Source organism: Desulfovibrio intestinalis (assembly GCF_014202345.1).
GTDB lineage: Bacteria > Desulfobacterota > Desulfovibrionia > Desulfovibrionales > Desulfovibrionaceae > Desulfovibrio > Desulfovibrio intestinalis.
Genome location: NZ_JACHGO010000004.1, coordinates 1 through 57,671 on the forward strand (window position 1 = coordinate 1; position 57,671 = coordinate 57,671).

Below are 57,671 nucleotides of genomic sequence, written 5' to 3' on the forward strand. Positions count from 1 at the left end.
CATACTAGGCTGACGCCGTATATATGCGAGCATCCGAACGAATTTCCAAAGTCTATTTTCCCTTGACCATAGGGCGGGGCCATATATGCTCTAAAAGAGAACCTTACGGGCTGCGTCCAGCGCCCGGCTGAAGTCGTCGTCCGTATGCGCGAAGGACACCATACCGGTTTCATAGCCCGAAGGCGCAAGATAGATGCCCTGGGCGCGCATCTGCTTATAAAAACTGGTGAAGAGCTTTTGATCGCACTTTTGCGCGCTGGCGAAATCCGTCACTTCGTGTTCGCTGAAATAGGGGCAGAACATGGAAGCCAGAGTCGGCATCTGCAAGGGCACGCCCTTGGAAGTGATGATGTCGCGCAGGCTGAAGGCAAACGCGCGCGTGCGGTCTTCAAGCGCGGCATAATCGGACTTTTTAAGAATGCCAAGCGTGGCCAACCCGGCGGCCATAGCCAGCGGATTGCCCGAAAGCGTGCCTGCCTGATACACGCCGCCTCTGGGCGCGATCAGTTCCATAAACCGCCGTTTGCCGCCAAACGCCCCAACGGGCAGGCCGCCGCCGATGATCTTGCCAAAGGTGGTGAGGTCGGGATCAACCTTGAAGCGAGCCTGCGCACCGCCAAAGGCCGCGCGAAAGCCCGTGATGACTTCATCAAAAATGAGCAGGCTCTGGTGCTGGTCGCATATGGCGCGCAAGCCTTCAAGAAAGCCGGGCTTGGGCAGCACGAGGCCCATATTGGCAGCCACGGGCTCCACGATGATGGCGGCGATGCTTTCGCCGTGACGGGCAAAGCATTCCTTGACCGCGTCCAGATCGTTGTAGGGAGCCAGCAGGGTGTCGGCCACCACCGCGGCGGGCACCCCGGGCGTGCCGGGAATGGAGAAGGTGGCCAGCCCCGATCCGGCAGCAGCCAGGAAGGGGTCGGCATGCCCGTGGTAGCAACCCACGAACTTGAGTACCTTGTCGCGCTTGGTGACCGCACGGGCCAGACGCAAGGCGCTCATGGTGGCCTCGGTGCCGGAATTGACCATACGCACCATTTCAAGGCTGGGCATGGCGGCCACCACAGCTTCAGCCAGCTTTACCTCGTCTGGGCAAGGCGCGCCGTAGCTGGTTCCACGGTGGGCGGCATCGCACACGGCGCGGGTGACGGAAGGTTCGTCATGTCCAAGGATCATCGGGCCCCAGGAGAGCACAAAATCGATGTACTGGCGTCCGTCCACATCCGTGAGGTGGCAGCCGTGGGCTTCGGCGATAAAGAGCGGCTGGCTGTCCACATTGTGGCAGGCCCGCACAGGGCTATTGACGCCGCCGGGAATGACCGCCTGGGCTTTTTCAAAGAGCTGGCGCGAAGTCGTATCCATTCTGGTCTCCTTTAGAGCATTTTGCACTTGAAATAGCCGCGTTACGACGGGCAAAGCTCGCCTACGCCTATTTAGTGGCAAGAGTTTGCACGCAAACCCTTGCAGAACAATTGATTCATTTCATTCGTAAGTTGCTCTAGATAGCGTGGTCACAGGAGCAGGTTTCATTCTTTAGCATGCAAGGCGCGTCTGCTTTGAAGCAAGGCACTCAGTTCGTTACCCAACTGAAAAGCAGACACTGCCCGATGCCACCAAAGAACGAAAGCCGCGCGGGACGCCACCATCTAAGCGAAATAGGTCATAGAAATTTTTTTCAGTTCCTTGAGGCTGCGCAGAATGGCATGTTCCTTCAGGTCAGTGTCACGCATGATGTCATCCACCACACTCAGGCATTCCGCCTCGCTGCGCCCGTGAATCATTGTATAAAGCTCATAGGGCCAGTCAACGGCGGAGCTTGGGCGATAGTAGGCGTGCGAAATATGGTCGTGCTCGGCCACTTTGCGGCCGCACTGATCCACCTGTTCAGGACTGACCTTCCAGGCCACCATTGCATTATGTGTCCAGCCTGTTTTCTGATGCTTGATGCTCGCCCCAAAACGGCGGATAGCGCCCGATTCCTTGAGGCGGCAAAGCAGATCGATCACCTGTGCTTCGCTTATTCCAGCCTGCTCCGCCACATCGGCGTAAGGAGTGAGGCTGTCGGGCAGATTGTTCTGCACAATGCGCAGAACCGCCTGTTCTTCTGGGCTGAATTGATGGCTCATGAGTTCTCCAGGTAAACAAAGAAGAAGCCGCGCTGCTTATGGCGCGGCAGCCGGGTGAGTCCACGGGCACGCTGGTCCGGCCCGGCATAGCGCCGGGCCGGGCGAAAAACATAATTAGCGCGTAAATGAACGGGCAAAAAGATTCTGAATAGCCACGCGACCATTGTCTTCAAGAAAACGCGTGCCAGTGGCGGCGAAATGCGCGCTCTCAATGGTGGGGTTTTCCACCTGCGCCCACTTATCCTTCTGCCAAGTATACCAGCCATTTCGAGGCTGATCAAAAACCAGCAGAGGTTTGTTGCATATCTTGGCAAATTCCGCGCCCCATCCGGTACCGCCCTTGACCGTTCCGTCGGGCTGAATGGCGCCCACCACAACGATCTCCTCACCGCTGCTGACCTGCCAGCAAATGGACTGCAACACCTTGCGGAACAGGGGAGCCCGCGTGTACTCGCGGTTCATGAGGCGCGAAACATAGGTAAGGCTTACGTCCTTCAGAGCCAGTTCCTCTGAAGTCAGTACGCGCACGCCACGCGTACGCTCAATCTGATGGCCTTCAAAACCATAGTTCACTTCTTCCATGCCCCAGCTTTCAGCCAAAGCACCGAAAAACTGTTCCGTTCCGGCGGCTCCGCCGCTGTAAAGCACACATTGTTTGGGGTTGAGCATGCTGCCTCCTCAAGGATTGTTGCGCCGGGCAAAATTACGGATGGTAGTCTGTTTATCCGGCGGAAGCGTCATGCCCCATCATGGCAAAAATTACAGCGCTCGGCAAGGCGGGTCGAACAAAGAAGCGCCCGGCATAACTGGCCCTCAGCCCTCATGCTGCTGACCGTAGCAACACCGATTTCCGTACTCTGCCGACTTTGCAGGCAAAGCGTGCCGCATGCGCGCAAAAGCAGTTTTGTTGTTAAATGGCTGGTCACGAAAAACCACAACCCGCAATTACAATATATTTATTGTTGGATCCCCAGACTACCACAAAAGCGGATGCTCGCCGTGACTGCGCACACGTTGCTTGAAGCGGTACGGCGCTGGCTTATGCGCTGCGATACTGAACTTGCTGGCGGACGGTTGGCGTAGAGCATTTTGCCTTTGACCGACATAGCATTGCAAAGGCAGTCTGTTTTAGCAGTTGCGACGGTCCTGAAGGTGCGTGCCGCACAAAGGTTTTCTAATTCAGGGTGGAGGCTATATGGAGGCTATATCCTACATCAGGCAGGCCAATGCGCTTATAGACCTGAGACTCGCCATAAGGAGATCGTGGAAGAGAGAGCAAAAAGGAAAAACAGGAGATGGATAGAAGGCAGAAGATACAGCTAGCAAAGCGCGGCTGCAAGGTGCGGACGGGCAGAAGCGCAGGTAGCCTTGGCCGCCTGCGCCGCTGAGAGCGGGCTCGTCAAACCCATGAGGGGGTATACCATTCAGGGAGTTGCCGGGCCCGCCAAATCAAATAAATCCTGAAACCCAGCCGCATGCAACACCTGCCCCGCGGGCGCAGCGCCAATGCAGCGAGGACTGCAACAAACAAAAAACGCCCCAGTTGCCAAGGGCGTTAAGGTCCGTTGCCTAGTCCTAGTAGCGAGGCTGGCGAGGAGCCCTGGGTTTGGCTTCGTTGACGCGCAAAGTACGTCCACCAAAGCTGAAGTTGTCAAGAGCTTCAATGGCGGAATCGGCTTCGCCGTCTTCCATTTCCACAAAGCCAAAGCCACGGGCACGGCCGGTATCCCTGTCGCTAACGAGTTTCACAGACAGAACGCTGCCGTATTCGGCAAAAAGATCCTGAACTTGTTCTTCAGTAGCAGACCAGGGAAGGTTCCCGACATAAATGGACTTGGACATGAAACACCCTCACAAAAAAAACAATCTTCCCGCGCTCCCATCCGATAAAACGTATTACCGGTACGCGGCACATGTCAGTCACAGAAACACGCTTTTTCGAGCTTGTCAACGAAAGTACAAAAAAAAGTTGGCATTGCGCGCTTTTTGCGCGATAAAAACGCGGGAGATAAAGAAATAATTGGAACTTTTCGATAAAAGATGTTCAACCTTGACAGTGCGTTATCATTTGCAGCATCTGTTAAACCAAAAGTTTCTTCCATATTTTAAGGCAGTACCACATACAAATCAGAGTAATTACATTGGATTCGCCCTGTCTCACCCATCAGTTACATATATTGTGCGTACAAACAGGACTGTATAAGGCCCCATTCTGCCATTAAATATGTACTGATAAAGCGTAGTAATTGTGTGTGAAATTAAGCGCAATAGCGGTCAAAATATCTGCAGATTGCCTCTACTTCGGATGAGAACGTAACCTCGCCTGAGAGTTTTTATCTAATAAACATTTATAAAAGCCTATAATTACATCTATTTTAAAATACTATACCAGTTTCTTTCCATCCAAATACGATATTGTGATCTTTATTGCCAATACCCGCTTGCTTCCGGCCAACTACTCAAACGATGGCTCCCTTTCTGTGCAGCCAGTATGACAACATACCAATATAAACGCGGGCTTTTATTTTTTAACAACAGATCATTTTACCTATAAAAAAGTATAAAACTCTAGCATTATACGCTGACACGACGTTAGAACAGGTTTATTTGGGGGCTTTTGCAGAAAAACACAACGGCAAGCGCGCAGGGTATCCCCACAGAAAATGCTTGCGCATGTCTGAGGCGGCACGATTTAGAGCATTTAAACTTTTTCAAAGTTAAAATGCCCTAACGCAGCACAAGAGTGCAGCGCGCCGCAACGGGGTGTGGATCGTGCTGAAAACAGCTTTTTACGAGAGAATGACAACGCTGAAATGCATTGCAACGTTAATCCACTCTGGAAGAAGTATGTAGCGAAGAGGATGGAAAAGGAAAGGCGGCTAGCCGCCTTCAGAAGGAGGCGGCGACCAGTCAGGAGCCATATCCTCGAAGGAAGTATACGGCGACATGTACATAAGCTCCGCCACGCCCACAGGGCCGTTACGCTGCTTGCCAATAATGATTTCAGCCACGCCCTGGGGCGGCCGCTCGGCAGGCTTGACAAACTTGTACACGTCGTCACGGTAAACAAACATGATAACGTCCGCATCCTGCTCAATAGCGCCGGATTCGCGCAAGTCTGAGAGCATGGGCCTTTTGTCGCTTCGCTCTTCAACCTTGCGGTTCAGCTGCGAAAGAGCCACTACAGGTACCTGCATTTCCTTGGCGAGTCCTTTAAGGGAGCGGGAAATATCCGAAATTTCAAGTTCGCGCGAGTCGGTGCGGCGGCTGGTGCGCATAAGCTGCAGATAGTCCACCACAACCATGCCCAGGCCCTTGTCTGCCTTGAGGCGGCGGGCACGGGCGCGCAGCTCAAGCGTGGTCAGAGCTGGCGTGTCGTCGATAAATATGGGCGCGCGGGCCACGACATCCGCAGCGGCGTAGAGGCGCTGCCAATCGTCGTCAGTCAGCATGGACGGGCGGCGCAGCTTGGAAAGATCCACCTTGCCCCACACCGCCAGCATGCGCTGCATGAGCTGTTCCTTGCTCATTTCAAGCGAAAATACTGCTACCGGGACATTCTGGCGCACGGCAGCGTGCAGCGCCATACACATCGAAAAGGCCGTCTTGCCCATACTGGGGCGGGCCGCAACGATGATGAGGTCGGAAGCCTGAAGTCCGGCAGTGAGCTTGTCCAGCCGGGTGTAGCCTGTAGTGACGCCGGTGATGACGTCCTTGGCATCGGCCAGACGGGAAAGATTGTCGAATACCCTGTCCAGCAGTTCCCGGGTAGGGGTAAAGTCCCGCCCGGAAGTACGCTGCGAAATAGCAAAAACCGCCTGCTCAGACTCATCAAGCAGAGCGCCTACTTCCAGCGAAGCGTCATAGCAGTTGGTGATAATACCGGAACAGGCTTCAATGAGGCCACGCTGCAGCGCCTTGTCGCGCACAATGGTGGCATAATATTCGGCATTGGCTCCAGACACCACGGCCTGTGCCAGATCGCCCAGATACACCGCCCCGCCCGCTTCTTCAAGAGCACTGCGGCTTTTCAGCATTTCTGCCGTGGAAAGCAGATCGATAGGGGCGGATTTGCGGTACAGCTCAAGAAAAGCGCTGAAGATCGTGACATGGGCTGGCAGGTAAAAATCTTCAGCCGCCAGTTGGTCCACAATGGCATGCATGAGCTGTGGACGCATGAGCACACCGCCCAGAACAGCCTGTTCCGATTCTACGCTGTGGGGTGGAACCCTGCGTAGCAAATCAGCTTCGGCCCTGTCTGCAGCGCTGCCCTGATTGCCCTGGCGGCCTTTAAAACCGCCTTGCCCCTGCTGGCCGCCTCTGGAACCACGGCCAGTGCCGTTCTGCCCAAAAGGCGCGCCCCCGGCCTCATGACCGGGGGCGGAGCCATTATCACTGTGGGAAACCACTACATCCCCTATTGGGCGGCCTCGGCTTCTTCAGCGGGAGCTGCAGGAGCGGGCTCGTCTTCATAGGACTGGTGGTCGGACACGACCTTCACCGGCACCACGGCGATAACGCTGGGGTGCAGACGAACGCGCACGGGGTGCTCGCCCAGGGTGCGGATAGGAGCGTCCATAAGAATGCGACGGCGGTCAATTTCCACACCAAGGGCGGCAATAGCGTCGCCGATGATGGTGGTGGTAACAGAACCGTACAGCCTGTCGTTTTCGCCCACATGCATGGTAATAACCACGTCAAGGGCTTCCAGACGAGCCTGCATTTCGTGAGCTTCACCACGCTGGGCATCCATGCGTGCCTGGAGCTTTTTATGCTCCTGCTCAAAGACTTTCAGATTGGCCGGAGAGGCCACCATGGCCAAACCCTGGGGCAACAGGAAGTTGCGGCCATAACCGGGTTTGACTTCAACCACATCACCAAGACTGCCGAGATTTTCAACGTCGGCGCGAAGTATCAGTTTCATATGCGCCTCCTAGATGTTGCTCTTTTTCTTGACACCGGAATCATGCGTAGCCGTGTAGATAAGCAGAGCCATCTGACGCGAACGTTTGATTTCACGGGTCAGCAGGCGCTGGTGATGCGCGCAGGTGCCGGTGATACGACGGGCGATGATCTTGCCGCGTTCAGTGATGAAGTCGCGCAGAACATCAGGGCGTTTGTAGTTCAGGGGCAGGTCTTTGTCTGCGCAGAAGCGGCAGAACTTGCGACGGGGGGCAAATTTCTTCTTGAAGGCCATGCTACGCAACCTCCCCGGCCACTTCATCGGCCAGCTTGACGGTCACAAACTTGAAAATGCCGTCAGTCATGCGAATGTTGCGTTCCAGTTCGGCAATCAGAGTAGCCGGGCTCTGGAACACCAGACGCACATAATAACCGCGCATCAGTTTGCGCACCGGGTAGGCGAGATCGCGCATGCCCCAGTTGTCCACTTCTTCCATGGCGCCCTTCTCACGCTCGATAACCGCTGTGAGGGTATTGATGATGCCCTCGCGGTTTTCGGCGGAAAGCTCCGGGGAAAGGAGCAGCAGGGTTTCAAATTTCCGCATTGTGTTTCTCCTTTTGGATTGACAGCTCGCACACACGGGTGCGGGCAAGGAACGAGTTCTATACTGCCCGGCACTCGCGCTGTCAAGCCTTGGGCGCAAAAGAGTCTGCCCATCAAGGCTGTGCTCTTGAAACCCAAAGTGCCCAGCGACAACAGGCCGCCCAATGCAAAAGGAGTCAGCAGGAATGAGACGGTTTTTCAGTCAGCAGGCAAAAATCATTATTGATCCAGTCGCGCAAGGGCGGCACGCCGTCTTCGTCTACCCGCCCCCACGAACCTTGCCCACAGCAATCCGTTTTCCAGACCTGCATAAACCGCAGGCGCAACGACAGTCTCCGTAACGTGGCGCTGTAAAGCCCTTCAACACACTGGCAAACTACAGGAGCCGCACAACATTTACGGCCCTGCCCACAGAGCACGACGCACAGCAGCATCTGTGCCCCCGTAAGCTTGCGGTAGCGATCGCTTTCTTCCACATTATCAATTTCGATACGAGCGCCGCTGGCGGAGATATTGATGAGTCGCAACCGTGAGGGGGCCCCCTCCCTGAAGGAAAAATCCGATGGCCCCATCTCACGCCACTGCTTGGGCAACTTGCCCCGCAGCCACAAGTCGACAGACTTTACCATATTGGAGGCAGGAAAGACCCGCTCGTGCTTGCGCAAGCTTCGCTGCACATAGGCCTGGGGCAGGTCAATTTCTATCACACAGTTACGGCTTTCTGAATCCAGATAGTTATGGATGATCTGGGTCTTGCACAGAAAGCCCGCCCGGGCAAGCCCCGGAGACATTTTGAATGTATTAACAAGAAGGGAATGGGGAAGATTGAAGTAGATAAGACACTGCTCGCCATTGAGCGCATCCGGCAAAAAATTGATGCCCGATACAAGCAGGACCTTCTTGCCGCGCAAAGCCTTTATGCGGCAATATACGTTATCCATCTGGCGATTGCGTGCAGTGAACAGGATCTCTATGCAGACCTGATGTTTCAGGGCCGCACTCAACAACTCCCTGACAGAAGTTTTTGCCGGGTCGGTCAGACCGGAAAGGCGCTTGAAGCGGCTGAAAAAGAGCATTTTCCTTCCTCACGCGGGGAAATGTTTTTGCCTGGAGTTGCTACTTCTCTCGCCAGTGTATTTTTTCCTTCTTCGCAAGAAAACATCTTCTATCTTGCATCAAGGGCCCTTGCGAGAAGAAAAATACATGCTTTAATATAATTTTATTTATTATTCTAATTTTGTCAAATAATCACACCTGCACAGTCAGTAAGTCCACGCGTTGTCAGATACCTAAAATCCTGCCCGGCAAGCCCGCACAACAAGGGCTCTTTGACCAAGAACCCGCACCCGCCTCACGCTGACAAGCCAGCCCTCTTGCATCTGACGCCGCTTGCATATACTGTGCGCCGCATGTCTGATTCCATATTTACCATTGAACACAAGGACGGGGCCGCACGAGCCGGAACCCTGCGAACGGCCCACGGGGTCATACCTACACCCATATTCATGCCCGTGGGGACTGTGGGTTCGGTCAAGGCCATTGCGCCTGACGACCTTGCGGCCGTTGGCGCGCCCATTATCCTTGGAAATACCTACCACCTGTACCTGCGCCCCGGCGACGAACTTGTGGCCCGGCGAGGCGGCCTGCACGAATTTGCGTCCTGGCCCGGCTCCATTCTTACGGACAGCGGGGGTTTTCAGGTTTTCAGCCTCAGTTCGCTGCGCAAAATCCGTGAAGAAGGCGTGGAGTTCCGCTCACATCTTGACGGCTCAAAACATCTTTTCACGCCGGAAAAAGTACTTCAAATCCAGCGCAACCTCAATTCAGACATCATGATGGTGCTGGACGAATGCGTACCCTACGGCGCGGATTACGACTATACGGCAAAGTCCCTGGCCCTCACCACGCGCTGGGCACAGCGCGCCAGAGCGGCATACCCGGCAGGCACGGCGCACAACCTGCTTTTTGGCATCACCCAGGGCGGCTTTCATAAAGACCTGCGCAAGCGCTCCATTGAAGAGCTTTGCGGTATGGACTTTGACGGCTTTGCCATCGGCGGCCTTTCAGTGGGCGAACCCAAGGCGCAGATGTACGATCTGCTCTACCACACCGCCCCCCTGCTGCCCGGGCACAAACCCCGCTATCTTATGGGGGTCGGCACCCCGCTGGACATCGCCAACGGCATCAACGCCGGGGTGGATATGTTCGATTGCGTGCTGCCCACGCGCAATGCCCGCAATGGCACGCTCTATACTTCTGTGGGCAAGATCAACATCAGGCGCAAACAGTTCGCCGAGGATGACGGGCCTCTGGACCCCAATTGCAACTGCTACACCTGCCGCACCTTTTCACGGGCCTACCTGCGCCATCTGTACGCCAGCCAGGAGCTGCTGTCCTTCCGGCTCAACTCCCTGCACAACCTCACCTATTTTCTCGACCTTGCCCGTAATGCACGGCAGGCCATCATTGAAGGACGCTACACCGACTTTCTTGCAAAGATCACTGCGCTCTACCCCGATGAGGCAGCCAAAGCCGCCGAAGGCGCATAGCTTTTCACCGCTCACGATACGACGCGGGGCCTCCTTTGCTCCCCGCAGCCTCCTGTGGCATACTGTTTCGCGAAAACATTTCCGGCGCGCTTGGCGCGCCGGAAGTTCCACGGACCAAGCCACAACGAGGTCACAATGCAGTCCAGCCACAAATATTCCTTCACGCCTTCCACTGCCAGTAATCCCCTGAGCCTGCGGGGGATGGTCACAAGCCCCCACTATCTCGCCTCACAGGCAGGACGCGACATCCTGCGCCAGGGCGGCACCGCCGTGGACGCTGCCATTGCCGCCGCCGCAGTGCTTTCTGTGGTGTATCCCCACATGTGCGGCATTGGCGGTGACAACTTCTGGCTCATTTATGACGCCGCCTCACAAAGCCTGCGCTCGCTCAACGGCAGTGGGCGTGCGGCACGGGCAGCCACTGCCGCTCATTACACCGGGCGTGGACACAAGAGCGTACCCACCCGTGGCCCTCTGGCGGCGCTGACCGTTCCCGGCTCGGTGTCCGGCTGGGGCGCGGCCTTTGAGCACAGCAAGAACACCATGCGGTCTCCTCTCAACTGGGCCGATTTGCTGGCCCCGGCGCGGGAACACGCGGAGGAAGGCTTTGCCGTATCCCACTCCCTGGCTGGCAGTCTGGCCTTTGTGAGCAGCGGCAAGCCCAACTACAGCCTGCATCAGTCCAACGGCTTCCGCGATCTCTACCTTACGCCTGACGGACATCCCCCGGTCTTCGGCACTGTCATGCGGTTGCCGCAACTGGCTGCAACACTGGCACGGCTTGCCTGTGACGGGCCGAAAGAATTTTACGAAGGCCATACGGCGCGGGCCATTATCGCCGCCATGCAGCAGCAGGGAGGCCTGCTCACACAGGAAGACCTGAGCAGTCACACGGCTGACTGGACCGAGCCCCTGCGTGTTGATTACAGGGGCTATACTGCCTGTACGCCGCCGCCCAACTGTCAGGGCATGGCTACCCTTGAGATTCTCAACATCCTCAGTCAGATGGATGTAAATTCTCTGGGCGAAGGCACGGCTGGCTATTATCATGTCATGGCCGAAGCCACCCGCGAGGCCTTTATTGACAGGCAACGCTACCTGACAGACCCGGAATTTGCCCACATTCCCACAGACCGCCTGCTCTCGAAAGAGCACGGACGTCAGCAGGCGGCGCGTATCAGCATGAGCAAATGCGCAGGCGTTCTGCCCCCTCTGCCCCCCGGCGGCGACACCATCTGGCTTGGTGTTGTGGACGCTGCGGGCAACGCGGTTTCGCTCATACAAAGTATTTATCATGAATTCGGTTCAGGCGTGGTGGCCAGTGGCGCTGGCTTTGTGCTGCAAAACCGGGGCTGTGCCTTTTCCCTGGAGGCTGACCACGTCAACTGCCTGCTGCCGGGCAAGCGCACCCTGCACACCCTGACGCCAGCCATGCTGCTCAAGGATGGGCAGCCTCACCTTGTGTACGGCAGTATGGGAGGCGACGGGCAACCGCAAACCATCGCAGCTATGACCACCCGCATCGTGGACTTCGGCATGAGCCCGCAGGACGCCGTCAATGCGCCGCGCTGGCTTTTGGGCAGAAGCTGGGGAGCGGAATCCAACGACCTCAAGCTTGAAGGGCGCATTCCCGAAAGTATAGCGCAGGAACTGCGCCGCCGTGGGCATGAAGTGCGGCAGGTAGAAGATTTTACAGAACTGATGGGTCACGCCGGGGCCATACTGCGTCGGCCCAACGGCATCTGGCAGGGAGCCACTGACCCCCGTGGGGACGGACAGGTGGCAGCGCTTTAGAACCTTTTGGGTTTAAAACTCTGTGTGGTGAGGGACTCTTTTTCAAAAGGGTCGCCTCCCCTTTCTCACAACTGCAACGCCTCTCTTCCCTTTTCACCTCCCTACCTGAAGCGACATCACTCCCCCAACTTGCCATCCCAGGCAAAGGCGGGCGATGGCATTGCGCGGCACGCAGGGAGATCACCCGACCGGAGGGAGGGAAGCTCCCGAAGCAATAACCGCGCAGCCCTCGCTGATTGGCGATACTTGGAAAACCCCAGGCGGGGTCGTCCGGGGGGAGTGCAGAGGGGGCCTCGGAGGGGCGGCAGCCCCTAACAGGCCCCCCTCTGCCGCCCGCCGCGCAGGCGGCCCAAACAACATAAACGGGAAAGCCCCCGTGCCCGCAGGGCACACACTACGAAAGATAAAAACTTGCGGCTCAAACACTGAAAGTCCCCGTGCCCGCGCAACTTCCCTCGCAAAACGCAGTTCCTCTCTTTCCCCTTCGCACTCCGCCCGGCCGCCATGCCCCAGGGCACAACTACCCGCGTTAATACAGCAAAAAGGGAGCCACAGGCTTTTGCCTGTGGCTCCCGTAATTCTGAGGCTTTTCGCTATGCAACACCCGCAAAAAAGACTGGCTGCGGCGTTGATAAACTGTATACCGCGCTAAAAACCTAGCTTATCCAGCTACTGAGTGCGTCCACGATCTTGCGGGCCTGCTCGGCGCTGGAAATCGTAAACTTGGATTGCTGGCGGTATTCGCCGCCGGACTTCTTATAACGCCGAATAGCATACACATCCGGCCCAAAATCGTCTTTTTCGGGCTGCCACTGCTGATACCGGAACAAAATGGTCGTCCACAGCCCCTTGCTCAGCACAACCTTGTCCAGCTCATTCACAATGATCTGGCCGTTTTCTTCAAACTGTACTGTAAGATCGTCAATGGTTTCGTTCAAAATGCTTTCTCCCTGCGGGGGCTATGGCCGCTCCTCCAACGGAGCAAAATTTATCCGGCGTAATTCGCCAGCAGACCTTTAACTGTTTCAGGAAGTTGAGGCACATTAACCGTCATTTCTGCCGGGCCTGGACCGTACTCACGGGCAATGATAGCACCCGAGGCGGACAGGGCCATCAGACACTCGGTTATGGTAAGACTTTGTCCAGAAGCTACCTTCCTGCCAAGCATGGACAAGATAATTTCACTTGTACCCAACGGACTGATTTTACCAAATTCCATATGCTGCCTCCTCAAACTTGCTGCATCAGGCTACATTTTTCGCCGCAGTACCGCAAGAGAAGAACAATCTACTGCCGCAACAGCATCAGAGCATACCGCTCCACCGGGGCAAAGTCGTCGGTAAGGGGCGGCGTGTCAAAAACCAGCGGATCCGCATGGCGTGTAGACAGCAGGGAGGCCACAGCTTCGCTGGCTGCCCCGCCTGCGGCTTGCGCCGTCAGCATTTCCTCTGTCATGCCGTCCCTTTTTTCGGGAAAGGCCACAACCATAAGGTTTTGCACTTCATCCGGCCTGTCTGGGCGCGACACGCAGTATACCTGCACCTCGGCGAACTCCCCTGTCAATGCTTTGTAGATGCCTTGAAACAAACGGCCATCGTCACCGCTTACTGCTGAAATAACATTCATGAGCAAAGCGCCGCCGGGAGCCACGGCTCGACGTAAGGCCTGGGCAGCTTCCACCGTGCCCATCTGAAAGGGCACCGCGTAGTGCGAATTGAAAACATCCACAAAAACCAGATCATACTGTTCTTTCTGGCGGTTCAAAAAAGCTCTGGCATCTTCGTGCCTTACTGTAAGGCGCGCGTCGTCTTCAAGGGCAAACCAGCGGCGCGCGGTATCGGTCATGGCCGGATCAATCTCCACCACGGTCATATGCACTTCACCGGGCGCGGCCAAAGCCGATTTGCCTGCCAAAATCCACTTGGGCACGGAATAGCCCCCGCCGCCAAGCATGAGCACAGAACGGGCCTGGGGTACAAAATGGGGGCCAAGGGCGTAAAATCGCGTGTACTGAAAATAGAGATCAGCCGGGGCATCCAGATACATGCCCGACTGGCTGTAGCCGGGGTCTGTCGCCATCAGGCGCACTGCGCGCCCCCCTTCGCCCCAGTCCACACCTTCATAAATACGGATGCTGTTATAGGGACTTTCCACAAGACGCATACCGCCCCTGTCTTCCTGCCAGCTTCCGTACATGCCGTTCACGACGGCCCCTATCAGACACAGGGCCAGCAAGGCCACGCGAACTTTGCCGCCTTTTGCCGCATTGCAAAGCGAAATCACCAACATGCACACGGCCACACCCCACAGGATGCTGGCGCTGCCAAAAAAGGAAATGAGAACAAAGCCGCCCAAAAAGGTGCCAAGGATGCTGCCCGCCGTAGACAGGGCGTACAGCCGCCCCACCGTGGCCCCTGCGGTGTCGACGCTGCCTATACGCAGACGGATGGCGTATGGGCTTATCATGCCGAAAAAGAAGGCAGGCAGGGCAAAAATGCCCACAGCAGCGGCCACGGCGGCCACATACAGATTGCCAATGCCCTCTGTTACCCACTGGCCCACCAGCGCGTGACACAAAGCCGTAAGCGCGCTGCCAAGACCTGCTCCGGCAAGGGCAAGGGCAAGACCCCGGCGCGAAAGATGCCTGTCGGCCAAACGGCCGCCAGCCCATGCTCCCAGTGCCAGACAGGCCAGCACCACGCCGATAAGACTTGTCCAGACTATAGCTGATGTGCCTACATAGGGGGCGAGCACTCGCGCGCCCACCATTTCCAGCACCATAACCAGCGCACCACTCAAAAAAACCGTCAGTTCCAGCATGGCGCTCCTTTTGGGGTCCTGCCCCTGGCGGTTGGGTGAAGCTACGCCAGTGCGGCAAAAACCACGCCAGCAAAGACTCACCTCAGTCATCATCAAAAACAGTCAGCTTTGAAATGCTTCGGCCTTCAAAGCCAATCAACTGAAAAACATCTTCTCAGCCGTGCAATGTCATATCACTACGGCTATCATAGTCTGCGTACTGCCGGACATTGGCCTGCTCGCTATCGGATATTGAGCATATGCAAGGCCAATCGTAGGCCCGCCGCTCTGCAAAGAAGAACAACCTGTCCGTCGCCTGCCCGGTTTTTTGAGGGAATCCGCACGGCATGTTCAGGCGGCAAGGGCGAAGTAGTTCACTCCTCTCGCCGGGCTGCGAAAAAATCGTGCAGCAGCGCTGCACATTCCTCAGCCCGTATGCCCCCCATATGCCAGATGCTGTGATTGGCGCTCTGGGCGTCAAAATACTCGGCGCGGGAAACAACGGCCCCGGCCTGCGAATCAGCCGCGCCATAAACCACTCCGGCAAGGCGGGCATGGATGCAGGCGGCAGCGCACATGGCGCAAGGCTCGAGAGTAACCACCAGCACACAGCCGCCAAGCCTGTAGTTGCCAAACGCAGTCCCGGCCCGGCGCAATGCCTGAATTTCGGCGTGGGCTGTGGGGTCGTGCAGGGCCACGGGGGCATTGCCCTCCTCGGCCAGCACCCTGCCGTCAGGGGCGACCAGCACCGCCCCCACGGGTATTTCCCCTGCGGATGCAGCCATTGTGGCACGTTCAAGAGCGCGCCCCATAAGACTTTCCCAGCTATGCCCCGGCGGAGCGGAAGGCACAGGCCCGGCTGGCGCAAAAACGCGAACTCCCCCATTCCCGGAGGCAAGGCCACCGGGATGGGGGAAGGAAGGATTCGACGCCTGACGCCTCATGCAGCGCCCTACAGAATAACTATCTTGCGCAGGTGGTTGACCACTTCTTCAGGCGTGTCGCACACGGTGATGAGACGGTCAATTTCCTTTTCATTGATAAACCCGCGCGCGGCCATGTTCTTGCGCAACCACTCCACCATGCCGCTCCAGAAACTGGAATCGTACAGCACGATGGGGAAGGGACGCGTACGGCCAGTCTGGGCCAGCACGAAAGCCTCGGAGAGTTCGTCAATGGTACCCATGCCGCCGGGCATGACCACATACGCCATAGCATATTTTACGAACATGAACTTGCGGATGAAAAAGTAGCGGAAATTGCAGCGGGTTTTCACATACTGGTTGCAGCCCTGCTCATGCGGCAGGTGGATGTGCAGCCCCACAGATTCGCCACCAGCATCAAAAGCGCCCTTGTTGGCCGCTTCCATAACGCCGGGGCCGCCGCCGGTGATGATGCCGAAGCCAGCTTCAACCAGCAAACGAGAAATCTTTTCGGCGTCCTTGTATTCCTGTGTATCAGGCGTGCTTCGGGCCGAGCCGAAGATGGAGATGCAATTGACCTTAAGGCTGTTAAGAGTGTCCAGAGCCTCCACCATTTCGGCCATGATGCGAAAAGTACGCCAGGATTCTGTGGTGACAGAGGCCAGATCGTCCACGATATTCTGTTGCAGTTCAGGCATGAAAACTCCTTGGTATATCTTTCAGAACTTCCGAAAAAAGCCGACATGAAGAACGGACAGCAGCGGTAGGCAACCCCTGCGGCCGCGTGGGTCTTCCAGAACGGAAGCGCGCAAATGTGCCGGAAGCCAGCTGACGCCCGGCGGAATCAGGGTCGCAGTATAAGTGGGCCGCACGGTAAAGGCAATGCACAGCTTGTACGGTATTGAAATAAGGGCCAAAGCCGCAATAACCAACAAACGGCGCAGGCTTGACGCTATGCGCCCCAAGCGGCTATGGAAAAAAGTCCCCAAACGCGGCTTGCGCATAACGCATGCCTATGTTTACAGCGTTTCGACACATCGCCCCCCTGTACAGCACCGGGCTTTGCGATGCGGGGCCCGTTAGACGAAAAGCGGCTGCCAGCCAGATTTTCGCCATAACGGACTTTGCGGCTGTTCAGGCCGTCAATTACTATCGGAGGCCACGATGAAGGTTCAACTTCTGGGCGCGGCGCAAACCGTGACCGGTTCCTGTTACATGATAGAGGCATGCGGCAAACGTTTTTGTATCGACTGCGGCATGCACCAGGGCAACAAGGCCATTGAAGCCCGCAACCGCGAAACCGAAGTCTACCGCCCCACAGACATCGACTTCATGCTCATCACCCACGCCCACATCGACCATTCCGGCTTGCTGCCTCGCATGGTGCGTGACGGATTCGACAATCCCGTATACTGCACCAAGGCCACCAGCGAGCTGCTGGACCTCATGCTTCAGGACAGCGCCCATATTCAGGAAATGGAAGCCCAGTGGGAAGCCAAAAAATACATGCGCCGCGGCCTGAAAAATCCCCCAGCCGCTCTTTATACCGTGGCCGACGCCCAAAAAGCCGTGACCATGTTTTCTCCCGTGGATTATCACAAATCCTTTGAGCCAGCCCCCGGCATCCGCGTCACCTATTACGACGCCGGGCACATTCTCGGTTCGGGCTCTCTGCGCATTGAAGCGGACGAAGACGGCAAGACCACCAGCCTCATCTTTTCCGGCGACATCGGCCGCCCGCAGTCCCTTATTGTGCGCAGCCCTGAAAGCCCGCCACAGGCCGACTACGTGTTTATGGAGTCCACCTACGGCGACCGCGACCACAAAAATGAGGACGTGAGCGACCAGGAACTGGCCGAAGCCATCGCCTACAGCTATGGCAAGGGCGAAAAGGTCATCATTCCCGCCTTTGCCGTAGAGCGCACGCAGGAAGTTCTGTACTGCCTGCATGTGTTGAGCAAGCAGGGCAAACTGCCCGAAGACATGCCCGTCTATGTGGACAGCCCCCTGGCCATCCGCGCCACTGAAGTCTTTGAGCGCAACCGCGAGCTGTTTGACGATGCGGCGCAAAAGATGCTCAACAACGGCGACAACCCGTTTTCTCTGCCCAATCTGCGTTACACTTTGTCCGTGGCGGAATCGCAGGCCATCAATGACTACAAGGGTCCGGCCATTGTTATTTCGGCCAGCGGCATGTGCAACGCGGGCCGCGTGCGCCATCACCTGCGCCACAACATCTGGAAGCCCGGCGCAAGTATCGTCTTTGTGGGTTATCAGGCCGTCGGCACGCCGGGCCGCAAAATTGTTGAAAAAGCCAAAAAGATCACTCTGTTTGGCGAAGATATGGACGTGGCCGCCCGCATTTTCACCATCAACGGGTTCTCGGGCCATGCCGGGCAGAGCCAGCTTCTTGACTGGCTGGCTCCGCTGACGCACAGCTGCGCCCAGGTGTTCTTGACCCACGGTGAAACCAAGGCCCAGGAAACCCTGGCCCGGCTCATCAAGGAACGCTTTGACATCAAGCCCCATATAGCCTCTTATCTGGAAGAACTGACGCTGGACGGCTGCCAGGCTGCCGAAACCGTCACGCACGAAACCAAGGCGCATCCCAAGGTGGACTGGAACTTTCTTACCAACGAAGTGGAACGCAAGTGGGGCATGTTCAAGGGCAAGCTGGCCGATGTGGAAGGCCGCCCCTGGGTGGAACAGACAGATCTGCAGGAAGCACTGGAAAAAATGGATTACGCCCTCACGCGACTTATCTCGCGTATGTAGGGACACAGGAACATCATGCGCATCATATCAGGCCGCCTTGGCGGCCGAACTCTGAAAACTGTGGAGGGCGAGGGCTACCGCCCCGCTATGGGGAAAACCCGCGAAGCGCTCTTTTCCATGCTTGCCGCCCGTGGACTGATCTGGTCCACGGCGCGGGTGCTGGATCTTTTCGCTGGCAGCGGCAGCCTTGCCTTTGAAGCCATCAGCCGGGGCGCAACCCACGCCATGCTGGTTGAGAACTCCGTTCCGGCCATGCGCTGCCTTCAGGCCAACGTGGAAACTCTGGGTGTGCAGGCAGAAGCAGGCCTTGTGAAGGACGACGTTCTCAAGGTGCTCAAGCGCCCGCCGCAGCAGCCCTATAATATTGTTTTTATGGACCCGCCCTACCGCAAAAAGCTGGCAGAACCGGCATTGCGGCTTCTGGCCGCCCACCGCTGGCTCACGCCCGGAGCCTTTGTAACGGCAGAAATTGAAAAGGAAGCCAAATTTGCCGTGCCTTCCGGGTTCACACTGGAAACTGACAGACTACTGGGGCAAACCCGGGTCTGCATTTGGATAGCGTCATGAAAATTGCCATGTATCCCGGCACGTTCGACCCCATGACCAATGGTCACCTCAGCCTGATCCGCCGTGGTTGCGAGGTTTTTGACCAGATCATCGTGGCTGTGGCCGACAATACGCCCAAGCGTCCGCTGTTCAGTCATGAAGAGCGTGTGGCTATGGCCCGCGAAGCCCTCAGAGACGAGCCCCGTGCCGTGGTGGAGCCCTTTTCGGGCCTGACCGTGGAATACGCGGCGCAACGCGGGGCCTGTGTGCTCTTGCGTGGTCTGCGCGCCGCTTCGGACTTTGAGTACGAATTCCAGTTGGCCCTGATGAACCGCCGCCTGCAACGCCACATTCAGACGGTTTTTCTCATGACCGACTACCAGTGGCTGTTCATCAGCTCCACCATCGTCAAGGCCGCTGCCAGTCACGGAGCAGACATCAAAGGCCTCGTGCCCGAGAATGTGCGTCTGGCTCTTATGGAAAAGTATGAAAAAGGGGAAGTTGCCCAGGGCACTCCCTGCCTTGCCCCGCCGTACACCGGATTTCGCACCTCTTGAACAGGCAGCCCATACTGATGCGGAGCGAAAATACATACAGCGGGGCGGCACAGGCTGCCCCGCTGCCCGTTATTTGCCTTGCAGGCCCCACAGGCTCCGGCAAGACTGCCGCCGCGCTGGCTATGGCGGACGCTTTGAACGGCGAAGTCATCAATGCGGATTCACGGCAGGTCTATGCCGACTTTCCCTGCATAACGGCACAGCCCACACAGGAAGAACGCGCCCATTGCCCCCACCATCTCTACGGGTTTTTGCCCACAGCACAAAAAATCAGCGCAGGCCGCTGGGCAGATCAGATCACTGCGCTTGCACGTCAGATCCTTGAAAAAGGCAAGACGCCGTTGCTGGTGGGCGGCACAGGTCTCTACTTTCATACGCTTCTGCATGGCACGGCCCAGATTCCCCCCGTGGACACGGCCCTGACGCAAGCCCTCACCGCCCGCATTGACGCCGAAGGCCCGGCGTGCCTGCATGCCGAACTGGCTCTTGTGGACCCGGAATACGCGGCCCGCATCCATCCCAACGACCGCCAGCGCATTGTGCGTGCTCTGGAAGTGCTGGAGGCCACGGGCCGTCCCTTCACATGGTGGCACAAAAACGCCATGAGCGCTCCGCTCTGCACCGGGCCGCTGCTGGTGCTGGACGCTCCCCTGTCGTGGCTCGAGCCGCGCCTGGCCCGCCGTCTGGACATCATGCTTGAAGCCGGGGCCATGAATGAAGCCCGCGCGGCCCTTGAAAACTGCGGCGACGATGCGGCCCCCGGCTGGTCGGGGATTGGCTGCGCCGAAGCTTTGGCCTTCCTGCGGGGGCGCCTGAATTTCGATGAATGCCGTTCGCTCTGGCTGCGCAACACGCGCGCCTATGCAAAGCGTCAGCTCACCTGGTTCCGTGCGCGTAAAGAGGCCGTCTGGCTGCCGCCGGAAGATGTGGATGGGGTGGTTACGGCGGCTTGTGCCCGCTGGGCAGGATAGAAAAGCGATTTCACCTTGAGGGGCTTGCCTGACGCCGAGGCATCGTTGCTGTCTTCGCTCGTAACGGTCGCAACAATTCTTTTGCATGGCAGAGAGCGTTTTGCTGTAGACCTGCTTTTGCGGTTTCCATTTTGGCCGCCTGCGCGGCGGGCGGCAGAAGGGGCCTGTTAGGGGCTGCGCCCCTCCGAGGCCCCCTCTGCACTCCCCCCGGACTACCCCCCTCGGGCTTTCCATATTCCATCATTCAGCGAGGGCTGCGCGGCTTCTGCTGCGGGAGCTTCCTCGCTACGCTCGGCGATCTCCCTCCCCGCCGCGCAATGCCACCAAAAAATGGGCTTCAACCCATATTGAGATTTTAGCAATCACCGCCAAACGTGCGCGATCAAGTTATTCTTTCGGCAGAGCTTTGGGTAAGAGCAGGAAAATACGGCTGAGAATAGCACGAATAATGACTTAGCTTGCCCATGCAATCGCCAGCACCATTCGTGCGCCCGAGGGCGGCAGGCGGCCGCGGAACGGTTCTGAAACAAGCCAGATTACTCACAATAAAGGCGGCCCACTCCAAAAAGAGGGCCGCCTGTAAATTCCTTGCAACATCTCTCGCACAAAAGGCTGCGGGCAGTACTGCCTGTCTGCCTGCGCCTTACGAAGACGCCCCGGACTTGTTCAGTGAAATGAACTCGTGCTGGTCGGGGTCGTAGTATTCCATTTCGCCGGATTCTATATGATAGAGCCAGCCGTGAATGTGCAGGATGCCAGCGTTCACCTTTTCCTTGACATAGGGATAGGTGAGAAGATTTTCGATCTGAAAAACGATGGAAAGCTTCTCTGTCAGGCGCAGCAGATGATCTTTATCCGCATTCTTGCCAAGAGCAAGCAAGGCAAGCTCTTTGGCCTTCTTGCCAAGAGACAGCCATTTCTTGGTATGAACAAGCTCTTCGCCGCTTATTTCCTTGTACAGAGACTCAATGGCCCCGCAATAGGTATGGCCGCAGATGATGATCTCTGCAATATCCAGAGTGGTTACGGCATACTCAATGCCGGAGGCCATTGCGTGGTAGTCTTCGTCCGGTTTGTAGGGAGCGACAAAATTGCCCACGTTGCGCAGCACGAAAAGCTGGCCGGGAGGAGCATTGGTAATCAGCGAGGGGATCACTCTGGAATCGGCGCAGCCGATAAAAAGCGCTTTGGGATGCTGGCCGCTACTGACAAGCTCCAACAGTTCGGATTCATTCTTCTTGAAATAGTTTTTTTGAAACAGTTCATTGCCCTGCAGCAGGCTTTCAACACTCTTCATCAACGATCCTCCGTTATCGGTCAGGAGCTATCGGCTCCGTGGCCAATCCGCCGCAGGCTGATCCAGCACGCCAGCCGTCCCTGTGAAATACCGGGACTGCCATTGGCAGCACGCTTGGAGCGGTTTCATGTCACATCCGTATCCCTTCAGGCGTAGAGTATCTTGGGGGGCAGGTCAAGAGACGTAAACCCACTACGGGCGCTCTTGACGCAAGCAATAACTCTGCACCGCATCTACTTAATAAATATGTTTATTTTCAGTATATTAGTTAAACAAAATTCCAGGTGAAAATTATGCTTTTCATTTATGACGCTGCTGTGCACCTGCTGCCAATGCGTAAATTTCTGCGCTCTCAGCCAAAAAAATTTTGCTAAAAAAGTTTTTTCAAAAAAATCACGCTCATGTGAGCTTGTTCGCAAGGTGAGCCCATATTCGATATAAATCTGTAAATTGGTTTTTATTGGCGGGCTGAATTTAATGAAAATTTTCCCAATCTCCTTGTTTTTCCAAGCATGAGAAGCCATTCTAACTCTGACCCCTCCTTGACGTGTCTTGCAGCCTGCGATACCGTTTCAATATCTGCGTGTTTGCCCCCCGTAGGGATCGGCGGGGCCGGAGGATCCCGTCGCCTGACGTGGCGGGTTTTTGGGGTAATGTCTGAATGCAAAAGGACAAGCACATGAGGAACGGCACATCACTGCTTCTGCTGGCGGCTATCGCCCTGGCTGGCGCGGCGTGTCTCACGGCGCTGGGAGCTGGTTCGGTCAAGGCCGCAGCCCTGGAGCCAACAGACAGCGGCGCGCCATCGGCTATAGTCATGTTTCCGGTCGGCGAAAAGCCCAATCCCAAGGGCGCGGCCATGAAACCCGTGGTTTTCAATCATCTTAATCACGAGAAGAAGATTGACAACTGCGAGACCTGTCACCACACGGGCGACCCGGTCTCCTGTAGCACCTGTCACACCGTGGAAGGCAAGGCCGAGGGCAATTTCATTACCCTTGAACGGGCCATGCACGCCACCAACATCGCCAAACGCGCCAAGGGCAACACGCCTGTGAGCTGCGTGAGCTGTCATGAACAGCAGACTAAAGAAAGGCGCGAATGCGCTGGCTGCCACGCCATCGTCACGCCCAAGCGCGACCAGGCATGGTGCGCCACCTGCCATAATGTTACGCCTTCTATGACGCCGGAACAAATGCAGAAAGGCATTAAAGGCACCCTGCTCCCCGGCGACAACGAAGCTTTGGCCACCGAAACCGTGTTGGCCCAGAAGCCCGTTGAGCCTGTTTCTCCCATGCTGGGCCCCCTCAAGGTGATCATTGATTCTCTGGCCGACAAGTACGAGGGAAGCAACTTTACCCACCGCCGGCACCTTACCTCCCTTATGGAAGGAATCAAGGACGACAAGCTGGCGCAGGCTTTCCACAATCAGCCTGAACTTCTGTGTGCTACCTGCCATCACAGAAGCCCGCTTTCCCTTACGCCTCCCAAGTGCGGCAGCTGCCACGCCAAGGAGATCGACAAGGCCAATCCCGGCCGTCCTAACCTTATGGCCGCCTACCATCTGCAGTGCATGGGTTGCCACAAGGGTATGAATGTCGCGCGTCCCAGAGATACCGACTGCACCACCTGCCATAAGGCCGCTCCCAAGAGCGCCGACTAGCATGGAGAAGAATATGAAACGCAGAACATTTCTGACCATTATGGGAAGCGCAGGCGTGGTCTCGGCCCTTGGCACGGCCAAGGTCGCCCAGGCTGGCCCTCACACCTTTCCATATTATGCTGACAGCTACGGGGTGCTGCACGACACAACCCGTTGCATCGGCTGCCGCAAGTGTGAAGAAGCCTGCAACAAGGTCAACCACCTGCCCAAACCCAAAAAGCCCTTCAGCGACCTTACGGTATGCGATACCCACCGTCGCACCGGCGAATACGAATGGACCGTGGTGAACAAGTACAAGGTCAATGGCAAAGACGTATTCCGCAAGTTGCAGTGCTTCCACTGCAACGATCCGGCCTGCGCCTCGGCCTGCTTTGCCAAATGCTTCACCAAGCATCCCAACGGCGCAGTGCATTACGAAGGCTCACAGTGCGTGGGCTGCCGCTATTGCATGGTAGCCTGCCCCTTCTATGTGCCCGGCTTCCAGTACGACGAAGCCTTTGATCCCCTGGTGCAGAAGTGCACCTTCTGTGAGCCCCTGCTCATGGAAGGCAAACTGCCCGGCTGCGTGCAGGCCTGTCCCAAAGACGCCCTCACCTTTGGCCGCCGCAGCGACCTCCTTCGCCTGGCTCGCGCCCGCATGGCCGACAACCCCGGCAAGTACGTCAACTACGTCTACGGTGAAACCGACGCCGGTGGCACCGCATGGATGGTTCTGAGCCCCGCTGCGGGTCAGCTTGCGGCCAGCCTTACGCCGGACGACGCCCCCCTTGCTGGCGACGAAATGAAGCAGCTCGGCCTTAATACCCACCTGGGCCACAGCCCCATGGGTGAACTGACCTACGGTGCGCTTGGCGCGGTGCCAATGATCGTAGCCTTCTGGCCCGTGCTCTTCGGTGGCGCTTATGCCATCAGCAAGCGCCGTGAAGCTATGTACAAGGCGGAAAAGGACGAGAAGGTCAAGGAAGCCCGTGAAGACGTGGCCGCCGCCGTTGACGCAGCCGTGCGCAAGATTGAGGAAACCCAGGGGCCTGGCGCCGCTGACACGGCCCGTCGCGCTATGACCGAAGCCCTCAAGGCCAGGGAAACGGAATGCAAGTGTCACGGGGAGGATAAGTAAATGTCGCACCACAGCATAGTCATTCCCACTAAGGACAAGCTGTTCAACCTTGGCGAGTTCTTCAGACCTACGCCGGGCAATATTCTTACCGCCGTCATTCTGACGGTAGGCCTGATCATTACCATTATCCGTTTCACAATGGGTATCGGCTCGGTCACCAACCTGAGCAACACCCAGCCCTGGGGCCTGTGGATCGGCTTTGACCTGCTTTGCGGCGTCGCTCTGGCGGCTGGTGGCTACTTTACCACCGTGGCCTGCTACGTCATGGGCATGAAACAGTTTCACTCGGCAGTACGCCCGGCCATTACCACAGCCTTTCTTGGCTACGGTTTCGTGGTTGTGGCCCTTCTGTATGACCTGGGCCATCCGCTGCGTCTGCCCTTCATGTTCTTCTTCCCCGGCACCACTTCGGTTCTGTTTGAAGTGGGCCTGTGCGTCGCCACCTACGTTACGGTGCTCCTCATCGAGTTCTCCGTGGCGCCTCTGGAATGGCTGTCGTCGAAGTACCCCGTCCTTATCAAATGGCGCAAGCTCGTGGTGCACGCCACCATCGTGCTCACCATCTTCGGCGTGACGCTGTCCACCCTGCACCAGTCTTCGTTGGGCGCGCTGTACCTCATAGCGCCCGAAAAGCTGCACCCCCTGTGGTACTCGCCCTTCATGCCCATGTTCTTCTTCGTCAGCTCTATGGCTGCCGGGTCTTCCATGGTCATTTTTGAAGGCATGTTTGCCCACAAGGGGCTGCACCACTACATGGATGAAACCCACTTGCGTGAAGCTGACGGCGTTGTTTTCAGCTTTGCCCGCGCGGCTTCCTTCATCCTGTTCGCCTACTTCATGCTCAAGCTTATCGACATGCTGGTGCAGGCAAACCTGCCCTACGTGTTCTCCGGCTACGGCGCGTGGTGGCTGGTGGAAATGCTGGGCTTCGTGCTGCTGCCCGCCCTGCTCTATGCCAAGGGCGCGCGTGACCGCAACCTGACGCTGTGCCGTATCGCTTCGGCCAACACTGTGTTGGGCATCGTCATGAACCGCTTCAACGTGTCCATGATTGCCTTCAACTACAATCTGCCCTCGGCTGAACGTTACTTCCCCAGCATTTGGGAATTCTGCATTTCCATCTTTGTGGTAACTATGATTGTGACGGCATACCGCTTCATCATCTACCACATGCCTGTGTTGTACGAACACCCCGACTTCAAGGATGAGCACTAGCCAATCCGCAGAAGGAGAATATTATGGAATTCCATACTTTTTACGACTATTTCCTCTATTCGAAGAACTGGGCTTACGCCATGATGTTCGTGGTGCTGCCGGCCTATGTGATATACTGGAACTTCGTGCTGTTTCCCCGCAAAAAGGGTCGCAACGGCGACTCCAAGGGGCATTAAAGGCCACAGGGCCTGAGACAGCCTGAAATCGCAGGGGGCGACGCCGTTGAGCGCCGCCCCCTGTTTGTTTGACAATGCTCTTGTTTACGGGCACCTTTACGCGCCTCTTCATGCTCACTTTGACCGCGCAGCATCTGGCCAGATGCAATATCCGGCCAAAACCATATGGCCAGCCCATATGGTCAAGGTCATTGGGTCACGGCGATCTGCCAAGGCCATATGGCAAGACGATCAAGCCAGCTGCGGCACAAGATACTCCTATGGTGATAATGCGCTGTTTTCTCGTTAAAAGAGATGACTGCAAATCAGCATCATATATGGTATCAAACGAAATATAGCGCTGAGCACCTTTGCAATGTAAAGCATCGCAAAGTTATCATACTGCCAAAAATGTAATTTTCGGCAGCATTTTCGCCACGTTGGGCCAACTGTACTCTTGCGCAGCGTTAGAGCAGCTAACCTTTTTTCGAGGTTGAGCGCTCTAGTGCAAACGGTTGCCGAGCGCATTGCGCCTTGTACGGGCTTGCGCTATACTTGGGGGAGTTGAAGTGGCTTCGGCGCGTTTGCCATAACGCATTTATGCAGCCATGAGCGGAGGCTTGACGTGCGACGATTTTATCAGGAAAGCTGGCAAGGCATACCATTTACATCCTTTTCGCATATCTCCTTCTTTCATCTGGCGGAGCCAAAGTTCTACGCTGTTTTTTACGAAGAACTCTTCCGTCGCTATAAGAATTGGGACGATCTGCCTTCTGTCTGGCGCGAAAACAAGCGCAAGGACGCCCGCTGGCTCATTGGCCAGCTGCGAGACCAGCTTGCCAGAGAAACCGCGCCTCGCACCGAGCCCGTGCGTGTGCTTTCCATTGGCAGCGGCGTCGGCTATATGGAAAAAATACTGCTGGAAGAGCTGCCAGATCTGGAGCTGCATGTCAACGAACCCAGCACTGTCGGCATGAAATGGCTGCGCCAGCATATTCCCAGCGAGCGTATCTATATCGGCCTGCCTCCGGCCTGTCTGCCGCCCGATGTTCACTACGACATGATCTATCTGTCCACAGTGGACTACGGCATTCCCACGCGCGAGTTCACCCATCTGTTGCAGGAATTGCGGGCCCAGCTTGCCCCCGGCGGCGAGATCATCCTGCTGTCTGCCTCCTTGCTGGAAGAAGACTCCTTTATTGGCAGCTTTGTTAACGCCATCAAAATCTTCATTCGCGGGGCATTGCACTATCTGGGCATCAGGCGTCAGCAGTTTTGGGGCTGGCGGCGCACACGCGACGAATACCGCCAGATATTCAAGCAGGCGGGGCTGGCTGAAGTTAAGGACGGCTGGTTACAGGACGGCTTTGAAACGTACTGGATTCGCGGGCGCTAGCTGTAATGGTTGGGCTTGTAGCTTATGCAGGCCAACTAGCTGAGAATTGAATTTTTTTCAAAACTGGATTGCCCGAGAAAGGTGGAATCGCAGCGGAATACTCCCGTACTGCCGCCCCCTCATACTTCTTATTTGGGCGTATGAGCGACACTGTCTCCAGAACTGAAAATCAGGATTTATTAATAAAGAAGGCCGTGCGATAATCGCGCGGCCTTCTTCGTCATAGATGTTTACTGCACTCAACTGAGCTGTTTCAAAATGAAATCGCACTAAATTTTAATCTACTCTGCCCGCCCCCAGCTACATTATACGCCACATGCCTCACTGCCGTAGCGCCCGTGCCAGACAATCTGACGGTACAGGTCCGGCGAAGTATCGCCTTCGGTGCTGAAAAGCAGCACACGCGACGATGCGTTCAGCCCCAGAGCCTGCCGCACTTCAAGCATGCCTGGATTTTTCATCACATATTCCAGAGCGCCCAGCGGAGCAGCCCCAGATTCGCCGCTGCACACGGGCGTGTCGCCCGGCAAGGGAGCGGCCAGAATGCGCATGCCGTTGGCAGACACCGGATCTGCGCAGGAAAGCGCCCCTGCAGCCCTGTCGCGTAAAATAGGCCAACACAAACTACTGGGTTCGCCGCAGGCAAGCCCGGCCATAATCGTCTGCATATGCCCGGTCACGGCATGGGGATGGCCGTCTGCCGCCTCGAATGAGCGGTAAAAGCAATCTGCCGCGTGCGGTTCCACAACAACGGCTTCCGGCGCTTCGTCACCAAGCACGGAGGCAAAGTAGCCAAGCACGGCTGCGGCAAAGGAACCAACCCCGGCCTGAAGCAAAATATGGGTTGGGGGTTTGGCTCCGCTGCTCCGCCACTGCTCATCCGCCTCCAGCGCAAGGGTGGTATAACCCTGCATGATCCAGAGCGGCACCTCTTCATAGCCGTCCCAGGCGGTGTCCTGAATCAGCACGCCGCCCGATGTTGCGGCATGCTGCATGGCAAGACGCACGGTATCGTCGTAGTTGAGCTCGGTGATGGTGCACTGCGCCCCGGTCTTGCGGATATTTTCCGCCCGGATTGGCGCTGATCCCTTGGGCATGAAAACAGCGGCTTTCATGTGCAGTTGCTGGGCGGTCCAGGCGACGCCGCGCCCGTGATTGCCGTCCGTTGCCGTCACAAGAGTAACATCGCCAAGTTTCTCACGCACGCCGGCTGAACACAGCAGATCGGGCGTCACTTCGTTCATGGGCAGTTCCAGCCGTTGCGCCAAATAGCGCGCCACGGCATAGGAACCGCCCAGAACCTTGAAAGCGTTGAGGCCGAACCGCCAGGATTCGTCCTTCACCTGAATTTCTGCCACGCCCAGATTGTCAGCCAGAGCCTTCAGCCGCACCAGCGGCGTTGCAGCATACTGCGCAAAACCCTGATGGAAGGACCGGGCCACACGCGCCTCTTCAGGTCCGAACAGGCTGACATCTACAGCCTGCCCTGCGCGGGCGCGGCGGCTGTTAGGGCAATAACTGACAGTCTTCATGTCTGGTCTCCCGTGGCAGGCACGTCGCCAAAGCCAACTCAGTTGGGGTTGGCTGCGCGCGCAAATTCGTTATAGGCTTGGCGGCTGCCCTCTGCAGCACTATTGAGCTCTTCACGCACCGGGTTGTAAAAACCTTCGGCCAGCCCCTGGGCAAGCGCGTCTTTAAATGCCGTGCCCTGTTTGAGGAATTCACGGTAAACGCGCTCAACGTCAGGAGAAGCGGGGAAGGGAGGCCGCCCTGCGTCTTTCAGGCTGGCGTCAAGTTTGGCCACCACCTGCTCCAGCGCTTCACGGTCGGGCTTTTGCGTTACAAGCAGCCCGGCTGTTCTTGAGAACAGACCAAAAATCTTTCTGGCTTCCAGAATCTGCCTTTTGAGGGGATGCCCATAGAGCAGCACCTCTTCAACTGAAGAGGCCCGGGCTTCAATCATCCCCATATATCCGTCACGCGCGGCCATGAACTGTTCATGGCTTTTCGCGATACTGTTCGTCAGGGCTTCGCCCTTGACGCCGTCGTCACGGATGCTCTGATCATTAACGTAGCGCTCAAGAGCGCGATAGTCGGCCCGCATGCTGTCGATACTCTGGTTCATATCGGTCACCCACTGGGCCAGAGCGCGCGACTCGTCTTCAGTGAACATTCCCTTCGGGGCGGCAAGGCGGGCAGACACGGCCTTGCCGTCGCCGCCAGCCGGGCGCGGAGCCAACAGCCATTCATGAAGGTAGTAGCGCACATTGCCCATCATTACGTCAGCCTGGGCAAAATAGGGATCGGCAAAGGTTGTGGCCACCACGTTATAGTAGGCAACCACAGCGTCTGCTGCAGCAAGCTGCTCTTGCGTGGGCGGCGGCCCCTGCTCTTTTGGCAAGTTGCCAGTGTCTGCGGCGGCTTCTGCGGATGCAGGCTGGGCCTGTTCCGTTTTTGCTGAAGAGGCGGAAGCTTCTTCCTTTTTGTCTGATTCGCAGGCGGCGAGACTCAGAACCCCAAGGCACACGAGCAGGATGTATATTTTTTTCATGTTTTCTACTGTGAACGTCCCGCGCGTACACGCAGGCGCTCATTTTGTTGTGATTGTTTTGTGAATTAAAGCAGAGCAACGTTGCGGAAATATGATACCGAAGACACAGCCCCTGAAACCCGCATCAGGCCAGAATGCCCCCGCAAAAGACTAAAAAACAATGCGGTTCAGGGAATGGGGGCGTGGGGAGGGCTTTTTATAAAAAACCCTCCCCAAAAAACACTTCAAAATTAAAAGCTCTAACTCGCCACGCGGGCTTTTATCCAGTCGTTCAGGCCGGTCAGATCCGCGCCCCAGGGGTAGGCCGATTCCGACGCGGGCTTTATGTCTGGGCCAACGCCGTAAAAGAGCGTTCCCACTTCTTCCGCAGCATCATGATCCGTAGGCGCGTCACCCACCATAAGCACGTCCTGCGGCGTCAGGGGCAACGGGGCCACTATCTGGCCCAGCAGCTTGGCCTTGGCCGGGGGCGAACCGTGAATGGAGACAAAATAGTGGTCCAGTTTGCGTTCCTGCAATACCGCCAGCACTTCTTCGTGGGGCGCACCGGAGCAGACATAGAGAGGCAACTTGCCCTTCCAGGTGTCCAGAACTTCCTGAATGCCAGGTATAAGCGGGCAGCGGCGCACTTCGTCCAGGGCGTATTCCGAAAACAAGCGGCCAAGCTTTTCAGATTCTTCTTCCGAAATTTCGCGCCCAAGCACTTCATTGTAGAACCACTGGAACTTCTTGTAACGGCTTACCCCGCCATGCAGGCTGTGGTACATCACAAAGCGGTCCTGGGCTTCCTGGCCGTAGGGCGCGGCAATACGGGCAAAGGCCCGTGTTTTCACGGGCACGCTGTCCAAAATGACGCCGTCGCAGTCAAAAACAATGCATTGCAATGCCATAATTATCCTTTTTGCGCCGGGATTGCCGATCCGCAAACGGTTGCGCCGTCACTGCCCCGCATGCCGATAACCTTGGCGGGCACGCCGCCAACAATGGCAAAGGGGGCCACGTTACGGGTGACCACGGCTCCAGCGCCAACCACAGCCCCGCGCCCGATGCGCACGTCGGGCGTGATGACGCAGTTGGCCCCGATCCACACATCTTCTTCAATGATGATTTCACCGGGCACATGCCCCTGATGCATCATGGGCACATCCTGACGGGCGATGCAGTGATTGGCCGCCCGTATGACCGTACCCGGCCCCACTGCTGTATGCGCGCCGATTTCAATGCGCCCGGCATCGGCCCCTACATGCACATAGGGCGAAAGAGCCACACTGTCGTGCAGCACCAGCGTGCCGTCTGTGGCCGTAATGAAACAGCCGCGCCCCAGGCGCACATTATTGCCTATGGTCATGCCCTTGCATCCCGCAAGGCTCAGTCCCGTGCCAAAACGCGCCGAACCGCAGCGGGCGAACATCCAGCGCCAGCCAGCCAGACGCAAGGCCAGCCCCACAGGCGTGGGAATCCAGCCCAGCAGCGCTATCCACAACTCTTCCAGCGCAGCGCCCACACGGCGTCGCCACCCCGGCGCGCCGTGTGCAGCAGCTTTTCCGTCGTCAGACGAGGTCTGGCCTGCCCCCTGCCGTGAAGCGGTCTGGTTAACAGAAGCGGCGGAAGGAGGCGTGCCCGGCCCGGAGGCCGATGCCGTTTCCCCTTCCTGGCCCATGCCCGGTTTTCCGAACTCGGCCATTTACTTGCTGTATTCCTTCATGAGGTCGTCGCCTTCCATAAGGCGCGTCACGCGAGCCAGATCTTCAGGGGTGTCTACGCTCCAGCTGCGGCAGTCGGTGGGAACCATACGGACTTTTTCACCGTATTCGAGAATACGCATCATATCCACGGATTCATAGATTTCCAGTGGGCTTTCTTCCATTTCATTGAAGCGCAGCAAGTAGTCGCGGCGGAAAGGAATGATGCAAACCTGCTTGCGCATGGGCACCTTGTCCGATCCTTTTTTGCGCGAAGGAATGGCTTCACGCGAGAAATAGAGGGCGTCGTTAAAGCGGTCGACCACCACTTTCACTTCATTGGGGTCTTCAAATTCCTCAAGGGTGTCCATGTCGGCCATGAGGTTGGTGACGTTGATGCTGGGATCAGCCAGCATGGGGGCCACGGCGGCGTCGATCATTTCGGGGCGCACCATAGGTTCGTCGCCCTGCACCATCACCACGATGTCGGCCTTTTTGCCCGTGGCGGCCTCAATCTTGAGCAGGGCTTCCGCCGTACGCGTAGAGCAACGCACATGGTGGTCGCCGGTCATGACGCTGTTCAGCCCCGCGCTGGTGCAGTAATTTTCGATGATTTCATCGCAGGTGGCCACATAGGTGGCGGAAAGGGTTTTGCTCATGGCCGTACGAAAGGCCACATGCCCGACCATGGGCACATTGTGGATGAGGGCCAGAGGCTTGCCAGGATAACGGCTGGACCCCATACGCGCGGGAATGATGGCGATAATGTTCATGCAACGGCTCCTTGTGTCCGTATAAATTTTGAAATCTATGAACAATTTCCGTAATGCATCGCTCTGGCTGGCGTCTTGCGCCGCCGCTGCGGATTACCGGTAATGTCTGTTCTCTGCCAGCATATAGACTGTAGGCGGTGGCGGCAGCGCCGGGGCGTCATGCCCAGGCGCAGTCAGCTCGCGCAGCCACCTGAGTTTTTCAAAATTGAAATGCTCTAGTCGTCGGTAGCCACAAGATACCCGCCCTCGGACGCCAGTTCCGGGTGGATTTCCTTGTGCTCTTCTTCCATAACGCGCAGGATGCCCTGCCCCAGGTCCACGGTCAGCGGCGGCACAAGCTTGCGCCCCACTTTTGGCATAAAGGCGTAAGGGGTCACCTGATAGTGGCCGCTGTTGGGGTCGTTCTGGTAATTGATAACCAGTTCCTTGCCCAGCATTTCGCCGATCATCTTGAAGAGATCGCTGACCCGCATGGGCTGGTTGCCGGAGATGATGATGTTCTGGTTTTCAAACTCGGGTGCCAGCACAGCCAGCGTTGCGGCGCTGGCATCGTCCACATGCACATATTCGCGCAGGGCCGTGGGCGCGCCATAGTATGTGATGCCGCCCGTGGAAAGCGCTTCGTAAACAAAGCGGTTGATGGCATTGCGCCTGTCTGACCGGGGGCCGTAAAGCGAACCATAGCGCAGGATGGTGTACGGCAGGTTGTGCATGGCCTGGTAATTTTCAATGTACAACTCGCAAGCCTGCTTGCTGCAACGGTAGAAACCGCCGGATTTGCCGTAGACATACAAGGAACTGGCGAAAACGTAACGCTTCACGCCAGCCTTGCGGCAGGCTTCAAGAATCATGACGTTGCCGAGCACGTTGATGCGCGCGGTGTCAACGGGGCGGTTATTGGCCTCGCCAATATCGGCGATGCCCGCGTAGTTGAAGACCATATCCGCGCCATCAATGGCTTTGCGCACTGTTTCTTCTTCCAGAATATTGCCAGTGAGCATGGTCTGGTCAGGACGCAGCCAAGGCGAGGGGTGCAGATCCACGATGGTGACGTTGTGCCCGGCCTCGGAAAGTTTGTCGCAAATATGCGAGCCCAAAAAGCCGGAACCGCCAAAAACTGTTATTTTCACAATTATTCTCCCTGGAGAATTTTATTGATCAACTATTCGCCGATACGCCCACAATTATGCGCGGCGTCACTGGTGCGCTGACCGCGTCAGACGCCGCAAGGGGCCTGTGACGCGGAACAGCCGCAGCTCTATTTGGGACGTTCTGACGCGCCCCAAAGAAAAACAGAATCAATGCCATAGGCAATAAAGCGGCTGCCTGCCGCAATCTGCCGCGTCAGCTCAGCGGGGTCAGGCTGCACAATATGCAGGCCCATGCGGGCCTTGTGGCGCTGGCAAGCCGCGTTTATGCGTTCCATTGCAGCCTTGAAATCCGGGTGGTCAAACTGCCCGGTGAGTCCCATAGAACCGGAAAGATCGTACGGTCCCACCATGATGGCGTCCAGACGCGGGTGCGTCAGTATGGCGTCCAGATTTTCCACGGCACGTATGTGCTCTATCTGGGCTACCAAAAATATTTCAGGCGCGCGCCGGGTGCGGTAGTTGTCAAAATCCTTGCCGAACGCATTGGCGCGGCAAAAGCCCACGCCCCTGTATTCCTGCGCGGTTTCACCCTTGCCCCGCCAAGTGTCCTGACCGGGGTACACCGACCAGTCAATAGCGCGGTCAAGCTGCTCGCGGCTCTCGATCATCGGAAAAATAAGCCCCTGAGCGCCAGCTTCCAGAGCGGATTTGATCTGGGTTTTACTGGCCTCGGGCAATCTGGCAAAGGGGGCGGCTCCACCGCATTCGATGGCGCGAAAGATGTCCGGCAGGCCAGTGCGCCCGAAGGAGCCATGCTCCATATCCACGGCAACCCAGTCATAGCCGGCACGGGCCATAAGTTCTGCCACATCCGCGGAGGGCAATTGCAGCCATGTGCCTACCGTGGCTTTATCCGCCGCCAAAAGCGCGCGTATGTCATGTACGGTCATATCAAGCGGCATGCCGCCGCAGGGTTGAGGTTTATGCTCAAGAATTCAGTATACGCCCAGCGGCGGCAGCGTGCAATACGGCGCGGGGCAGGTACCCCCACAGATCAGGTATTTGCATGAATGCCATGAAGATGTATGTTTGCAAGGTGGATTAAGGCCTTTTGCCCATCCAAGCCCTTCCCCCAGGAGGATACATGGCAACCAAAACCACAATATATACGGAAATAGTGCCCTTGGGCGACGCGCTCGACAAACTGCTCAAGGCGTTGGATGCAGCACGCGCGGCCAGTGGTCAGGACAATTTGCCCCAACCAGTTTCCTGCCTCACGGCAGAAGCTGATGGCCGCGTACTGAGCGCATTTGTAGCAGCCGCGCGCCCCTATCCCCCCTTTCCCCTGGCTGCCGCCAACGGCTACGCCCTGAAAGCCTCAGATACATACGCTGCAACCAGTGCTGCCCCCGCCCTACTGCACGAGGGCAAGACCTGCTTCGCCGTCGCCTCAGGCGACGCCCTGCCCCCCTCTTGTGACGCCGTGGCCCTGTCTGTTCATGCTGCCGTGGACGGCAAAGGCGGCGTCAGCATTACGGCCCCCATGCTGCCCTGGCTGCATGTGCGGCGCGCAGGGGCCGACATGGCGGAAGGCGAAACACTATTCGGCCGCAACCATATTCTGCGGCCGGGTGACATCGGCGCACTACTGGCCGCCGGGGTAGACAGTGTGCAGGTATGGGGCAACCCGCAGATATTCCTGGCAACGGCAGGCGGCAGCTTTATGAGCCCGCCGGACCAGACCAGGGACGTTGCCACGGCAACATCAGACCGCCTGATTGACGGAATTACCGCGGCTCTTGCCGCCAGGGCACAGGGCTTGGGCTGCATTGCCCACCCATCAGCCCCTCTGGAAGCAGATGCGCAAGCCGTACGCAATTTTTTTCAAACCTCCATCAAAGGCGGCGCCCACGCTCTTGTTTTGTGCGTGACCGATGCGGCCACATTGGGCGTTGTGCGTACCCTGCTGGAAGCGGAGGGACAGATTGTGGCCCCCAATGTGGGCATGCTGCCCGGCGCGCCTACAATGATCGCCGTTTACGAAGGCAGGCCCGTGTTCTGCCTCCCTGCCAGCCCCGCTGGCACGTTTACAGCGTTTGCTGCTCTTGTGGTTCCCGCCCTATTGCTGATGTCTCGCCGTCCAGCACATTATTTTTCCGGCATTTTGCCGGGTTCAATGGATGAATTCGGCGACCTGACAGTGGAACTGGCTGCCAGCCTGCCTGCGCATCCGGGCCTTGATGTTTTCTCGCCTTTAGCCTTGAGCCGTGTGGCGGAAAAAACAGTGGCCCTGCCCCTGCGCTTGGGCGAAGGCTATAAAACTGCTGTTCGCGTTCAGGGCCTTGCTCACGTTACCGCCAACGGCAAGGGCGCGCCCCTTGGCAGTACGGTTCGCGCCCGCCCCCTCTGCCCGGTAGACAGCCTGTACAGCACGCTTTTCTGCGCTGGCGGCAACGACATGGTGCTGGACCTTATGGCTGATGAGCTGCTGCGTCTGCCCCATGCCGTGCAATTGGTTACAGCAGGTGCAGACGCCGCCGACGCCTTGACCGCCCTGAAGAACAATCATTGTCATATGGCCGTGCTGCATATGGCCGACGACGACAAGGGCGAGTTCAACTTTGCTTTTGTGCAAGAGCATTTGCCCAGAGTTAAGGTCGCTCTTGTAAATTTGGTGGTCCGTCAGGTGGGCTTGGTGGTTCCGGCTGGTAATCCGCAAAAAATCAAAAGTATTACCGACATCAAGGACAAGAAACTGCGTTGCGTTAATCGTCAGGCAGGATCGAGCACGCGCCTGCAGTTTGATGCCCTGGTGCGCCATGCCGGGCTGACCCCGCAGGATATTTCTGGCTACGAAGTGGAAGTGGAAAGCCAGTTGGCAGTGGCGGCCGCAGTGCTTACGGGCAAGGCTGACTGCGGACCGGGAGTGGCAGCTGCCGCCAAGGCAATGGGGCTGGATTTCGTACCGCTGGGCGGCGAACGCTGGGACCTTGTTATTCCTGAAGCCTTTCTTGCCGACCCGCGTGTGTTGAGCGTTCAAAACCTGCTGCAACAGGCAGAATTCAAAAAACGCATCACCGCCCTTGGAGGCTATGAAATAAATTTGACAGGACAAAAACTTGAGCTTGGCGTTCGTCTAGGAGCATGATAATAAAAAAGCCCCGCCGTCGGCAAACGGAGGGGCTGGGTATGGAGCGGACTGCGGCAGATCAGTCCGACCCTGGAGGAGAAGGGCAATTTCACGGCATGGGGCGCAACGAGTTGGTGTAGATTCTCGCCACACGTTGGCGTGAACTCCTGACTGGCGCCACCGAGAGCAGAAGACCCAGCGAAGGCGTCTGCTCGACGAAGTTGCAAAACTCTTCCACATCTGACTCCTGGACTCCCAAGTCCAGGAGTTTTTGATTTATGCCCAGGCTGAAAAGCCAGTCTTCTACGGCTTTGGCAGCTGCTGCGGCTTCATCCGGCTCGCCTTTCAGGCCGGGAGCCAGGGGCGCAAGCACATGGGCCAGCACATCGGGCCGGGCAGCATAACATTCGCCAATGACGGCGGGTAGCAGTATTGCCAGCGCCAGGCCGTGCGGCACATCCCTGAAGCGGCTCAGTGGCTGCTCAAGCGCATGCGCCATGTGCAAAAGACTGTTGTCAAAAGCCACCCCGGCCTGAAGCGCCGCCATGCACAATCCGTAGCGGGCCTTGAGATTTTCCGGTTCGGCGAGCACTATGGGCAACCATGTGTGCACCAAACGCACAGTCTCGCTCGCCAGAGTTACAACCAGAGGGTTAGCCATCGTCGTTGTGGATGCCTCCACCACTCTGCACAATGCGTCTATGGACACATAACGGCTTTGCTCTGCCGAAAGCCCGGTCATGAGAGCCGGATCGTCAATGGCATAGCGGGGATAGCTGCAGTCATGTCCAACAATGGACCTGTGATTGCGCCCGGCTACGGTAACCACGGCAAACCGGTTGACTTCACTGCCCGTGCCGTGAGTGAGGTTGACGGCAACTAATGGAAGGGCCTTTTGGGGCGTGAAGCGAAAGCAAAAAAGATCTTCGGCGCTTTTGCCTGGGTTGGCCAACAGGATGGCCGCTCCTTTTCCACAGTCCAGGGGGCTTCCGCCGCCTATGGCCAGCACTGCGCCCGCATTAACTGCCCTGCCGAGCGCGGCGGCATCATTAACAATATCCGTTGTCGGATTGGGTGTGACCCTGTTATACAAGGCCAACACAATACCCTGTTTTTGCGCTGCGGCTTCGGCCTTGTCCCACGCGCCCGAAGCGCGGTAGGCGTGCCCACCGCAAACGCAGAGCACCGACGAAATGCCTTCATTTTTCAAATTTCCCAGGATGTAGCCAATCCTGTCTATTGCGCCAACGCCGACATAAGCCGTTGTTTTAACGCGAATTTCACGAACCGTGTCATAGTTATAACAGTTGTCCCACACGGCTGCCTCCCGCGCTTACGCTGGGCGTACTATTGCTCTGCAATAAATTAGAATGAATACAGGCCTAGGTCAAGGACCTGCGCAATTTTTCACATAAATTTAAAAAAATATTTATTCTTGATAAAAATAGCCGCCCACAGTATTTATAGTGTTTGTGAATTTTTAGTCAAAATAAAAGTGCACCTAAACTCCTGACTTTATTGATTAGCACCTTCCTCATCGGCCCTCCGGCTAACAAAAATCTCCTCAGCTAAACTGGTTTTTCCTAAGAATTGCCTTTATTGCACCCGGCACCCGAGAACAAATGAAGTACTCATCCCAAGTTTGAAGAACAACCCTGCGCACTGGATCAGAAAAAAACCAAAAAACACGCAATCTTCCCCAGACACAAAAACAACAGGGAAGCCGCTTGTGGCGGCACTATCTGGGGACACGGGCATCCTTTCAACGATATATCATAATCCAGTCAATTCATGCACTACTACGGCAACGTGACTGATCTTGAGATATTTTCCACATGCGCCATCCGGTCATATCCTCAGTTTCGCGCAGCGCAGTTTATGGGGCCTGTGTCCTGCTCGAATCATGTTCTGCCAGAACTACATCTCGGCACAATATCATTTTTAAAATACTGAACTGCGCACACCAGCCAGCGGCGGAGTCAGCGACAGCCGTAAGATGCGAAAAAGCCCGAAGCGTAAAGCTCCGGGCTCCATTTGTTGTTGTACTTGGCCGTATCGAGCACTCCAGAGCGCCCAATGGCATAGAAACTACTTCGGCACAGCCAGGATAACCTGCGAAGCCTTCACTATGGCTGTTATTTTTTTGCCGGTGGCCAGAGCAAGCTTGTCGACGCTGCCCATAGTTACAATGGAGGTAATACCCTTGCCGCCGGGCAGATCAACCTGCACCTCTGCATTGACGGCCCCGGGGGTAACCTTGCTGATGATTCCCGCAAACTGGTTGCGGGTGGACAACAGATAGTTTTCGGCATCATTCATCAGCAGCACAAAGCTGGCCTTGATCAAGGCAATGGCTTCCACACCGGGCTTGAGGCCCAACTTCTTGGTGCTGACCTGCGTAATGGAAGCAACAATGGTAAGTCCGCCTTCGACGGCCAATTCCACTTCATCATTGACGGCACCAGAATGCACCGCCACAACCTTGCCCTTGAAAACATTTCTCGCGCTTGTTTGCATATGAACATCCTTTATGCCGGGCAAAACCCTGGCTGCTAAACGCGAAATTTCTTTTTCGCATGTCGTAATTGTACACCACCGGAGAGAGCAGCGCCACACAGACACGCTGAGAGCGTGAAACAGTAATAATCAATGCTATTACAGATTGTTAAAAGTACACGCACTGAAGGGCTTACCAAGCGAACGCCATATAAAATACCAGCGGGCTGATCTCGCAATCGGCCCGCTGGCTAAAAAACACAAGAAAGACAACCTGTAGCGTGAAATCTTTGAATATATACACCTAAGGGCAAGATGCGCCTGTTGCGGCGTTGATCCGCCCCCAAAATTCATTTGTATTAGCAGCTGGATGAGTCAACGGGTATAAAAAAAAGCTGCTGTCACCCAAGCTTTCTTTGCGGCAATCCGTTAGCGAGCCTTGCGAATGGCGGCAACGCTTGCGTGAAACTGGCCGGAACGCTGCCAAAATTGCCAACCGTGCGCTGACGTTATGCCACAGCAGCAAAGCATGTGTAAGCCTTGCGGCGCAACGCTTGAGCACCCGTAGGCGCTATGTGCAATTATCAAGACCGCGTCAGGCCTTCACTCCAGACGTCTCGCGCATGTCTTCAAAGTAACCCACCTTAAAGCGGTTCCAGGGAAGTACTGATTAAAGAGCCACCTGGAAACGCGTAGTTATTTCGTTTGGCAAGGCGCGATCTGTTTTTGAAGCAGGAGTGGACTCTTCCGTCCTCGACTGTTTCAAAAAAAGTGAAGCAACGCAGCCAAACGGAATAAATCAGCGTTTCCCTAGATGTCTTCCGTCACCCAGTCCACAACTTCAGCCATCCGCTTGAGGGTATAGCGCTGTTGGGGGCTTTTAAGGGCAAGGTCGTCCAGCGAGCCATCAAGCCTATAGATGCGCCAGTCGCCTTCGGGAAGAGAGCCGCGCGCCACGGCATAGCCCACGGCTGCCCGTGCAGCGCCTGGCGAGCAGAAAAGTTCGAATTCCTGCGCGGCAGGGTCCAGAACCACTTCTGATCCGCTGGCTATGTCCACAATATAGTTGCCGGGAGCGAACACATAGACATAGGGGCACGGTTCAGCAGGCGGAGCCTGATCCGCTTCAGCCACAGGCGCTGTCTTGACGCAGGCCAGCAGGGGCAGGGCCAATAACGCTACCAGCAAAAGACGTATTTGCATTGTCTTCCTCAATATGGTGGGTTCGATGAACCCGACAGAGCCTTTACGGCCCGTTATCTGCGCGGTCCTGCGCCCATTGTCTGCGGTTCCGGCATCAGCGCCGGGAAGCTGCCATGGCCTGAAGCCTGCGAATGCGCTCTTCCAAAGGCGGATGCGTGCTGAAAAGATTGGCCATGCTGCTGTGAGCAAACATAGGCGACACGATGAACATCTGCTCGGTGCTGGGATTGCCTTCACGCATGGGAATACGCCCGCTGGCGGCTCCAAGTTTGGCAAGAGCGCCTGCCAGCGCAAGAGGCTGGCCGCAAAGCTCTGCCCCGGTATCGTCAGCAAGATACTCCCGCGAGCGCGAAATGGCCATCTGCACAAGACCTGCGGCCATAGGGGCCAGCAAAGCCATTGCCAGAGCCGCAATGGGGTTCACGCCGCCGCCCTCGCCGTCACGGTTGCCGCCACCGAATATGGCCGTGAACTGAAAAATGTTGGCCATGGTCACAATGGCCGAAGCCATAACCCCGGCGATAGTCTGAATAAGAATATCGCGGTTTACAATATGTCCTATTTCGTGGGCTACTACGCCGCGCAGTTCTTCGGGCGACAACAGGCGCATGAGGCCTTCAGTCACCGCCACCACGGCATTTTCAGGGTTACGCCCGGTTGCAAAAGCATTGGGGGCTTCTTCGGGCACCACACAGACGCGGGGCTTGGGAATGCCTGCGTTGTAGGCCAGTTCATCAACAATTTTATGTAGATATGGAGCTTCTTCCGGGGCTAGTTCACGAGCCCGGTACATAGAAAGCACAATTTTGTCCGAGTACCAGTAGCTGCCCACATTCATGAGCAGGGCCATGCCGAAGGCTATGATAATGCCTGTGCGCCCGCCAAGCAGGCCGCCAAGCACTATAATGATGCCCGAAAGCAAACCCAGAAGAAGAACGGTCTTGATCTGGCTGGTCATGCTTACTCCTCAATATGCAAAGATTGCGCGCCGTACTTTCAGACGCCACCATATAGTATAAGCATCGGGCACTCGCTGGCAAGACGGGCTTGCCAGAAGGACTGCCCCGGCCAGCTTTTTCAGTGTATCTTGCCCCCTGCCCGTTTTGACAGCTTTGGCCTTTTGGACAGGGCGGCGTGAAAACAGTTCTGTTTCCGGGGCTGCACGCAGGACTTGCAATGTATCGAGCTGGGGCAAAGGCGGTATTACTGCTGCCCGGGCTTCTGCCGCGCCTGCCACCACAGCTGAAAGACCAGCAATGTCCAAAGCGGCTTGCGCAGGTCGGCCCTGCCGGAAATGTGCTCGTCCATAAGGGCGCGCACTGCAACGGGATCAAAAATTCCCTGAGCCTTGAGGCTGTCTGCACTGAGCAGGTCTTCCATAAGGGGACGCATACGCCCGCGCAGCCACTGTGCCACGGGAATCTGGAACCCGCGTTTGTTGCGGTACAGGATTTCCTTGGGCAGCAGGCCCGCAAAAGCCTTTTTGAGCAGCCATTTGCGCTTGAACCCATGCAGTTTGCGGTCCACAGGCAGGCGCGCGGCGAATTCGGCCACGTCCTTGTCCAAAAAGGGCGCGCGCACTTCAAGGCTGTGCAGCATGGAGCAGCGGTCCACTTTCACAAGGATGTCGTCCAGCATGAACTGGCGCGCGTAAACGTGAAAAGCCCGCGCCAGAGGAGCTGCCACGCCATACGGCTGCCAGTGTTCAAACTGCTCGCGCGTTGGCGCCAAAAGCCGTTCGGGCGAAAGAAAGCCCGGCGCTTGCGCCTTGAAGCTTCCGGTCAGAATTTCCGCCTGCATGTCGGGGGTAAAGGCTGTAAGCATGGTCTGCACCCGCTGCCAGGCAGGAGCCTGCGCCGCACGCAAAAACGTGGCCACAGCCAGACGCGGATTGATATATCCGGCTGACGATGGCAGACGGCGGGCAAGGGGCTCCACAATCTTGTTCCGCACCAGCGCGGGCAGGGCATTATACCATTCCGCCACCTTGAAGCCTATGTAGTGCTCGTAGCCTGCCCACAGTTCGTCCGCGCCGTCACCGCCCAGGGCCACGGTGACCTTTTCACGCGTCACGCCCGACAGCAGCCATGTGGGAGCCACAGAGGCATCGGCCATGGGCACGTCCATTCTGCTCACGATCCCCGGCAGATTGTCGGCGCACTCCTCGGCGGAAAGCACCCGCTCATGGTGGTCTGTGCCAAAGGCTTCGGCCACAATGCGGGCATAGCGCGATTCGTCGTAACTGGCTTCACTGAACCCAATGGAAAAAGTTTTTATGGGCGTGGAAGATTGCCGCGCCATAAGGCCAGCCACAATGGACGAGTCGATGCCGCCCGAAAGAAAGACGCCCAGAGGCACATCGCTGACCATGCGCCGCCGCACCGCCCGTGCCAGCAAAAATTGCAGTTCTTCGCCAAGCTGTTCGGTGCCGCGCCTGTCGTTTTCATCAGGCGTGGGCATGTCCCAATAGCGGCCCGTGCGCAGAACGCCGCCCTCAAGCAGCAGCCAATGGGCTGGCGGCAGGCTTTCCACTTCGGCATAGATGGTCTGCGGCGTGGGCACGTATTCATAGGCCAGATAGCGCATAATGGCTTCTGGCTGCATGGTCAGATTCAGGCCGGGAACTTTTTCAAGGGCCGTCATCTCCGAGGCGAAGTGCAGCCTGCCCTGCTGCACTGTGTAGAAAAAGGGCTTTTTGCCAAAAGGATCGCGCGCGCAGAAAAGCCGCTGTTCAACAGAATCCCACAGGGCAAAGGCAAACATGCCGTTGAAGCGGGTCAGGCAATCCACGCCCCACTGCCGGTATCCTTCAAGAATGACTTCCGTATCCGAGCTGGTGCGAAAACGCGCGCCGTTGGCCGCAAGTTCTTCTTTCAGTTCCGCAAAATTGTAAATTTCACCATTGAAGATGACCGTATAGCGCTCGTCGGCGCTGTGCATGGGCTGCCCGCCCGTGCCAAGGTCGATGATGGAAAGACGCCTGTGCCCCAGGCATACAGGCCCGCTCAACCATTGGCCCTCGCCGTCCGGCCCCCGGTGGGCAATGCGGTCGGTCATGGCCTTCACCCAGTGCAGGGCCTGAGGGTCAAGCGGCGAAGATTCCAGTTGGCAAATACCGGCTATTCCACACATGATTCTTTCCAACACCTGTAATTATTGATGAAAACGCGCGCCAACCGGTCATTGTTGGCTTCGGGATCAAACATATGGGCCGCCAGCAGCCTGCCGTTATGGGCAAGGCCGGCCGCCAGGGCTGAATCGTTGGCCAGCAGGGCGATGGCGTTCGCCAATGCTTCGGCGTCGTGCTGCGGTACCGCCAACCCGGTTTTGCCGTGCCGTACCACCTCGGGCAAAGCATTGACCGTGGTGCTGACTACGGGCAGGCCATAGGCCAATGCCTCAATAACCGTATTGGGAATGCCATCGCGTCGGCCCGACGCATGCACCACGCAGGGCGCAGCAAAAATATCATGCTCTTTAAGGAGCTTGGGCAGTTCATTGTGCGAAATAAGACCGGGCATGCTCACGCGGGCTTCCAGTCCCAGCTGCTTGCGCAACCGGACCAGTTCGGTCTGCATATAGCCAAGACCCATCACGGCCCCGCCGCCGCCCGCCAGAGTGAGGGTAAAATCCAGGCCACGGTCTTGTAGCAAGCCGCAGGCGCGGAGCAATACGTCAAAGCCCTTGGTTACGTCAAACCGCCCAAGAGCCAGCAGACGCACAGGACGCTTCATGGGAACAGGAGAGGCCGAAGCAGGCACTTCATCCAGACGCATAAAAGAAGGATCAGCCTCACTGAAGCAGTGAGAGGCAGGCGCGCCGGGCGTGTCTGCCTGGGCAGAAGCTGCTTCGGGCGCAACCGCTTCGTCAGCCAATGGCGGCAGGGTCAGCCCGTTGTACACCAGCTCAACCTTGCCCTTGGCCTGCCCACGATCAAAATTCTCTATCCGCACCTTGTCTGCGCCGTTGTTGGCGCGCACCAGAAAAGCCGCGTCGAGCTTTGCGCCGAGGTCCGGGTCCGCTGGTTCAAGGTTGTCGCCTCTGGCGCAAGTGGCAAAGGGAAGCCCGGTGATGCTGCCTGCAACCCAGGCGGCGGTTGCCGTGCCGCGCGGCCAGGGCGCGTAGATCATGTCGATGCCCGCTTCCTTGAAGCGCCGGGCCAGATACACCCCTGCGCAAAAAGCCCAGAGGTTTTCTCCCATTGTCTCAAGGCAGCTCCAACGGCGGAACATGGTGCGGCGGAAGAGCCTTCCCATAAGCAGCGGGTGCAGGCAGAACTGGCGCAGAACTTCCGCCAGAATGGCAAAAATTGCCTTGGTGCCCAAGGTGTGGGTCTGCTGGGCCGCCGTGCGCATTTCAGTGGAGCAATGGCGCAGGCTGGCACCGTAAAGACTGAACACAGAGACCGGAAGGCGCTTTCTGAGTCCTTGCACTTCACGGAAAATAAAGGGCTGTGTGAACAGGGGGTACCACAGCAACACGCAGGCCACATGAGGCAGCCCGGGGGCGAATGCCTGCGGGAAAACGGACTCGCTTGTCTTGCTTTCTGTCATAGCTCACTCCTGAGCGTCTGCTAGGGCGCAAACTCACAGGTTATATATACTCGGAGTCGACCATACCGCATTGCGCATGGCGCAAATTAGGGAGCTTCTTGTGGCGGATATGCCCAATCGCCGCATCGCGCGCCGCTGCACTGCCGCAGTCGCAGAGCGCTGTCAGGAGCTTGGGGGCCCAAGGTTTCCCTCAACTGGTCCATGGTCAGGCTGCGTACATCCCAGCGGGATGTGAGCCAGTCTGTCCAGGCCAATATTTTTTGCATAAGCCTGTCCACAGCACTGGCGTCAGGCAAATGGGGCGCACCGCCCGGCATCATTTCTGAGGAATGCCAGGTGAGAGACAGCACCTGCCCTCCGCGCGCCACAAAAAGTCTGGTCACAGCCTGCATGACCCACAGGGGATGATAGACGGGCAACAAGCTCAACGCTCCCCAGTTCTTGAAGCCCGGCCGCAAGCCCGGAGCCGTTTTGCGCAGCAGGCCCGGCAGGGGTTGCAAAAGGGGTGTTACACTCAGGGGAACCTCAAAAATACGTTTTTGTCCAACGGTTACCCAATAAGGGTTGCACGGAGCGTCAAAGTGGTCTGGCCCTGCCTGAGGCGTGGCCCCACAATGCAGTGGGCGTACCGAGGCGTCGACCTTGATTCCGGCCTGGGCCAACAGAGGCCAGTGGTTTCTGTGCAGATCCCACCGCCCCATGCGAAAAGAAGTCAGGGGCGCAGACTGAAATTCCTGTCCCGCAGCCATGAGACGTTCAAACTTGGCGGCCATAAGAGGATCGGGCACGGCTGCGGCGGGTACGCTGGACGCATTGTCGGCAAGGGCGGCGTCTGCACCCGGCCCGTCAAGGGTCAGAGGAGGCGTGTTCCAGTGGTGCAAATGCGCGCCTATTTCAGCGCCGTGCCTGTCGCGCAGGCCGGCCAGCACACGCCGCGAAGGCGCATCGGCCAGCACGCTGTGCGCGCAGAAAAGCGTGGGGCGCACACCTCGCTCACACAGGGGATCAAGCCGTCCCAGGCTGCCTGTATTAACCGTCGAGTATCCCCGGCGGGCATACTGGCCGCCAAACAGCCCTTCTTCTTCCACATCCAGGCTGACGGCAAGATAGAGCGTAGGACGGCTCATGCTTCCTCTTTTTCCGTGAACACCTGATCCAAATGGGATGATTGCCCTTGCTGCAGCCTGGCAGCCCGGGCGCATTGGTCTACATACAGATCATAAACCGCCGCGATGTTTCGTGCGGGGTCAAAAAGCTTTTCAACGTGGGCGCGTCCCGCTTCGGCCATTTTCAGGGCTGCGTCACGGTCAGACACCATACGGCGCACGGCGTCTGCCAGAGCGCGCGGATCACGCTGCGGCACAAGCAGTCCGGTTTCACCGTCAATAACCACTTCGGCTATGCCGCACACATCGGTGGCAATGACTGGCATCCGGTGCGAAAGCGCTTCCATAATCACGTTGGGGATGCCATCCCGGTCGCCGTTGGTGTGCACCACGCTGGGCATGATGAGCATGTCGTGGTCCAGCATGAAACCGCATATCCTGTCGTGAGGGATAAACCCGGGCATATCGACAACCTGTGTAAGCCCCAGGTCGTCCCGCATTTTGACGAGTTTGTGATGCCAGCTGCCGTCGCCCACCAGTGTCAGGGTTACAGGCACGTTTTCACGCCGCAGCCGCGCCATTGCCGTAAGCAGTTCGGGAAAGCCCTTGGTACGCGCAAAGCGTCCCACCGCAAGCAGCCTGTAAGGAGCCTGCATGGGCATGGCGCACTGGCCGTGCGGGCGGAAGGTAAGGCTATTATAGATGGCGTGTACTTTGTCCGTGGCGTCAGGAGGGCAGAACTTGCAGAGCCACTGCACATTGGTGCGGTTGTTGGTGCGGACGAAAAGCGCATCACGCGACTTTTCGCGCAACAGGCCGTCTTCAGGATAAATATCTCCGGCACGGCCAGTGAAGGCAAAGGGAATGCCCGTCATGCGCGAGGCTACCCAGGCTGCCGTTGCCGGACCATTGGCCCAACCAGCATGGATAAGCTGCACTCCATCCAGCCGGCACTGCTCGGCCAGCAGAAAGCCCGCTAAAAAGCACCAGGTATTTTCAGCAATGGCTTCAATATTGCGCATGCGGCGAAAAAGCCCTTCACGCATGAGCCGCCACACAGCCTGCGGCTTTTGCCACAAGGCACGCCCGAAGGCAGCCAGAATGCGGCCGACGGCCTTGATGCCCATGCGGCGAACAGGGCCGTCAAAGGCGTGCATTTCTTCGCTGCACCCTTTGAGATTTTCGCCATACATGCTGTACGCGTACACAGGCAGACCGCGCTGTCTGAGTTGCACGACCTCTCGAAAAATAAATGTCTCAGAAGACAATGGAAACCAAAGAAGCACGTAGGCGATGACCGGCGGAACACTCTGCCGACCGTTTTCCTTTCCCGCTTCCGTGGCAGCGCCACTGGTTAAAGACATATCGGTCTCCGCAGCAAACGAGAGCCGGGCCTTTTGGCCCGGCCCTCAATGCAGTTCTTATTCGCTCAGGTATTCTTCGGCGTGTTCGCTCTTGTATTTTTCCACAATGGCCTGCGCCTTGGGAATTTCTTCCTTCACGGCGTCCAGGGCCTTGCGGATGTGCTCTTCCGTATGGGCGGCAGAAAGGAAGAAACGCAGCCTGTCGGTGCCTTCTTTCACTGCCGGGAAGGTAATGGGCATAACATAGATGCCACGCTTGAAGAGCGCGTTGGACAAGAAGCCCGCAACCATAGGATCGCCCACCATAACAGGCACGATGGCGTAGCCCTGGGCCGCGCCAGTGTCCAGGCCGATGCTGGCGGCGTAATCCACAAAGAACCGGGAAATGCCCTGCAGCTTATGCACTCGTTCCGGTTCGCGCAGCATAATGTCCAGCGCCTTGTGGCAGGCCACGGCGATCACAGGGGGCATCCCCACACTGAAAACAAAACCCGGCGAACCGTACTTCAGAAATTCCACCAGCTCGTGCTTGCCAGCGATAAAACCGCCGCAACCGCACATGGACTTGGAGAGCGTGCTCATCCACATGTCCACTTCATTGGCGTCAATGCCGAAATATTCGTGCGCGCCACGCCCGGTCTTGCCAAGCACGCCCAGCGAGTGGGCTTCGTCAACCAGCAGCATGCAGTCGTACTGCTTTTTCAGCTGGATGATGCGGGGCAGATCAGGGATGTTGCCGTCCATGCTGAACAGGCCTTCAGTAACAATAATGGCCCGCTTGTGCTCGGCGCGCTTGGCCTTGAGCATTTCCTCAAGGGCATCGCAGTCGTTATGATTGTACGAGTAGCGCGCGGCGTGCGACAGGCGTGCGCCCTGCACAAGGGAGTTATGGGCAAGGCCGTCATGAAAGATGGCGTCGCGGTGGCCAAGCAGAAAGCCCAGGGTGGACACGTTGGTGGCGTGCCCGCTCACATAGACAATACAATCTTCCACGCCATAAAGGTCGGCAAAAGCACGCTCAAGCTCACGGTGCGGCGGGCGCTCGCCGCCCACAAGGCGGCTGGCTCCGGCGGACGTGCCGTAAACGGTGGCGGCGCTGGTGACGGCCTCGGTTATTTCCGGATGGGCGTTAATGTCCAGATAGTCGTAGGTGGAAAAGTTCAGATATTCCTTGCCGTCAATGAGAGTGGTAGCCTTGGCCGCACGCTCGTGGCAAAGAAAAAGAGGATTTTCCATCCCCATCTTGGCTCCCATCTCCACAAGCCGGTCAAAGGCGAGCTTGGAACGCATGCGGCTAAAACCGCCTGCGGAGCTTTCTGTGGCGGCAGGTGTTGATGCCGCCTCTTGTCCAGCCTGACAGGAATGGTCGTTCTTCATGCCTTATCCTCTTAAATTTGTCCAAAAAATGCACCGGCCCGCAGCCCTGCAACAAGCAGCCGGACAGAGGGCGCAACTTTGTAAGGATTCAGTATAGCCAAACCATCGAGCTATGGCAAGTGCGTAATATCAAATACTCACCAGCCCGCCATAGCGACAGCCACTGGGCATTTAAGGCCTTTTGGGGCCACCTTTCTATATAAATCCGCACGGCAGCATTCCGCTGCCGTGGCCTATTTTTCGCCCGGCTTCTGGACAAGAGAATCGATATACCTTAGAATACCGCCCTTAGCCGATATATGCCGCTTCGGCCCAATCGATCAACCGCGCGCCACAGGCCCGAGTTTTATGCAGCAAGACCCTGCCCCAGCATACGGCACTTCGCACGGCAAGCCCCGCGCAACGGACAACGCCTTCCTTCAGGACGGACTGCTTGTTCTGTCGCCTCCGCGCGCCACCCTTTCCTGCCCTGCTCCTGAAAATCCGGCCTCTGCCGAATCCCGCGCCTCTTCAGGCGAAATTTGCGCCCAGTCTCTGGTTCGGCAGTGCCTTGACTGGCTCAAGTTTGCAGAAAATGCTGGTCCCGTCATGCTCTGGCTCTGCTGGAACGAGTCCAGCACTCCGGCTCATCAGGCCCAATCCCTGAGCCTTGCCGCAGAAGGTTTGCAAAACCTCTGGCGCCTCGGCCCGGTACGTCTGCAATTTGAATCCTTCCGCCCCAGCCAGCTTCATGAGGGCGAAAAGGTTCTGCGCGCGGCTCTTGGGCAAAGCGCGGATGCGACAAAAAATATTTACCCCTGCATGACCAGCGAGGCGGCCCGTCCCGACACTATGGGCGTGAGCATGCCGCAGTTCCCCAACTATTATAATTCCGACGTGAATAGAGCGCTGGGCGACGAAGAACCCATGCGCCCGCAGGCCGGACGCGTGCCCACCATTCTTTTGCTGGATTTTTTGGCGGATAAGACTCCGAATCTGCAGTGCCAGCCTCTTTTGCTGCGCCTGCCTGCTCCTACGCCTCCGTGCTGCGATATGCTCAAATGCCGCAAGAATCCGCAGCAGGCGGCAGGGGAGCCCCGGCCCGAAACCGCGCCAGCCCTCTGGCAGCCCTGCAGCCTTGCAGCCGAAGCAAATCATATACAAGCCACTGCTACAGACACCACAAAAATGCCCGACTATCAAAATATGCCCGAAGAGCTTATTCTGGATGGCGTACGCTACGCAGACCTGCCCCAGGACGGCATTATGTGGCGTATGGGAACCACCAATCCCCTGTGGCGGCAAGACCTGCTCTCGCTGCCGCACAATCCCGACGCAGCAGCCCTGGCAACCCTTGAAGGGCGTGGCATCTGGCTGGCCCCCAAGAGTGACGCGCCGCCCCTGGCAGTCATGTGTTGCGGTATGGGCTCGGTCTGGCCGGGCATGGGCCGCGAACTCTACGATAATTTCCCTGTGGCGCGCGCCGCTATGGACCGCATCGCCGCTGTTGCCGATTGGGATGTGCTCGGCCTTATGGACGAAAAGGACGTGGAAAAGGTCAGCCCCACACGCTGGCAATCTCCTTACACTTTTATGCTTGAGTTCGCGCAGTGGAGCGTACTTTCCTCGCTGGGTCTACAGCCCTCGCTCTTCTGCGGGCACAGCCTGGGCGAGCTGATAGCCCTGTGTTTCAGTGGCATTTATACGCCAGAAGTAGCTTGGCATATTCTTGATACCCGCGCCATTCACATGGCCGAACTTGAAGCTGCCGCCACCCGCGAAATGGGCATGATGGCCGTACACGCCAACGCTGAAATCATTGATGAAGCGTGCGCGACGTGGCCCACCCTCTACGTTTCCAACTACAATACGCCGCAACAATTTATTCTGAGCGGGCCACGCGAAGTTTTGATGGAAGCCCGCAAAAGCCTGCGCAAGCGGCGTATACCTGCCATTGTCCTCAACCTGAATCTGGCCTTCCATCATCCAAGCATGCGTGTGTTGCGCGATCTTTCGCTGCGCCGCCTCAATGCGCTTGAGATGCACGCCCCCCGCCAGCCCATGCTGAGCGGCACCACCACGGGCTTTTATCCTGACGACCAGCCCTCCATCTGCCAGCAAATCACCGACCTGGATGAAAATTCCGTACGCTGGACAGAGTGCGTGCACACGGCATGGAACAGAGACGGCATACGTCACTTTCTGGAACTGGGACCACAAGATACGCTGTGCAGTCTTGTCAGCGACACTGAATCCCGGGCCCTTTGCCTGCCTGCCGGGCGCAAGGGCAAGGAAGTGGAGGCCATGCGCCAGACATGCGCCCGCCTCTACGCTTTGGGGCACTTGCGCAAAAGTTCCATCCGAACACGCATCGCAGATGTACGCGATGGCAAAGATGCTGCCGAGGCCGCGCGCACGCCGCTTCCGCATTGTGGGCTTGTGCCTGTGGATTCCCCCGACTGCGGCCCAGGCTGCGGGACGGGTTCCACTTCTTCTTGCGGCATCCCCGCGCCAGAAGTCTCGCCCATAAAAACAGACGCGGCGGTTTCCGCCCCTGTTTCCGGCGAGACCGCTGCGCCCGCCCCGGTAAAAACCGCGCCTTCCGTATCATCCGCAGCCGCCTTTCGTGTGGTGCTGGATGTGCTGGCCCGCGCCTGCGGCCGCCCAGTGGAAGATCTGCGGCCAGATATGGACCTGCGCTACGACCTTGCCCTGCGCTCCAGCCGTTTTCCCCTTATTATTCAGGAAGTGGAAAAAGCGCTGGACATCACTGTCAATTTTGAAGATCTGCTGCAGGTTTCCACTGTGGGCGACCTTGCCCGCGTTCTGGGCGCAGCCAATCTTGACGAAACGGCCGATTCCGACAAATCCGAAGCTGCAAGTCAGGTGGCGGTCCGCCAGACGGCTCTGGTTCATGCCTGCGCGCCGCTGTGCCGCTTCAGCCCCATGCGGATGAATACGCAAAGCGACCCCACGGAAACGGCCAGCAGTGCGGAACAGACGCATGCCCTGCTGCCGCTGCCTCTGGATCCCTGCGGTCAGGGCTTGCCCATCCGCCGGGGAGATACTCTGGCCCTTCTGTTTTTCGAGCCGGACCTGCTGCCCGCTCTCATGAGCGGTCTGGCGCCGCTTGGCTGCGTGCTGGCCGTGCCTCGCGCCCAGGTTGAAGCATGCGCCTCTCTGGCCAAGGCGGGCAGCCGTATTGTACCCCTGGATATTGACCTGCGCGTTCCCCATAATACCGCAGAGGCACGCTCACTGGCTGAAGATACCAGCGCTGCCCTGAGCGATCTTGCAAAAAAAGAAGGCAAGGTTGACGGCCTGCTTTTTGTGCCTGCCGCACGGTCCGAAAGCGGAGAAAAGGGAACTGGCCCGACGCTTTCAGCCAACGCCTTTGCCGCCGCAGACATGCCCGACTTGCTGAGCGCGGCCATGCGCGTCACCGTGCCACACGGGCTGCGCTATGCCTGCCTGTGCAGCTTGCTGCAGCCCACAGATGAAAATCTGCGCGGCGACGGCCCGCTGGAAAAGCGCCTTGAAGAACTGGGGCAGGAAGCTGGCGTCGCCACACGTGCCATCCGTCTTCTGGAAAAAACTCTTCGCGCCGGACTTAACGATTGGGGCGACATGCTGGCCCGCGAACTTTTGCGCGGCACTGCCCGCCAGGTGCTTTGGGTTCGGCCCACGGCCCTGCCCGTTTTTGCCGCGTCCGCCGGTCAGGCAAGCCGCGACTCCCATGCGCCCGCTGCGCAGGAAAAGAAGGGGCAAGGGCTCATCATTACGGAAAAACCATGCTGCTATCCCCTGGTTTTTCCCGATCCGCATCCGCCTTACCGGGCCACTTCCACACTTTTTCAGGGTTGCTGCCATTACTCGCGCTTTGCCGATACCGACCTGGCTCTTCACGGCGGCCAACCAGGCAATGCCCTTGACGGCACGCCCTGGCTGCCGCCAAGCCGTGCCCTGGCGGCCTTGCTTGAAGCCTCAAGCCTGTGGCTTCCCTGGCTGACAGCCACTGGTTTTTCGGACCTCCGGTTTTATGATCTTCCCCAGCTGCCGCCCGGCATCACTCGCGAATGCAGGGCCGCTGTTGAAGCAGAGCCCTGGCTCATGCAGGACGGAGTCATGACGCGCCTGTGCCGCGGCACCCTGGACGTGCGCGGACTTTCAGCCAATGGCAGACATCTTGACCGCTATGCGCCCGTAGCCGAGGGCATGACCATTCTGGCCGCTGCCAACGGACTGGTGCCGCCATTGTGGCCTGATGAAAATGAGCCCCCACGCGCGGAGCAAATTCAACAGGCTCTGGATACTGATCTTTTTTATAATTCTGTTGGTTTTGGCGCGCCCTGGCGCATGCTGCGCGAGTTCAGCATTCTGCCTAATCACAGATATGCCGCACTGTTGGACCATTCGTATACAAGCATTGCCCCCGAGGGTAATAAAGGCTATACGGATGTACTGCATGTGGTGGAGGGAATGGTGCAGGCCGCGTGGATGGCAATAGCCCAAGATGCCGGAGAGGCAGAGGCGATTGCCGCTGTCATACGAAACTGGCATCTGCAGGCTGCGGGATTCATACGTTTTGGGGGCGAAAGAGGCAAAGGACCGTGGCTCATAAGGATGCGGCGTTCCTGGTCTGCCCCAAATCTGTTGCGTTTTGACGGCCAGGCCGTTGACGAACGCGGACGCGTCTTTCTGACTCTTCACCATCTTGAGTTTAATCGGCGGGACACCGGAGCCGCTGCGCTTTAGTGCGTCTCCGCCGCAGTGACAGTGACTATACCAACGCGCAAAGTGCGCGACATTGTAAAGGGTGCCTGATGCCGCATAACACACGTCCTCTCTTTTCAGCGCGGTCTTATCTGCCGTTGCTGCTCGTTATGACCCTGTTTTTCTCCGCATGCGCCTCAAACAAGGCGGGGCTGAAATCTCCGGAGCTTCCGGCCAAACACTGGCTGGAAGAGGCTCCCGGCGTACCGGTAGAAAACAAGGCCAAACTTGAGGCGGCAGTGCCCAACCTGTATGATCCCAGCAAGGTTTTCACCTACGAGGACTGCGTCTTTCTGACCATCCAGCAGTCGCCCCTTCTGGTCAACAGCGCGGTGGATCTGGAAATCAAGCGCGTAGCCCTTACCGACGCCGTGTGGAAATACCTGCCCGAGCCACGCATGACCATGCAGGTTACCAACAACCTCACGCGTAACAACATGGACCACAAGGACACCCCTGGCGACTACGGGCGTGCCAAGTTCACCGTGGGTTTCTATGCGGCCTTCCCCAATCCTGTGGCTACCTATTTTGAACATCAGGTGCAAAAGGCAATGGTCAATCTGGCCATCTCCACGCACCGCAAGGCCGTGGGCGAAGCCATCTACAAGATCGCCCAAGCCTATTTGCAACTGCAAGCGCAGAAGAAAATCGTCAAGGTTCAAAAAGAGCTGCTGCCCATCGGCAAGGAGCTTATATCCTACTGGCAGCAAGTGGAATCTGTGGACGGCCGCCAGGGGGTTTCCCTCAACTTGGCCATGCAGCACCAGCGCGAGCTTGAGCTGATGGTGGAACAAACCAAGATGAAGGAAGTCATGCAGCTCACCCAGCTGAAAATACTCGCTGGTGTGGACCCGCAGCACAAGCTGGACGTGGACACGTCAAGCGCTGACGAAATTCTGAAAGGCTTCAACGGCCGCAGTCTCAAGTGGGACGACCGTTGGAATACCACTGAAGACGACCTGCTTTTGCGCGGCCAGATCAAACTGGGCGATTACAATATCATGGTCGCCTGGGCTCAGTATCTTCCCAACATGAGCATCTCCGTCAACAACAGCCCGCCAGCGGGCCAGTATCAGCCTGCCAGCGGCAGTGAAGACACCTTCCTGCACCTGAACTTCGACTTTCCCCTGCTGGACTGGGGCCGCCGCTACCGTGGCGTGCAGACTGCCCGCATGATGAAGGCACAGGCCTTCCACGAAATGGCCCGCAAGCGCACAGATTATTCCAACAAGTGGCTGCAGGCGGAACAGAACGTGGCCCTGGCCGAAACCGAGCTCAAGATCGCGAAAACCCGTTTTGACACCGCGGCCATGCAGTACAAGGAAGCTCATATTTCCTTCAACGAAGGCATTGCGGATCTGCCCAATGTGGCCGACAGGCAAGAAGCCATGGTACAGGCCCAGATCGCGCTTATTCGTGCAGAACTGACCTGTGAGCTGGCCCAACTTGAATGGATGTATATTTCCACCTCGCTTCAAGAACGTTTCCTCGGCATGCCTGCCAAGGAGGTGCTGTAATGGCGCGCTATACACGCATGGCCTCTTCGGCCCGCAAGGGTGCGCTGGGCATTGCTCTGGCATTTTTGGCCAGCCTGATTCTCGCCACCGCAGCCTTTGCGGCTGACGGCGGAAAGACTGGCGTGACCATTCTTACGGGCAAGGTCGTAACGACAGTCACGCGGGCCATCCCGATGCCCTTTAGCGGCGTGGTGGACTCCGTCTTGGTCAAGCCCGGCGAAGCTGTTGAAGAAGGCGCGCCTCTTATGCGCTACCACTTGTATGAAGATGCGGAACGCACCCTGCAACGCGAAGTCATGCAAGGCCCCAGCACGGAAAACCTCAAAGGACAGGTGCTGGACCTTGAGCGCAAGCTTGCTGAAACCATTGCCCAGCGCAACAAGGCACGCCAGCTTGCAGCTTCGGGCCTTGGTTCACGCCAGGCTTCGGGGCGCCTTGAAGAGGATGTAAGCTCCCTGCAACGCCGCATCGAGCTCACCCGCACCACCATAAAAAAAGCTGAAAACAGCTTTGCCATCCGCCTCAAGGAACTGAGCAGCTACTTTGGACAGGAAATCAAGGAAGGGGAAATTCTGCCAGAAACCCTGACCCTGACCTCGCCCCTCAAGGGCTATGTGCTGTCGCTGGATGCCACGCTCAACCCCGACACCCTGCTTCCGGCGGGCAGTGTTCCCATCAGGGTGGGTCAGCTTGACCCTGTGCTTATTCAGGTGCCCGTCTACGAAGCCGAAGTCAGCGGCATCAGCGAAGGCGACAAGGTTGCGGTGGAAATCCCCTCTCTCAACAACAAGGTCTTTACGGGCAAGGTCACAGAAATATCTTGGGTTTCCAGTGATATGAGCGTGTCCAATCCTTCCTATTACACTGTGGAAATCACCGTGCCCAACCCGGATCTTGAGCTTAAGCCCGGCTTCAAGGCTGTTGTGCGTTTCGGGGGCGACAGGTAAAGCCTCCGCATGAAGCTCAAGAGCATTCCCCGCAGGCTCGGTTACATTCTGGGCGCGCAATGGACGCGCGACCTGGCCTGGACAGCCTTTACCATTTTGCTTGCCCGCCGCAGCCCCGATATAATGGGGCAGGTGGTGTTGGCCCTCACTTTCGGCTATCTGGTTAAAACCATTGCTGATGTGGGTCTTAATGATTTTCTGCTATCTACCTTTGCCAGGCGGGAAGGCCGCCCCCGGGCTTTGCTGGGCGAAGTAACGTGGCTCAAGCTTACCGTTCTGGTGCTGGCCCTGGTTGTTACGTGGTTGGTTACCGGATGGCAGAACTACAGTCCTGAACTTCGCCTTATCGTGCTGTGTATTGCCGCAGGGCTTGGTCTTGACGGTGTGAGCGACTCTTTTTTCGCACTATGCCAGGCTCGGGGCCGTCAGGATGTGGAAATGCGCATCCGGGTGCCCTCAGCCCTCATCGGCATAGGTTTCGGCATTGCCTGCGTAGTCATGGGCGCTCCCCCCATTATCATCGCGCTTTACAAGCCCATTGAATCCATACTGTGCATCATTTTTGCCCTCACAGCGCTTGGCCGCAACCCTCTCGCGGGTGTAGGCCGATCCGGCATGCTCGATCTGGCGCGGCAAATGAAGCATGGCCTTATCTTTACCTGCATGGCCGCCTGTGCCATGTTCTACAACAAAATCAACGTCATTTTTCTCAAGCAATACGGCGGTAACGCCGATGTGGGCGGGTACGGAGTGGCCTGGGAGACGGTGGAAGGTCTCTCGGTTCTGGTATCAAGCGCGCTTCTGGGCAAGGTTATTTTTCCGCTGCTGGCAAAATTCTGGCAGCAGGATAAAAATGCCTTTCGCCAACTGGCTGGCCAGACGGCCCGGTCCTTGTGGGCGGCATCCTTGCCCATCATCTTTCTCATTTGTGTGGAAAGTGACCGATTTCTGCCGTTTATTTACGGTCCAAGCTATGAGAGCGCCGTTCGGGCACAGCAGTTGCTGACGCCTTGCCTGGCCACTGCCTTTCTGCACAACCTTGCCGCCTATGCCATGATAGGCATGCGCCGCCATCGTCTTCTGCTGCTTTTCTACGTCAGCGGGCTTATTCTTAATATTATCTGTTGTCTGACGCTTATTCCGGCCATGCCTCTGGAAGGTGCGGCGCTGTCTCTTACCATCACCAAGGTTTGGGTTGCCATTCTTACTGTGGGCTTTTTTCAGTGGACAACCCGCCCGATGAGTGCGGCGCAATGGCTCCTTATGCTGACGACAGCAGGAGTGAGCATCGCTTTGTGGTGGGGCACGGGCAAAATTGCCCCTCGTGAAATCGCTGAAGGGGTGGGGCTTCTTCCCCTGCTGGCCTTGTTCTGGTGGTGGCGTCCTCCCCCGCCCTTTGAAAAAAAGGCACCTCAAGCCGAATAGCAAAACGAAGCCGCAACTCTTCTGAGTTTGCCTTCCTCTGCTGCCCAAAAATTTCAACGTGTTGCGGCTGCGAAATCATCGTTTCCCGGTATAAGGACTATGAGTTTACTGCTCCACAGAGATGCTTCGCCCGTTGCGACAAGGGCTTAGCGCGCCACAGGACAGTAAACTCCGCTTGCATCAGCCGCGCAGCACATGCGCAGCGTTGTCTAGTACCCCGAAGAACTCCGCTCAACCATGCATGGCACAAACACAGTTTGTTACACGCCCCCCTGCCGCATCCGTACAATTCGCGAACTCGTAACACATGACCGC

General features: G+C 57.4%; 47 protein-coding genes. 16 read left to right on the forward strand and 31 right to left on the reverse strand.

The features are described 5' to 3' along the window. Nucleotides 1–90: 90 nt before the first annotated feature. The 9 genes from hemL to HNQ38_RS06905 all read right to left on the reverse strand — a co-directional run bounded on the left by hemL (nucleotide 91) and on the right by HNQ38_RS06905 (nucleotide 8,708). On the reverse strand, nucleotides 91–1,362 hold the full coding sequence (hemL, locus tag HNQ38_RS06865; RefSeq protein ID WP_183718800.1) for a glutamate-1-semialdehyde 2,1-aminomutase: 1,272 nt from the start codon (nucleotides 1,360–1,362) through the stop codon (nucleotides 91–93). A gap of 284 nt (nucleotides 1,363–1,646) precedes the next feature. Further along, complete coding sequence (gene ahbB / locus HNQ38_RS06870; RefSeq protein WP_183718802.1) at nucleotides 1,647–2,126, reverse strand: siroheme decarboxylase subunit beta; 480 nt, start codon at nucleotides 2,124–2,126, stop codon at nucleotides 1,647–1,649. A 114-nt stretch (nucleotides 2,127–2,240) separates the two neighbouring features. Then, complete coding sequence (locus tag HNQ38_RS06875; RefSeq protein ID WP_183718804.1) at nucleotides 2,241–2,795, reverse strand: hypothetical protein; 555 nt, start codon at nucleotides 2,793–2,795, stop codon at nucleotides 2,241–2,243. Nucleotides 2,796–3,701: 906 nt separating this feature from the next. Then, on the reverse strand, nucleotides 3,702–3,968 hold the full coding sequence (locus HNQ38_RS06880; RefSeq protein WP_022659825.1) for an RNA recognition motif domain-containing protein: 267 nt from the start codon (nucleotides 3,966–3,968) through the stop codon (nucleotides 3,702–3,704). Nucleotides 3,969–5,005: 1,037 nt separating this feature from the next. Continuing rightward, complete coding sequence (gene dnaB / locus HNQ38_RS06885; protein WP_343060123.1) at nucleotides 5,006–6,535, reverse strand: replicative DNA helicase; 1,530 nt, start codon at nucleotides 6,533–6,535, stop codon at nucleotides 5,006–5,008. Nucleotides 6,536–6,543: 8 nt separating this feature from the next. Then, nucleotides 6,544–7,050, reverse strand: a complete 507-nt coding sequence (gene rplI, locus HNQ38_RS06890; RefSeq protein ID WP_183718806.1) for a 50S ribosomal protein L9 — start codon at nucleotides 7,048–7,050, stop codon at nucleotides 6,544–6,546. Between the two features lie 9 nt (nucleotides 7,051–7,059). Beyond that, nucleotides 7,060–7,323 (reverse strand): 30S ribosomal protein S18, encoded by a 264-nt coding sequence (gene rpsR / locus HNQ38_RS06895; RefSeq protein WP_183718808.1) that lies wholly within the window; start codon nucleotides 7,321–7,323, stop codon nucleotides 7,060–7,062. Nucleotide 7,324: 1 nt separating this feature from the next. Next, complete coding sequence (gene rpsF / locus HNQ38_RS06900; RefSeq protein WP_183718810.1) at nucleotides 7,325–7,633, reverse strand: 30S ribosomal protein S6; 309 nt, start codon at nucleotides 7,631–7,633, stop codon at nucleotides 7,325–7,327. 175 nt (nucleotides 7,634–7,808) lie between these two features. Continuing rightward, nucleotides 7,809–8,708: a hypothetical protein gene (locus HNQ38_RS06905; RefSeq protein WP_183718812.1), complete on the reverse strand. Its 900-nt coding sequence runs from the start codon at nucleotides 8,706–8,708 to the stop codon at nucleotides 7,809–7,811. Between the two features lie 333 nt (nucleotides 8,709–9,041). Here HNQ38_RS06905 and tgt point away from each other — a divergent pair, with 333 nt between their 5' ends. Both tgt and ggt read left to right on the forward strand, forming a co-directional pair. Next, a complete protein-coding gene (gene tgt, locus HNQ38_RS06910; protein ID WP_183718814.1) occupies nucleotides 9,042–10,181 on the forward strand; it encodes a tRNA guanosine(34) transglycosylase Tgt in 1,140 nt (379 codons plus the stop codon). Nucleotides 10,182–10,316: 135 nt separating this feature from the next. Continuing rightward, nucleotides 10,317–11,975: a gamma-glutamyltransferase gene (gene ggt / locus HNQ38_RS06915; RefSeq protein ID WP_183718816.1), complete on the forward strand. Its 1,659-nt coding sequence runs from the start codon at nucleotides 10,317–10,319 to the stop codon at nucleotides 11,973–11,975. A 656-nt stretch (nucleotides 11,976–12,631) separates the two neighbouring features. Here ggt and HNQ38_RS06920 read toward each other — a convergent pair. From HNQ38_RS06920 to HNQ38_RS06940, 5 genes are all read right to left on the reverse strand, one after another. Continuing rightward, nucleotides 12,632–12,913: a hypothetical protein gene (locus tag HNQ38_RS06920; RefSeq protein WP_183718818.1), complete on the reverse strand. Its 282-nt coding sequence runs from the start codon at nucleotides 12,911–12,913 to the stop codon at nucleotides 12,632–12,634. A gap of 50 nt (nucleotides 12,914–12,963) precedes the next feature. Then, entirely contained in the window at nucleotides 12,964–13,194 is a 231-nt protein-coding gene (locus tag HNQ38_RS06925) for a hypothetical protein (protein WP_183718820.1), read from the reverse strand. A 68-nt stretch (nucleotides 13,195–13,262) separates the two neighbouring features. Continuing rightward, on the reverse strand, nucleotides 13,263–14,795 hold the full coding sequence (locus HNQ38_RS06930; RefSeq protein WP_183719369.1) for a fused MFS/spermidine synthase: 1,533 nt from the start codon (nucleotides 14,793–14,795) through the stop codon (nucleotides 13,263–13,265). Nucleotides 14,796–15,148: 353 nt separating this feature from the next. After that, nucleotides 15,149–15,718 carry a tRNA adenosine(34) deaminase TadA gene (gene tadA / locus HNQ38_RS06935; protein WP_281377819.1) on the reverse strand — a complete coding sequence of 190 codons (570 nt, stop codon included), beginning with the start codon at nucleotides 15,716–15,718 and terminating at the stop codon, nucleotides 15,149–15,151. An 8-nt stretch (nucleotides 15,719–15,726) separates the two neighbouring features. Next, complete coding sequence (locus HNQ38_RS06940) at nucleotides 15,727–16,395, reverse strand: LOG family protein (protein ID WP_183718822.1); 669 nt, start codon at nucleotides 16,393–16,395, stop codon at nucleotides 15,727–15,729. Nucleotides 16,396–16,861: 466 nt separating this feature from the next. Between HNQ38_RS06940 and HNQ38_RS06945 the strand changes: the two genes are divergently transcribed. From HNQ38_RS06945 to miaA, 4 genes are read left to right on the forward strand one after another with little or no spacing between them, the layout of a single operon-like run. Next, the gene (locus HNQ38_RS06945) at nucleotides 16,862–18,472 is read left to right on the forward strand and encodes an MBL fold metallo-hydrolase RNA specificity domain-containing protein (RefSeq protein ID WP_183718824.1); all 1,611 of its coding nucleotides are present in this window, start codon (nucleotides 16,862–16,864) and stop codon (nucleotides 18,470–18,472) included. Between the two features lie 15 nt (nucleotides 18,473–18,487). Next, the gene (gene rsmD, locus HNQ38_RS06950) at nucleotides 18,488–19,039 is read left to right on the forward strand and encodes a 16S rRNA (guanine(966)-N(2))-methyltransferase RsmD (protein ID WP_183718826.1); all 552 of its coding nucleotides are present in this window, start codon (nucleotides 18,488–18,490) and stop codon (nucleotides 19,037–19,039) included. Further along, entirely contained in the window at nucleotides 19,036–19,575 is a 540-nt protein-coding gene (gene coaD, locus HNQ38_RS06955) for a pantetheine-phosphate adenylyltransferase (protein ID WP_183718828.1), read from the forward strand. Before rsmD ends, coaD begins: the two co-directional genes overlap by 4 nt. A gap of 17 nt (nucleotides 19,576–19,592) precedes the next feature. After that, a complete protein-coding gene (gene miaA / locus HNQ38_RS06960) occupies nucleotides 19,593–20,546 on the forward strand; it encodes a tRNA (adenosine(37)-N6)-dimethylallyltransferase MiaA (protein WP_183718830.1) in 954 nt (317 codons plus the stop codon). 643 nt (nucleotides 20,547–21,189) lie between these two features. Here miaA and HNQ38_RS06965 read toward each other — a convergent pair. Beyond that, nucleotides 21,190–21,843 (reverse strand): carbonic anhydrase, encoded by a 654-nt coding sequence (locus tag HNQ38_RS06965; protein WP_183718833.1) that lies wholly within the window; start codon nucleotides 21,841–21,843, stop codon nucleotides 21,190–21,192. A gap of 679 nt (nucleotides 21,844–22,522) precedes the next feature. Between HNQ38_RS06965 and HNQ38_RS06970 the strand changes: the two genes are divergently transcribed. The 5 genes from HNQ38_RS06970 (at nucleotide 22,523) to HNQ38_RS06990 (ending at nucleotide 27,389) form a co-directional block, all read left to right on the forward strand. Beyond that, nucleotides 22,523–23,506 carry a nine-heme cytochrome c gene (locus HNQ38_RS06970; protein ID WP_183718835.1) on the forward strand — a complete coding sequence of 328 codons (984 nt, stop codon included), beginning with the start codon at nucleotides 22,523–22,525 and terminating at the stop codon, nucleotides 23,504–23,506. 13 nt (nucleotides 23,507–23,519) lie between these two features. After that, on the forward strand, nucleotides 23,520–24,623 hold the full coding sequence (locus tag HNQ38_RS06975; protein ID WP_183718837.1) for a 4Fe-4S dicluster domain-containing protein: 1,104 nt from the start codon (nucleotides 23,520–23,522) through the stop codon (nucleotides 24,621–24,623). Then, entirely contained in the window at nucleotides 24,624–25,838 is a 1,215-nt protein-coding gene (gene hmcC, locus HNQ38_RS06980) for a sulfate respiration complex protein HmcC (protein ID WP_246388040.1), read from the forward strand. 23 nt (nucleotides 25,839–25,861) lie between these two features. Continuing rightward, the gene (gene hmcD, locus HNQ38_RS06985) at nucleotides 25,862–26,014 is read left to right on the forward strand and encodes a sulfate respiration complex protein HmcD (protein ID WP_183718839.1); all 153 of its coding nucleotides are present in this window, start codon (nucleotides 25,862–25,864) and stop codon (nucleotides 26,012–26,014) included. 604 nt (nucleotides 26,015–26,618) lie between these two features. After that, a complete protein-coding gene (locus tag HNQ38_RS06990; RefSeq protein ID WP_183718841.1) occupies nucleotides 26,619–27,389 on the forward strand; it encodes a methyltransferase domain-containing protein in 771 nt (256 codons plus the stop codon). A 305-nt stretch (nucleotides 27,390–27,694) separates the two neighbouring features. Here the strand turns inward: HNQ38_RS06990 and dpaL are convergent, their stop codons facing one another. The 7 genes from dpaL to HNQ38_RS07025 form a co-directional block, all read right to left on the reverse strand. After that, on the reverse strand, nucleotides 27,695–28,921 hold the full coding sequence (gene dpaL / locus HNQ38_RS06995) for a diaminopropionate ammonia-lyase (RefSeq protein WP_183718843.1): 1,227 nt from the start codon (nucleotides 28,919–28,921) through the stop codon (nucleotides 27,695–27,697). Between the two features lie 38 nt (nucleotides 28,922–28,959). Next, nucleotides 28,960–29,940, reverse strand: a complete 981-nt coding sequence (locus HNQ38_RS07000) for a hypothetical protein (protein ID WP_183718845.1) — start codon at nucleotides 29,938–29,940, stop codon at nucleotides 28,960–28,962. A 239-nt stretch (nucleotides 29,941–30,179) separates the two neighbouring features. Then, on the reverse strand, nucleotides 30,180–30,830 hold the full coding sequence (locus tag HNQ38_RS07005) for an HAD family hydrolase (protein WP_183718847.1): 651 nt from the start codon (nucleotides 30,828–30,830) through the stop codon (nucleotides 30,180–30,182). 2 nt (nucleotides 30,831–30,832) lie between these two features. Then, entirely contained in the window at nucleotides 30,833–31,624 is a 792-nt protein-coding gene (locus HNQ38_RS07010; RefSeq protein WP_183718849.1) for an acyltransferase, read from the reverse strand. Continuing rightward, nucleotides 31,625–32,395, reverse strand: coding sequence for a 3-deoxy-manno-octulosonate cytidylyltransferase (locus tag HNQ38_RS07015; RefSeq protein WP_183718851.1), 771 nt, complete (start codon nucleotides 32,393–32,395; stop codon nucleotides 31,625–31,627). Nucleotides 32,396–32,610: 215 nt separating this feature from the next. Beyond that, entirely contained in the window at nucleotides 32,611–33,525 is a 915-nt protein-coding gene (locus HNQ38_RS07020) for an NAD-dependent epimerase/dehydratase family protein (protein ID WP_183718853.1), read from the reverse strand. Nucleotides 33,526–33,653: 128 nt separating this feature from the next. Next, complete coding sequence (locus HNQ38_RS07025; RefSeq protein ID WP_425485986.1) at nucleotides 33,654–34,448, reverse strand: HpcH/HpaI aldolase family protein; 795 nt, start codon at nucleotides 34,446–34,448, stop codon at nucleotides 33,654–33,656. A 182-nt stretch (nucleotides 34,449–34,630) separates the two neighbouring features. Here HNQ38_RS07025 and HNQ38_RS07030 point away from each other — a divergent pair, with 182 nt between their 5' ends. Beyond that, nucleotides 34,631–36,634: a substrate-binding domain-containing protein gene (locus HNQ38_RS07030; protein WP_183718855.1), complete on the forward strand. Its 2,004-nt coding sequence runs from the start codon at nucleotides 34,631–34,633 to the stop codon at nucleotides 36,632–36,634. Between the two features lie 91 nt (nucleotides 36,635–36,725). Here the strand turns inward: HNQ38_RS07030 and HNQ38_RS07035 are convergent, their stop codons facing one another. The 9 genes from HNQ38_RS07035 to HNQ38_RS07075 all read right to left on the reverse strand — a co-directional run bounded on the left by HNQ38_RS07035 (nucleotide 36,726) and on the right by HNQ38_RS07075 (nucleotide 48,715). After that, nucleotides 36,726–37,934, reverse strand: coding sequence for an iron-containing alcohol dehydrogenase (locus tag HNQ38_RS07035; RefSeq protein ID WP_183718857.1), 1,209 nt, complete (start codon nucleotides 37,932–37,934; stop codon nucleotides 36,726–36,728). Nucleotides 37,935–38,704: 770 nt separating this feature from the next. Further along, the gene (locus HNQ38_RS07040; protein ID WP_183718859.1) at nucleotides 38,705–39,133 is read right to left on the reverse strand and encodes a TOBE domain-containing protein; all 429 of its coding nucleotides are present in this window, start codon (nucleotides 39,131–39,133) and stop codon (nucleotides 38,705–38,707) included. Nucleotides 39,134–39,922: 789 nt separating this feature from the next. Beyond that, nucleotides 39,923–40,315 carry a DVU_2496 family lipoprotein gene (locus HNQ38_RS07045; protein ID WP_183718861.1) on the reverse strand — a complete coding sequence of 131 codons (393 nt, stop codon included), beginning with the start codon at nucleotides 40,313–40,315 and terminating at the stop codon, nucleotides 39,923–39,925. Between the two features lie 94 nt (nucleotides 40,316–40,409). Next, nucleotides 40,410–41,273 carry a M48 family metalloprotease gene (locus HNQ38_RS07050; protein WP_183718863.1) on the reverse strand — a complete coding sequence of 288 codons (864 nt, stop codon included), beginning with the start codon at nucleotides 41,271–41,273 and terminating at the stop codon, nucleotides 40,410–40,412. A gap of 245 nt (nucleotides 41,274–41,518) precedes the next feature. Further along, nucleotides 41,519–43,447, reverse strand: a complete 1,929-nt coding sequence (gene asnB / locus HNQ38_RS07055) for an asparagine synthase (glutamine-hydrolyzing) (protein ID WP_183718865.1) — start codon at nucleotides 43,445–43,447, stop codon at nucleotides 41,519–41,521. Next, the gene (locus tag HNQ38_RS07060) at nucleotides 43,435–44,868 is read right to left on the reverse strand and encodes a glycosyltransferase family 4 protein (protein ID WP_183718867.1); all 1,434 of its coding nucleotides are present in this window, start codon (nucleotides 44,866–44,868) and stop codon (nucleotides 43,435–43,437) included. The genes asnB and HNQ38_RS07060 overlap by 13 nt, the downstream gene beginning before the upstream one ends. 86 nt (nucleotides 44,869–44,954) lie before the next feature. Further along, the gene (locus HNQ38_RS07065) at nucleotides 44,955–45,995 is read right to left on the reverse strand and encodes a polysaccharide deacetylase family protein (protein WP_183718869.1); all 1,041 of its coding nucleotides are present in this window, start codon (nucleotides 45,993–45,995) and stop codon (nucleotides 44,955–44,957) included. Next, on the reverse strand, nucleotides 45,992–47,338 hold the full coding sequence (locus HNQ38_RS07070; RefSeq protein WP_183718872.1) for a glycosyltransferase: 1,347 nt from the start codon (nucleotides 47,336–47,338) through the stop codon (nucleotides 45,992–45,994). Before HNQ38_RS07070 ends, HNQ38_RS07065 begins: the two co-directional genes overlap by 4 nt. 57 nt (nucleotides 47,339–47,395) lie before the next feature. Then, on the reverse strand, nucleotides 47,396–48,715 hold the full coding sequence (locus tag HNQ38_RS07075) for an aminotransferase class I/II-fold pyridoxal phosphate-dependent enzyme (protein ID WP_183718874.1): 1,320 nt from the start codon (nucleotides 48,713–48,715) through the stop codon (nucleotides 47,396–47,398). A 348-nt stretch (nucleotides 48,716–49,063) separates the two neighbouring features. On the opposite strand from HNQ38_RS07075, the gene HNQ38_RS07080 reads away from it, so the two are divergent. The 4 genes from HNQ38_RS07080 to HNQ38_RS07095 all read left to right on the forward strand — a co-directional run bounded on the left by HNQ38_RS07080 (nucleotide 49,064) and on the right by HNQ38_RS07095 (nucleotide 57,356). Next, nucleotides 49,064–53,449, forward strand: a complete 4,386-nt coding sequence (locus HNQ38_RS07080) for an acyltransferase domain-containing protein (protein ID WP_183718876.1) — start codon at nucleotides 49,064–49,066, stop codon at nucleotides 53,447–53,449. 68 nt (nucleotides 53,450–53,517) lie between these two features. Next, complete coding sequence (locus tag HNQ38_RS07085; protein ID WP_183718878.1) at nucleotides 53,518–54,984, forward strand: TolC family protein; 1,467 nt, start codon at nucleotides 53,518–53,520, stop codon at nucleotides 54,982–54,984. Next, on the forward strand, nucleotides 54,984–55,931 hold the full coding sequence (locus HNQ38_RS07090) for an HlyD family secretion protein (protein ID WP_246388041.1): 948 nt from the start codon (nucleotides 54,984–54,986) through the stop codon (nucleotides 55,929–55,931). Before HNQ38_RS07085 ends, HNQ38_RS07090 begins: the two co-directional genes overlap by 1 nt. Before the next feature lie 9 nt (nucleotides 55,932–55,940). Further along, complete coding sequence (locus HNQ38_RS07095) at nucleotides 55,941–57,356, forward strand: oligosaccharide flippase family protein (RefSeq protein WP_183718880.1); 1,416 nt, start codon at nucleotides 55,941–55,943, stop codon at nucleotides 57,354–57,356. The last annotated feature ends 315 nt before the right edge of the window (nucleotides 57,357–57,671 follow it).

Excerpts from the sequence above, each read along its gene's own strand:
- HNQ38_RS06945 (WP_183718824.1), top strand. The coding sequence starts at position 16,862 with ATGAAGGTTCAACTTCTGGGCGCGGCGCAAACCGTGACCGGTTCCTGT.
- HNQ38_RS06925 (WP_183718820.1), bottom strand. The coding sequence starts at position 13,194 with ATGGAATTTGGTAAAATCAGTCCGTTGGGTACAAGTGAAATTATCTTG.
- asnB (WP_183718865.1), bottom strand. The coding sequence starts at position 43,447 with ATGTGTGGAATAGCCGGTATTTGCCAACTGGAATCTTCGCCGCTTGAC.
- HNQ38_RS07010 (WP_183718849.1), bottom strand. The coding sequence starts at position 31,624 with ATGGCCGAGTTCGGAAAACCGGGCATGGGCCAGGAAGGGGAAACGGCA.
- HNQ38_RS06880 (WP_022659825.1), bottom strand. The coding sequence starts at position 3,968 with ATGTCCAAGTCCATTTATGTCGGGAACCTTCCCTGGTCTGCTACTGAA.
- HNQ38_RS07085 (WP_183718878.1), top strand. The coding sequence starts at position 53,518 with ATGCCGCATAACACACGTCCTCTCTTTTCAGCGCGGTCTTATCTGCCG.
- HNQ38_RS06940 (WP_183718822.1), bottom strand. The coding sequence starts at position 16,395 with ATGCCTGAACTGCAACAGAATATCGTGGACGATCTGGCCTCTGTCACC.
- rpsF (WP_183718810.1), bottom strand. The coding sequence starts at position 7,633 with ATGCGGAAATTTGAAACCCTGCTGCTCCTTTCCCCGGAGCTTTCCGCC.
- tgt (WP_183718814.1), top strand. The coding sequence starts at position 9,042 with ATGTCTGATTCCATATTTACCATTGAACACAAGGACGGGGCCGCACGA.
- HNQ38_RS07095 (WP_183718880.1), top strand. The coding sequence starts at position 55,941 with ATGAAGCTCAAGAGCATTCCCCGCAGGCTCGGTTACATTCTGGGCGCG.
- HNQ38_RS07060 (WP_183718867.1), bottom strand. The coding sequence starts at position 44,868 with ATGACAGAAAGCAAGACAAGCGAGTCCGTTTTCCCGCAGGCATTCGCC.
- HNQ38_RS07065 (WP_183718869.1), bottom strand. The coding sequence starts at position 45,995 with ATGAGCCGTCCTACGCTCTATCTTGCCGTCAGCCTGGATGTGGAAGAA.
- HNQ38_RS07075 (WP_183718874.1), bottom strand. The coding sequence starts at position 48,715 with ATGAAGAACGACCATTCCTGTCAGGCTGGACAAGAGGCGGCATCAACA.
- miaA (WP_183718830.1), top strand. The coding sequence starts at position 19,593 with ATGCGGAGCGAAAATACATACAGCGGGGCGGCACAGGCTGCCCCGCTG.
- HNQ38_RS07025 (WP_425485986.1), bottom strand. The coding sequence starts at position 34,448 with ATGCCGCTTGATATGACCGTACATGACATACGCGCGCTTTTGGCGGCG.
- HNQ38_RS07000 (WP_183718845.1), bottom strand. The coding sequence starts at position 29,940 with ATGAAAAAAATATACATCCTGCTCGTGTGCCTTGGGGTTCTGAGTCTC.
- HNQ38_RS07080 (WP_183718876.1), top strand. The coding sequence starts at position 49,064 with ATGCAGCAAGACCCTGCCCCAGCATACGGCACTTCGCACGGCAAGCCC.
- rpsR (WP_183718808.1), bottom strand. The coding sequence starts at position 7,323 with ATGGCCTTCAAGAAGAAATTTGCCCCCCGTCGCAAGTTCTGCCGCTTC.
- HNQ38_RS06930 (WP_183719369.1), bottom strand. The coding sequence starts at position 14,795 with ATGCTGGAACTGACGGTTTTTTTGAGTGGTGCGCTGGTTATGGTGCTG.
- rsmD (WP_183718826.1), top strand. The coding sequence starts at position 18,488 with ATGCGCATCATATCAGGCCGCCTTGGCGGCCGAACTCTGAAAACTGTG.
- ahbB (WP_183718802.1), bottom strand. The coding sequence starts at position 2,126 with ATGAGCCATCAATTCAGCCCAGAAGAACAGGCGGTTCTGCGCATTGTG.
- HNQ38_RS07040 (WP_183718859.1), bottom strand. The coding sequence starts at position 39,133 with ATGCAAACAAGCGCGAGAAATGTTTTCAAGGGCAAGGTTGTGGCGGTG.
- hmcD (WP_183718839.1), top strand. The coding sequence starts at position 25,862 with ATGGAATTCCATACTTTTTACGACTATTTCCTCTATTCGAAGAACTGG.
- HNQ38_RS07050 (WP_183718863.1), bottom strand. The coding sequence starts at position 41,273 with ATGACCAGCCAGATCAAGACCGTTCTTCTTCTGGGTTTGCTTTCGGGC.
- HNQ38_RS07030 (WP_183718855.1), top strand. The coding sequence starts at position 34,631 with ATGGCAACCAAAACCACAATATATACGGAAATAGTGCCCTTGGGCGAC.
- HNQ38_RS06905 (WP_183718812.1), bottom strand. The coding sequence starts at position 8,708 with ATGCTCTTTTTCAGCCGCTTCAAGCGCCTTTCCGGTCTGACCGACCCG.
- HNQ38_RS06970 (WP_183718835.1), top strand. The coding sequence starts at position 22,523 with ATGAGGAACGGCACATCACTGCTTCTGCTGGCGGCTATCGCCCTGGCT.
- ggt (WP_183718816.1), top strand. The coding sequence starts at position 10,317 with ATGCAGTCCAGCCACAAATATTCCTTCACGCCTTCCACTGCCAGTAAT.
- HNQ38_RS07045 (WP_183718861.1), bottom strand. The coding sequence starts at position 40,315 with ATGCAAATACGTCTTTTGCTGGTAGCGTTATTGGCCCTGCCCCTGCTG.
- hemL (WP_183718800.1), bottom strand. The coding sequence starts at position 1,362 with ATGGATACGACTTCGCGCCAGCTCTTTGAAAAAGCCCAGGCGGTCATT.
- HNQ38_RS07005 (WP_183718847.1), bottom strand. The coding sequence starts at position 30,830 with ATGGCATTGCAATGCATTGTTTTTGACTGCGACGGCGTCATTTTGGAC.
- dpaL (WP_183718843.1), bottom strand. The coding sequence starts at position 28,921 with ATGAAGACTGTCAGTTATTGCCCTAACAGCCGCCGCGCCCGCGCAGGG.
- HNQ38_RS07070 (WP_183718872.1), bottom strand. The coding sequence starts at position 47,338 with ATGTCTTTAACCAGTGGCGCTGCCACGGAAGCGGGAAAGGAAAACGGT.
- HNQ38_RS06965 (WP_183718833.1), bottom strand. The coding sequence starts at position 21,843 with ATGAAGAGTGTTGAAAGCCTGCTGCAGGGCAATGAACTGTTTCAAAAA.
- HNQ38_RS06875 (WP_183718804.1), bottom strand. The coding sequence starts at position 2,795 with ATGCTCAACCCCAAACAATGTGTGCTTTACAGCGGCGGAGCCGCCGGA.
- HNQ38_RS07015 (WP_183718851.1), bottom strand. The coding sequence starts at position 32,395 with ATGAACATTATCGCCATCATTCCCGCGCGTATGGGGTCCAGCCGTTAT.
- HNQ38_RS06975 (WP_183718837.1), top strand. The coding sequence starts at position 23,520 with ATGAAACGCAGAACATTTCTGACCATTATGGGAAGCGCAGGCGTGGTC.
- hmcC (WP_246388040.1), top strand. The coding sequence starts at position 24,624 with ATGTCGCACCACAGCATAGTCATTCCCACTAAGGACAAGCTGTTCAAC.
- rplI (WP_183718806.1), bottom strand. The coding sequence starts at position 7,050 with ATGAAACTGATACTTCGCGCCGACGTTGAAAATCTCGGCAGTCTTGGT.
- HNQ38_RS07090 (WP_246388041.1), top strand. The coding sequence starts at position 54,984 with ATGGCGCGCTATACACGCATGGCCTCTTCGGCCCGCAAGGGTGCGCTG.
- tadA (WP_281377819.1), bottom strand. The coding sequence starts at position 15,718 with ATGAGGCGTCAGGCGTCGAATCCTTCCTTCCCCCATCCCGGTGGCCTT.
- coaD (WP_183718828.1), top strand. The coding sequence starts at position 19,036 with ATGAAAATTGCCATGTATCCCGGCACGTTCGACCCCATGACCAATGGT.